At 66.3% G+C, this 55,647-nt stretch carries 55 protein-coding genes and 2 tRNA genes (2 of these 57 running past the window's edge); 30 read left to right on the top strand and 27 right to left on the bottom strand.

The features are described from left to right. Positions 1-142: the 3' end of a putative bifunctional diguanylate cyclase/phosphodiesterase gene (locus tag ACQPW1_RS11930; RefSeq protein WP_433662787.1), read on the top strand. 1,988 nt of this gene lie to the left of the window's left edge; the window shows 142 of its 2,130 coding nt (coding positions 1,989-2,130); its start codon lies off the left edge, out of view; it ends in the stop codon at positions 140-142. A gap of 5 nt (positions 143-147) precedes the next feature. On the opposite strand, the gene ACQPW1_RS11925 is transcribed toward ACQPW1_RS11930, so the two are convergent. After that, positions 148-1,185 carry an oxygenase MpaB family protein gene (locus ACQPW1_RS11925; protein WP_433662786.1) on the bottom strand — a complete coding sequence of 346 codons (1,038 nt, stop codon included), beginning with the start codon at positions 1,183-1,185 and terminating at the stop codon, positions 148-150. A gap of 25 nt (positions 1,186-1,210) precedes the next feature. Beyond that, positions 1,211-1,852, bottom strand: coding sequence for a TetR/AcrR family transcriptional regulator (locus tag ACQPW1_RS11920; protein WP_433662785.1), 642 nt, complete (start codon positions 1,850-1,852; stop codon positions 1,211-1,213). A gap of 191 nt (positions 1,853-2,043) precedes the next feature. Between ACQPW1_RS11920 and ACQPW1_RS11915 the strand changes: the two genes are divergently transcribed. Both ACQPW1_RS11915 and ACQPW1_RS11910 read left to right on the top strand, forming a co-directional pair. Then, positions 2,044-2,706, top strand: coding sequence for a TetR/AcrR family transcriptional regulator (locus ACQPW1_RS11915; RefSeq protein ID WP_433662784.1), 663 nt, complete (start codon positions 2,044-2,046; stop codon positions 2,704-2,706). A gap of 119 nt (positions 2,707-2,825) precedes the next feature. Further along, positions 2,826-3,089, top strand: a complete 264-nt coding sequence (locus tag ACQPW1_RS11910; RefSeq protein ID WP_364727576.1) for a GlsB/YeaQ/YmgE family stress response membrane protein — start codon at positions 2,826-2,828, stop codon at positions 3,087-3,089. 16 nt (positions 3,090-3,105) lie between these two features. Here ACQPW1_RS11910 and ACQPW1_RS11905 read toward each other — a convergent pair whose 3' ends face one another. Further along, positions 3,106-4,539, bottom strand: coding sequence for a purine-cytosine permease family protein (locus ACQPW1_RS11905; protein ID WP_433662783.1), 1,434 nt, complete (start codon positions 4,537-4,539; stop codon positions 3,106-3,108). Between the two features lie 294 nt (positions 4,540-4,833). Beyond that, the gene (locus tag ACQPW1_RS11900; protein WP_433662782.1) at positions 4,834-5,520 is read right to left on the bottom strand and encodes a respiratory nitrate reductase subunit gamma; all 687 of its coding nucleotides are present in this window, start codon (positions 5,518-5,520) and stop codon (positions 4,834-4,836) included. Positions 5,521-5,857: 337 nt separating this feature from the next. Here ACQPW1_RS11900 and ACQPW1_RS11895 point away from each other — a divergent pair, with 337 nt between their 5' ends. Further along, positions 5,858-7,096 (top strand): MFS transporter, encoded by a 1,239-nt coding sequence (locus ACQPW1_RS11895; protein ID WP_433662781.1) that lies wholly within the window; start codon positions 5,858-5,860, stop codon positions 7,094-7,096. Positions 7,097-7,099: 3 nt separating this feature from the next. On the opposite strand, the gene ACQPW1_RS11890 is transcribed toward ACQPW1_RS11895, so the two are convergent. The 4 genes from ACQPW1_RS11890 to ectB all read right to left on the bottom strand — a co-directional run bounded on the left by ACQPW1_RS11890 (position 7,100) and on the right by ectB (position 11,326). Further along, on the bottom strand, positions 7,100-8,047 hold the full coding sequence (locus ACQPW1_RS11890; RefSeq protein WP_433662780.1) for a hypothetical protein: 948 nt from the start codon (positions 8,045-8,047) through the stop codon (positions 7,100-7,102). Between the two features lie 58 nt (positions 8,048-8,105). Next, a complete protein-coding gene (locus ACQPW1_RS11885) occupies positions 8,106-9,509 on the bottom strand; it encodes a hypothetical protein (RefSeq protein ID WP_433662779.1) in 1,404 nt (467 codons plus the stop codon). Continuing rightward, positions 9,506-9,829, bottom strand: a complete 324-nt coding sequence (locus ACQPW1_RS11880; protein ID WP_433662778.1) for a hypothetical protein — start codon at positions 9,827-9,829, stop codon at positions 9,506-9,508. Before ACQPW1_RS11880 ends, ACQPW1_RS11885 begins: the two co-directional genes overlap by 4 nt. 240 nt (positions 9,830-10,069) lie before the next feature. Next, positions 10,070-11,326, bottom strand: coding sequence for a diaminobutyrate--2-oxoglutarate transaminase (gene ectB, locus ACQPW1_RS11875; protein WP_433662777.1), 1,257 nt, complete (start codon positions 11,324-11,326; stop codon positions 10,070-10,072). A gap of 130 nt (positions 11,327-11,456) precedes the next feature. Between ectB and ACQPW1_RS11870 the strand changes: the two genes are divergently transcribed. From ACQPW1_RS11870 to ACQPW1_RS11860, 3 genes are read left to right on the top strand one after another with little or no spacing between them, the layout of a single operon-like run. Further along, a complete protein-coding gene (locus tag ACQPW1_RS11870) occupies positions 11,457-12,311 on the top strand; it encodes an ABC transporter permease (RefSeq protein WP_433662776.1) in 855 nt (284 codons plus the stop codon). Further along, positions 12,304-13,119: an ABC transporter permease gene (locus ACQPW1_RS11865; RefSeq protein WP_433662775.1), complete on the top strand. Its 816-nt coding sequence runs from the start codon at positions 12,304-12,306 to the stop codon at positions 13,117-13,119. The genes ACQPW1_RS11870 and ACQPW1_RS11865 overlap by 8 nt, the downstream gene beginning before the upstream one ends. A 1-nt stretch (position 13,120) precedes the next feature. After that, entirely contained in the window at positions 13,121-14,110 is a 990-nt protein-coding gene (locus ACQPW1_RS11860) for an ABC transporter ATP-binding protein (protein ID WP_433662774.1), read from the top strand. A 32-nt stretch (positions 14,111-14,142) separates the two neighbouring features. On the opposite strand, the gene ACQPW1_RS11855 is transcribed toward ACQPW1_RS11860, so the two are convergent. Beyond that, entirely contained in the window at positions 14,143-14,847 is a 705-nt protein-coding gene (locus tag ACQPW1_RS11855) for a DUF4389 domain-containing protein (RefSeq protein WP_433662773.1), read from the bottom strand. A gap of 199 nt (positions 14,848-15,046) precedes the next feature. On the opposite strand from ACQPW1_RS11855, the gene ACQPW1_RS11850 reads away from it, so the two are divergent. Continuing rightward, the gene (locus ACQPW1_RS11850) at positions 15,047-15,883 is read left to right on the top strand and encodes a class I SAM-dependent methyltransferase (RefSeq protein WP_433662772.1); all 837 of its coding nucleotides are present in this window, start codon (positions 15,047-15,049) and stop codon (positions 15,881-15,883) included. Here the strand turns inward: ACQPW1_RS11850 and ACQPW1_RS11845 are convergent. After that, a complete protein-coding gene (locus ACQPW1_RS11845) occupies positions 15,880-17,898 on the bottom strand; it encodes a CocE/NonD family hydrolase (RefSeq protein ID WP_433662771.1) in 2,019 nt (672 codons plus the stop codon). The genes ACQPW1_RS11850 and ACQPW1_RS11845 overlap by 4 nt on opposite strands. 167 nt (positions 17,899-18,065) lie before the next feature. Between ACQPW1_RS11845 and ACQPW1_RS11840 the strand changes: the two genes are divergently transcribed. Beyond that, the gene (locus ACQPW1_RS11840) at positions 18,066-18,728 is read left to right on the top strand and encodes a TetR/AcrR family transcriptional regulator (RefSeq protein WP_433662770.1); all 663 of its coding nucleotides are present in this window, start codon (positions 18,066-18,068) and stop codon (positions 18,726-18,728) included. On the opposite strand, the gene ACQPW1_RS11835 is transcribed toward ACQPW1_RS11840, so the two are convergent. Beyond that, the gene (locus ACQPW1_RS11835) at positions 18,725-19,003 is read right to left on the bottom strand and encodes a hypothetical protein (protein WP_433662769.1); all 279 of its coding nucleotides are present in this window, start codon (positions 19,001-19,003) and stop codon (positions 18,725-18,727) included. The two genes, ACQPW1_RS11840 and ACQPW1_RS11835, sit on opposite strands and share 4 nt — an antisense overlap. 437 nt (positions 19,004-19,440) lie before the next feature. On the opposite strand from ACQPW1_RS11835, the gene ACQPW1_RS11830 reads away from it, so the two are divergent. Beyond that, a complete protein-coding gene (locus ACQPW1_RS11830) occupies positions 19,441-19,974 on the top strand; it encodes a DUF4254 domain-containing protein (RefSeq protein ID WP_433662768.1) in 534 nt (177 codons plus the stop codon). Here ACQPW1_RS11830 and ACQPW1_RS11825 read toward each other — a convergent pair whose 3' ends face one another. From ACQPW1_RS11825 to ACQPW1_RS11815, 3 genes are read right to left on the bottom strand one after another with little or no spacing between them, the layout of a single operon-like run. Continuing rightward, entirely contained in the window at positions 19,975-20,292 is a 318-nt protein-coding gene (locus ACQPW1_RS11825) for a hypothetical protein (RefSeq protein WP_433662767.1), read from the bottom strand. Continuing rightward, the gene (locus ACQPW1_RS11820; protein WP_433662766.1) at positions 20,293-21,441 is read right to left on the bottom strand and encodes a fatty acid desaturase family protein; all 1,149 of its coding nucleotides are present in this window, start codon (positions 21,439-21,441) and stop codon (positions 20,293-20,295) included. A 20-nt stretch (positions 21,442-21,461) separates the two neighbouring features. Further along, positions 21,462-22,577 carry a ferredoxin reductase gene (locus tag ACQPW1_RS11815; RefSeq protein WP_433662765.1) on the bottom strand — a complete coding sequence of 372 codons (1,116 nt, stop codon included), beginning with the start codon at positions 22,575-22,577 and terminating at the stop codon, positions 21,462-21,464. A gap of 207 nt (positions 22,578-22,784) precedes the next feature. Between ACQPW1_RS11815 and ACQPW1_RS11810 the strand changes: the two genes are divergently transcribed. After that, positions 22,785-23,405, top strand: a complete 621-nt coding sequence (locus tag ACQPW1_RS11810; RefSeq protein ID WP_433662764.1) for a TetR family transcriptional regulator — start codon at positions 22,785-22,787, stop codon at positions 23,403-23,405. A 7-nt stretch (positions 23,406-23,412) separates the two neighbouring features. Here the strand turns inward: ACQPW1_RS11810 and ACQPW1_RS11805 are convergent, their stop codons facing one another. Further along, the gene (locus ACQPW1_RS11805) at positions 23,413-24,231 is read right to left on the bottom strand and encodes an MBL fold metallo-hydrolase (protein ID WP_433662763.1); all 819 of its coding nucleotides are present in this window, start codon (positions 24,229-24,231) and stop codon (positions 23,413-23,415) included. A 112-nt stretch (positions 24,232-24,343) separates the two neighbouring features. Between ACQPW1_RS11805 and ACQPW1_RS11800 the strand changes: the two genes are divergently transcribed. Then, on the top strand, positions 24,344-24,952 hold the full coding sequence (locus ACQPW1_RS11800) for a helix-turn-helix domain-containing protein (protein ID WP_433662762.1): 609 nt from the start codon (positions 24,344-24,346) through the stop codon (positions 24,950-24,952). A 103-nt stretch (positions 24,953-25,055) separates the two neighbouring features. Here the strand turns inward: ACQPW1_RS11800 and ACQPW1_RS11795 are convergent, their stop codons facing one another. Continuing rightward, positions 25,056-25,814: an SDR family NAD(P)-dependent oxidoreductase gene (locus tag ACQPW1_RS11795; protein WP_433662761.1), complete on the bottom strand. Its 759-nt coding sequence runs from the start codon at positions 25,812-25,814 to the stop codon at positions 25,056-25,058. Positions 25,815-25,934: 120 nt separating this feature from the next. Between ACQPW1_RS11795 and ACQPW1_RS11790 the strand changes: the two genes are divergently transcribed. Next, positions 25,935-26,603 carry a CPBP family intramembrane glutamic endopeptidase gene (locus ACQPW1_RS11790; protein WP_433662760.1) on the top strand — a complete coding sequence of 223 codons (669 nt, stop codon included), beginning with the start codon at positions 25,935-25,937 and terminating at the stop codon, positions 26,601-26,603. Positions 26,604-26,666: 63 nt separating this feature from the next. Here the strand turns inward: ACQPW1_RS11790 and ACQPW1_RS11785 are convergent, their stop codons facing one another. Both ACQPW1_RS11785 and ACQPW1_RS11780 read right to left on the bottom strand, forming a co-directional pair. Continuing rightward, positions 26,667-27,647: an alpha/beta hydrolase gene (locus ACQPW1_RS11785; RefSeq protein WP_433665211.1), complete on the bottom strand. Its 981-nt coding sequence runs from the start codon at positions 27,645-27,647 to the stop codon at positions 26,667-26,669. Positions 27,648-27,866: 219 nt separating this feature from the next. After that, the gene (locus ACQPW1_RS11780) at positions 27,867-29,108 is read right to left on the bottom strand and encodes an oxygenase MpaB family protein (protein WP_433662759.1); all 1,242 of its coding nucleotides are present in this window, start codon (positions 29,106-29,108) and stop codon (positions 27,867-27,869) included. 403 nt (positions 29,109-29,511) lie between these two features. On the opposite strand from ACQPW1_RS11780, the gene ACQPW1_RS11775 reads away from it, so the two are divergent. Next, positions 29,512-29,943 carry a pyridoxamine 5'-phosphate oxidase family protein gene (locus ACQPW1_RS11775; protein WP_433662758.1) on the top strand — a complete coding sequence of 144 codons (432 nt, stop codon included), beginning with the start codon at positions 29,512-29,514 and terminating at the stop codon, positions 29,941-29,943. 60 nt (positions 29,944-30,003) lie between these two features. Here ACQPW1_RS11775 and ACQPW1_RS11770 read toward each other — a convergent pair whose 3' ends face one another. Together ACQPW1_RS11770 and ACQPW1_RS11765 are read right to left on the bottom strand one after the other, a co-directional pair. Next, positions 30,004-32,034 (bottom strand): FAD-dependent oxidoreductase, encoded by a 2,031-nt coding sequence (locus ACQPW1_RS11770; protein WP_433662757.1) that lies wholly within the window; start codon positions 32,032-32,034, stop codon positions 30,004-30,006. Positions 32,035-32,136: 102 nt separating this feature from the next. Beyond that, positions 32,137-32,694, bottom strand: a complete 558-nt coding sequence (locus ACQPW1_RS11765) for a PadR family transcriptional regulator (RefSeq protein WP_433662756.1) — start codon at positions 32,692-32,694, stop codon at positions 32,137-32,139. 109 nt (positions 32,695-32,803) lie between these two features. On the opposite strand from ACQPW1_RS11765, the gene ACQPW1_RS11760 reads away from it, so the two are divergent. The 4 genes from ACQPW1_RS11760 (at position 32,804) to ACQPW1_RS11745 (ending at position 37,931) form a co-directional block, all read left to right on the top strand. Then, the gene (locus ACQPW1_RS11760) at positions 32,804-34,162 is read left to right on the top strand and encodes an MFS transporter (protein WP_433662755.1); all 1,359 of its coding nucleotides are present in this window, start codon (positions 32,804-32,806) and stop codon (positions 34,160-34,162) included. A 21-nt stretch (positions 34,163-34,183) separates the two neighbouring features. Beyond that, a complete protein-coding gene (cmrA, locus tag ACQPW1_RS11755) occupies positions 34,184-34,987 on the top strand; it encodes a mycolate reductase (RefSeq protein ID WP_433662754.1) in 804 nt (267 codons plus the stop codon). 153 nt (positions 34,988-35,140) lie between these two features. After that, positions 35,141-36,484 (top strand): diaminopimelate decarboxylase, encoded by a 1,344-nt coding sequence (gene lysA, locus ACQPW1_RS11750; RefSeq protein WP_433662753.1) that lies wholly within the window; start codon positions 35,141-35,143, stop codon positions 36,482-36,484. Between the two features lie 184 nt (positions 36,485-36,668). Then, on the top strand, positions 36,669-37,931 hold the full coding sequence (locus ACQPW1_RS11745) for a diaminopimelate decarboxylase family protein (RefSeq protein ID WP_433662752.1): 1,263 nt from the start codon (positions 36,669-36,671) through the stop codon (positions 37,929-37,931). Between the two features lie 70 nt (positions 37,932-38,001). Here the strand turns inward: ACQPW1_RS11745 and ACQPW1_RS11740 are convergent, their stop codons facing one another. After that, positions 38,002-39,795, bottom strand: a complete 1,794-nt coding sequence (locus ACQPW1_RS11740) for a helicase HerA-like domain-containing protein (RefSeq protein WP_433662751.1) — start codon at positions 39,793-39,795, stop codon at positions 38,002-38,004. Positions 39,796-40,030: 235 nt separating this feature from the next. Between ACQPW1_RS11740 and orn the strand changes: the two genes are divergently transcribed. From orn to ACQPW1_RS11725, 3 genes are all read left to right on the top strand, one after another. After that, positions 40,031-40,681: an oligoribonuclease gene (gene orn, locus ACQPW1_RS11735; protein WP_433662750.1), complete on the top strand. Its 651-nt coding sequence runs from the start codon at positions 40,031-40,033 to the stop codon at positions 40,679-40,681. 55 nt (positions 40,682-40,736) lie between these two features. Next, positions 40,737-40,809, top strand: a tRNA-His gene (locus tag ACQPW1_RS11730). Positions 40,810-41,000: 191 nt separating this feature from the next. Further along, positions 41,001-41,249, top strand: a complete 249-nt coding sequence (locus ACQPW1_RS11725; RefSeq protein ID WP_433662749.1) for a hypothetical protein — start codon at positions 41,001-41,003, stop codon at positions 41,247-41,249. Positions 41,250-41,304: 55 nt separating this feature from the next. Here ACQPW1_RS11725 and ACQPW1_RS11720 read toward each other — a convergent pair whose 3' ends face one another. After that, on the bottom strand, positions 41,305-42,522 hold the full coding sequence (locus tag ACQPW1_RS11720) for a L,D-transpeptidase (protein WP_433662748.1): 1,218 nt from the start codon (positions 42,520-42,522) through the stop codon (positions 41,305-41,307). Between the two features lie 306 nt (positions 42,523-42,828). Here ACQPW1_RS11720 and ACQPW1_RS11715 point away from each other — a divergent pair. The 6 genes from ACQPW1_RS11715 to ACQPW1_RS11690 all read left to right on the top strand — a co-directional run bounded on the left by ACQPW1_RS11715 (position 42,829) and on the right by ACQPW1_RS11690 (position 47,358). Continuing rightward, positions 42,829-42,901, top strand: a tRNA-Lys gene (locus ACQPW1_RS11715). Positions 42,902-43,088: 187 nt separating this feature from the next. Next, positions 43,089-43,469, top strand: a complete 381-nt coding sequence (locus ACQPW1_RS11710) for an AbrB/MazE/SpoVT family DNA-binding domain-containing protein (RefSeq protein ID WP_433662747.1) — start codon at positions 43,089-43,091, stop codon at positions 43,467-43,469. After that, entirely contained in the window at positions 43,466-44,491 is a 1,026-nt protein-coding gene (locus tag ACQPW1_RS11705; protein WP_433662746.1) for a tyrosine-type recombinase/integrase, read from the top strand. The genes ACQPW1_RS11710 and ACQPW1_RS11705 overlap by 4 nt, the downstream gene beginning before the upstream one ends. A 557-nt stretch (positions 44,492-45,048) precedes the next feature. Next, positions 45,049-45,558 (top strand): hypothetical protein, encoded by a 510-nt coding sequence (locus tag ACQPW1_RS11700; protein ID WP_433662745.1) that lies wholly within the window; start codon positions 45,049-45,051, stop codon positions 45,556-45,558. A 250-nt stretch (positions 45,559-45,808) separates the two neighbouring features. Further along, on the top strand, positions 45,809-47,005 hold the full coding sequence (locus ACQPW1_RS11695) for a DUF7221 family queuine tRNA-ribosyltransferase-like protein (RefSeq protein ID WP_433662744.1): 1,197 nt from the start codon (positions 45,809-45,811) through the stop codon (positions 47,003-47,005). Continuing rightward, positions 46,990-47,358 carry a hypothetical protein gene (locus tag ACQPW1_RS11690; protein ID WP_433662743.1) on the top strand — a complete coding sequence of 123 codons (369 nt, stop codon included), beginning with the start codon at positions 46,990-46,992 and terminating at the stop codon, positions 47,356-47,358. Before ACQPW1_RS11695 ends, ACQPW1_RS11690 begins: the two co-directional genes overlap by 16 nt. A 343-nt stretch (positions 47,359-47,701) precedes the next feature. Here the strand turns inward: ACQPW1_RS11690 and ACQPW1_RS11685 are convergent, their stop codons facing one another. Together ACQPW1_RS11685 and ACQPW1_RS11680 are read right to left on the bottom strand one after the other, a co-directional pair. Beyond that, positions 47,702-48,043, bottom strand: a complete 342-nt coding sequence (locus tag ACQPW1_RS11685; RefSeq protein WP_433662742.1) for an STAS domain-containing protein — start codon at positions 48,041-48,043, stop codon at positions 47,702-47,704. A 42-nt stretch (positions 48,044-48,085) separates the two neighbouring features. Further along, positions 48,086-48,445: a hypothetical protein gene (locus ACQPW1_RS11680; RefSeq protein WP_433662741.1), complete on the bottom strand. Its 360-nt coding sequence runs from the start codon at positions 48,443-48,445 to the stop codon at positions 48,086-48,088. Between the two features lie 573 nt (positions 48,446-49,018). Here ACQPW1_RS11680 and ACQPW1_RS11675 point away from each other — a divergent pair. Genes ACQPW1_RS11675 through ACQPW1_RS11665 form a run of 3 tightly spaced genes read left to right on the top strand, consistent with a single transcriptional unit; the run spans position 49,019 to position 52,430 of the window. Then, complete coding sequence (locus ACQPW1_RS11675; protein ID WP_433662740.1) at positions 49,019-50,518, top strand: nitrilase-related carbon-nitrogen hydrolase; 1,500 nt, start codon at positions 49,019-49,021, stop codon at positions 50,516-50,518. A 59-nt stretch (positions 50,519-50,577) separates the two neighbouring features. Next, a complete protein-coding gene (locus ACQPW1_RS11670) occupies positions 50,578-51,795 on the top strand; it encodes a sensor domain-containing protein (RefSeq protein WP_433662739.1) in 1,218 nt (405 codons plus the stop codon). Next, entirely contained in the window at positions 51,774-52,430 is a 657-nt protein-coding gene (locus ACQPW1_RS11665) for a response regulator transcription factor (RefSeq protein ID WP_433662738.1), read from the top strand. Before ACQPW1_RS11670 ends, ACQPW1_RS11665 begins: the two co-directional genes overlap by 22 nt. Before the next feature lie 350 nt (positions 52,431-52,780). Here ACQPW1_RS11665 and ACQPW1_RS11660 read toward each other — a convergent pair whose 3' ends face one another. From ACQPW1_RS11660 to ACQPW1_RS11650, 3 genes are all read right to left on the bottom strand, one after another. After that, positions 52,781-54,850 (bottom strand): hypothetical protein, encoded by a 2,070-nt coding sequence (locus ACQPW1_RS11660; protein WP_433662737.1) that lies wholly within the window; start codon positions 54,848-54,850, stop codon positions 52,781-52,783. A gap of 234 nt (positions 54,851-55,084) precedes the next feature. Beyond that, entirely contained in the window at positions 55,085-55,423 is a 339-nt protein-coding gene (locus ACQPW1_RS11655) for a helix-turn-helix domain-containing protein (protein WP_433662736.1), read from the bottom strand. 81 nt (positions 55,424-55,504) lie between these two features. Continuing rightward, positions 55,505-55,647, bottom strand: partial view of a tyrosine-type recombinase/integrase gene (locus ACQPW1_RS11650; protein ID WP_433662735.1) — the 3' end only. It continues 952 nt past the right edge of the window; 143 of the gene's 1,095 nt are visible here — the last part of the coding sequence; its start codon lies off the right edge, out of view; the stop codon is at positions 55,505-55,507.

Here is a 55,647-nt window from a genome sequence, read left to right as displayed (position 1 = left end):
CGAGTGCGTCGAAACCCGCCACCAGGCAGACCAACTCCGCGACCTCGGCTGCGACACCGCCCAGGGCTGGCACTTCCACTACCCGATGCCCGCCGATCAGGTGACAACGCTGCTCGGCGCCGCCGACCTCCGCCTGAGCTGAACGTCTCAGCCGAAGGCGAGCAGTGGTTCGCTGCCGTCGGCGGCAGCGTGCTGGGGCAGTGACGTTTCGGCGCGGGCGGCGCGGATCCTGTCGTACTGCTCAACGGGCCGAACCATTCCGTAGTGGGCGCGGGCTTCTTCCGGTGTCCAGACGACCGGGTTCGTCGGGGGTACCGCGCACAAGATCGGATCCACGACCGGTGCGGTGAGCGGACTGCCCAGCCGGATGATGAAGCGTTGTGCCTCAACGCTTTGCGCGACGAGCCGGAACAGGGCTCGCAGCGTGACCGTGACGAGCGCGTCGGTCACCGGCGATTGTTGTACGCCACCCATCTTGCGCATCCAGCGCGGCAGGGTCGCGATGGTCCCCCGCCGGAACAATCCCTGGGTGAGCTTGGCGACCGGCCACCACAGCACCGAATCGGGCAGCAGCGTGGACGCGCTGTCGAGCAGCTGCTCGACGTGCTGCTGCGTCGCCTCGGTGGCGGCGAGGATCGGCCGCATGCGTGCGTAGTAGGCCCGCATCTCCGCGCGCGAGCGGGGCACGTCGTCCAGGTTGATGGTCTGGAATTGCGCGGCGCGGACGCATTCCGCCCAATACTGTTGCTCCTCTTCGGGACTGAGCTTGCCCGGCCCGAACTTCTCGTAGGTGTAGAGAACGGAATGCCATGCGGTCAGGTGGATCCAGAGCTGGGCTTCGGGATCGTTGGCGTCGTAACGCAATCCGCTGATCGGCTCGGTGCCGGTGATCTTCGAGTGAATCTTCACCAGGATGTCCGACGCCTTCAGCACCGAGCGACTGTCGTGGAACGTGACGGTCGCCATGTACTGCAGCGTCCGGTCGTAGCGCAGCGAGGGCCGCTTGCTGACCGCGCCGGTGTCGTTCACCGAGGCGAGCAGGAACGGCTCGTACATCTCCGTGACGACGGTCCGCTGAAACCCGATCGACAGCGCGGTCGGATACAGAAATACCTTCCAGGACACCGAGTCCGGGCCGAAGAAGCCGTAGTCCTCGTGTGGAACCACCGCGTCGTGGTTGCTCATGGTGTGCCTTCCTCTCACTGCCGAGCTACGCGCTCGCTCCGAAAACCATGGGTGCCAAGGTGCGTCGCGCGTAGGCGCGGATGGACTCGTCGGTGCGCAGGTCGATCCCCTGCGCGGTCGGCATCAGCACACAGGCCGCGAAGAACATCGCGACGCTCCGACCCACCTCGTCCGCATCCAAATGTGTTGCGTGACCATCATTTTGCGCTTGCCGGATCTGCTCGGCGACAACAGCGCTACCGAGCCGCAGGAGCGCGGCGTCATCGGCCAGCCCGGCAGCGACGAGTTGATCCGGCTCCAGGGCCGCGGTGCGCGCGATGACCGGATGCTCACGGGCCATCCGCATGCAGGCGACGAAGCCTTCCACCAGCTTGCCCGCGGGATCGGGTACGCCATCGACGGCCCGGAAGACGGTGTCGGCCATGCGCTTTCCCTCCCGCATGGTGAGCGCCTCGATCAGACCGTCGAGATCACCGAAGCGGCGATACACGGTGGTCCGATTGATGCCGGCCCGCCGCGCGACCGCATCGATCCGTAGGCGCGAGATCCCGGCGGAGGCCGCCTCCACGAGGGCGGCGTCGAGAATCCGCGTCACGGTCCGGTCTGCGTCCTCGTCCGCACTGCCGAAGATCCCGGCGGCAAGAAGAGCGGCGATGCTCTGCTTCATGAGGCTTACCGTAAGCCCGGCAAGCCGCTAATGCAACACTATGTGATCGTTGTGTTGCAATCGTTGCTCTAATGCATATCCCCGCAGGTCAACGTCACGGACACTCCTGTCTCCAATTGAGACAAGCGAGACATTGGTCGCCTGTTTGTCTCGACGGTACTGTTGACTCGCCGACCATGACAAGGAGCGCAGTGACGCGAGTGACCAGGGACACGCTGCTGAACAAGTTGGCAACACCCGATCCCGAGGTGCTCAAACTACTCGACGAGGCCGACGAGGTGACCGAGCGAATCCTCGCGGCCGCCTTCGAGCAGATGACCGTGGTCGGCTGGCGCCGGTCGACCGTGGAAGACGTCGCCAAGCGGGCGGGGCTCGGCCGCGCGACGGTGTATCGGAAGTTCCCCAGCAAATCCGCGCTCACCGAGGCGGTGCTGGTGTCCGAGCTGCGCAAGTACCTCGCGGGCAGCACCGCGGCGACGAGCACGCAGGCGACGGTGGCCGACCGGATGGCCGAAAGTGCCGCCTACACAGTCGAATTTCTGCGCGATCACCCGCTGCTGCGACGGCTGCTGGAGACGGAGCCGGAAACCATCCTGCCCGCGCTCACCGTCGGCGCGGGCCCCATCGTCGACACCTTCCGCGAGTTCTGCGTCACCCTCTGGCGGCACGAGTTCTACGGTGACGCCGCCATTTCGGCGGACGACCTGCGGCACCTGCGCACCGTGGCGGAGCTGCACATTCGAATCACCCTGTCGCTCATCCTCACCCAGCCGACCGCCATCGAACTCGACACCGCCGAGCAGGCCCGCGACTTCACCCGCCGCTACCTCGCGCCGATGCTGGATGCGAAGTGAACTTCCGGCATTTGATACGTACACGGCGCGCGATTACCGCCCGTAGAGCTCGGGTATCCCGCACACTGATCGCGGCGTCTCCCGTGCGTCACACCCTGTGAGTTTCAAGGAGCGAATCCATGGGCATCATCTCGATGATCATCATCGGTCTCATCGCCGGAGCAATCGCACGCCTGCTGGTCCCCGGCAAGGAGAACTTCGGCTGGATCGGCACGATCGTGCTCGGCATCATCGGCGGATACGTCGGCGGCACGCTAGGCAGCCTGGTGTTCGCGCCGCACAAGTTCACCCTCCAGCCGCCGGTCAACCACGCGTTCCTGGGTGCCATCGTCGGCGCGGTGATCCTGCTGGTGATCTACAAGTTCGTACGCGCCCGGGTCTGAGCTACCCGCCGTGCTCTCACACGGGCGCGGCCGCGTGCACGGTGCCCGCCGGATAGATCATCCGATCCGGCGGGTCACTGCTGCGCCGAGCAAGCGGGTAGTAGATCGCGGCGGTGAACACGATGCCGACGATCCAGGAAATGTCTGCGCCGCCGAGCTTTTCGGTGATCGGGCCGGTGTAGAGCTGTTGCGCCAGGAACGGGATCTGGGCAAGCACACCCAGGGTGTAGCAGGCCAGGGCGGTGATGTTCCAGCGCCCGTAGCGGCCGTCCGGGTCGTACAGCGCGGGGATGTCGATGCGTTCGCGCGAGATCAGGTAGTAGTCGATCAGGTTGATCGCGCTCCACGGGGTGAACACCATCAGCAGGGTGAGCACGAAGTTCTTGAAGTTGCCGAGGAAGTCGGCGCTGGCCCCGATCGCGACGAGCATCGACACCGCGGTGAAGCCGACGATGTAGGCGGCGCGCGCGAACGGTGTGGTGCGTGACTGCCGGTTGAACGCGGTCACCGAGGTCAGGATCGACATGAACCCGCCGTAGGCGTTGAGACAGTTCACCGTCAGCTTGCCGACCACGATCACCAGATAGATCAGCAGCGCGAGCGCGGACGGGCCCGCGAGTCCGCCGATGAAGCCGACTTGATTGCCCAGGAACGCTTTTCCCGCTACTGCGGCTACCAGCGCGCCGAACGTCATCGACCATTGCGAGCCGAGCACGCTACCCGCGAAGGTGGCCCAAAAGGTGGTCTTGTCGCTGGTCGAACGGGGTAGATAACGCGAGTAGTCGGCGACGTACGGCCCGAAAGTCAGCTGCCAGCCCGCGCCCAGCGAGATCGCGAGGACGAACGTCACCATGTCGAACGGCTTCACACCGACGTAGGAACTGACGTCGTACTCGGTGAAGAGCCGGATTGCGAGATAGGTGAAGCCGATGACGCCGACCACCGTGGCGATCCGGCCGACGATATGGATCAGCCGATAACCGGTCACCGCCACCACCGCGGTGAGCGCGCCGAAGACGAGAATGCCGACGGTCGCGCTGTCGATGTGCAAGATCTTGTTCACCGCCTGACCCGCCAGCACCGTGCCCGTCGCGGCGAACCCGAGATACATCACGACAACGAGAAGCAACGGCAGCACGGCCCCGAAAACGCCGAATTGCGCACGGCTGGAAATCATCTGGGGCAAACCGAGCCGCGGCCCCTGCGCCGAGTGCAGCGCCATCACGATGCCGCCGAGCACATTCCCGATGAGCAGGCCGACGATCGCCCACAGCGCGTCGGCACCGAACACCACCGCGAGCGCACCGTCGACGATCGCGGTGATCTGCATGTTCGCCCCGAACCAGAGGGTGAACTGGCTGAACGGGGTGCCGTGCCGCTCGGCGTCGGGAATCACCTCGATGGTGCGGCGCTCGATCGAACCGCCCGCGTCCAGTTGCTCATCCGCCATGGGCCCGCCTTCCGTCGTCCGGGAACAGCTGTGGAAGTGCGGGTAACGCCCGGCGAGCTGTCATTGTGTCCGACCAGCAGTATGGCGCACACTGGTCGGTCTTGTACTTCTTTGCGGCGCCAGCCATGCCGACGGAACCCGCGGCGATCGCCACGACGGAACGCAGGAACTCGGTGCACAAGTGGTTGCTCGCCCCGCGACGTCTCGAACACCAAAGCCATTGGGTGGCACAGTAACCCGGCGATCTATGGCGCGCTGGTCGGTTACCGCAAAAGCTCTGGTGCCGCTGGCGGGTCACATGCGATGCGGGGCGGACAGTTCTCGGGTGGGGCTTGCCGGGGACGCGGGCCGGATTCGCCGGATCAGGCGGTGGACCGGCTCCATGATGATGCTCGCGAGGCGGGTGTAGGGCCAGATCGCGATGAACAGCATCAGCACCAGGCCGCGCGCCTGGTAGATGAAGGGGGCGTGCTCCATGGCTTCCGGTCGCGGGTGCAGCGTGAACAAGGATCGGAACCAGGCGAACAACGTTTCGGCGGTGCGATATCCGTCATCGGAGGAGTTCGGGTCGAACTTGATGGCCACCCAGGTCAGCAGGCCCGCGACCAGGATCGGGAAGGTGATGCGATCCAACGGACTGATCGCGGACCGGGCCGGGCTGCCGATCATGTCCGGCACGAACAACAACACCGCGCCGATCGTCGCGGACGCGAGGGCGCATATCTCGATGACCGTGATAGTGGCGTAGATCGCGCCATCGGGGTGCGAATGCGGCCCGGACATGGCCAGATCGGTGATCCGGGCGACGACTACGCCGACCATCCCGACGCGAAACGCGATCGCCCCGATCCGCTGCGCCCGATCGAGTTCCGGGCTGGTGGCATACCAGCCGAATCGATCGTGCCGGTAGCGCCACAGGTGACCGACGATAAAAGATAGAAACGCGCTGTAAGGCAGGATGATCCACAGCACCGACATCATCTGTCGACCCGCCTTCTACATCGAACTGATAGAAATTGAAACTATCCGAGTATGCACCACCTTCGCAGACACTTGGCCGTCAAACAAGTGCCGAACGGCCCCCGAGTTCCGCCGCGTTTGGCCGCGCGGGTTGACCGGCACCGTTTTCGCCCGTTCGACGCCGGAACCATTCCGAAGAATTGGCAATCAATGTCATAAATCAACGGCACGCCGGTACCTGGTATAGATTGCAGCCCCGAATACCGGGTCCGGCCGATGACGGACACCGGTGATCTCGGGCGCGCCGGAGGAACTCGGGGGTTTGCCTAGGGCGCTGCCGCGGGGTTTGATCGCTGGGATGGTCAACAATCGGATAGCGACCCGGGCGGCGGTGGGCGGCGGTCTCGGCCGGGACTTCGAGCGACTGTGGCGCGGGTTCGCGGTCAGCACGTTGGGCACATTCCTTGCGCTGGACGCCTTTTCGCTGATCGCCATCCTGGTGCTGCATGTCGGCGCGCTGCAGGTGTCGTTGATCGCGGCCGCGGGCGGGGCGGTGGGTGCGGTGCTCGCGGTTCCGCTGGGTGCGTGGATCGAGTTCCAGCCCAAACGGCGGCTGATGGTGCGGGCCGACCTGCTTCGGTTCCTGGTGCTGCTGACCGTGCCCGTCGCGTACTTCGCGGGCGCGCTGAGCTATCCACAGCTCCTTGCGGTGGCGGTGGTCGTCGCGGTCGCCGACATCGTCTTCCTCGGCGCCAGCAGTGCGCATCTGAAAGGCCTTGTCGCCCAGGATGATTTGTTGGCGGCCAATGGCCGTTTCGAGACCGCGACCTGGGTCTCGACGGCGGTGGGGCCCCCGTTGGGCGGTGTACTCATCGGCGTGGTGGGCCCCGTCGTCACCGTGGTGCTGAACGCGGTCAGTTTTGTGTTGTCCGCCTTGTGTATTCGTTCGATCGAGGTCCCCGAGGCAGGCCCGCCGGATCGGCCCGCGGCGCCGTCCCGCCTGGTCGAGATCACCGAGGGTTGGCGCACGATCGCCGCGAATCCCCTACTGCGCCTGCTCATGTGCAACACAGTGCTGGTGAACACGCTGATCATGGCAACGGCGCCGCTGCTGGCGTATCTGATGCTGAACGACCTCGGCTTCGCACCGTGGCAGTACGGTCTCGGCTTCGGCGTGCCCTGCCTCGGCGGGATCATCGGCGCCCGGCTGGCCCGCCCGCTCGTTCGCCGCTACGGACAACGCCAGATCCTGCTCGTCTTCGGTGTCGCGCGCGTGCCGTGGCTGCTCGGTCTGCCCTTCGTGCAGCCGGGCGCGATGGGACTGCTGCTGGTGATGGCCATCGAGTTCGGAATGATCACCTGCATAAGCATTTACAACCCCGCCCTGGTCACCTACCGCCTGCTGCACACGCAGAACGACAAGGTCGCTCGCGTCCTCACCGCCTGGACCATCACCGCCCGCGTGACCACCGCCGCGGCCACCGTCCTGTGGGGCGTGCTGGCAACCCAGACCGGCAGCCGCGCCGCGATCGCCATCGGGGCGGTCCTGATGCTGGCCACGCCCCTGCTGCTGCCGTGGCGCCGGACCCGCGAATGACGCTCAGGCGGAGGCGATCGCGGTGATGAGGGTTCGGGATGCGACCGTGCGGGTGGTGATGAGCTGGGTGAAGGTCTTGGGTTGCTCGCCGGGGTACTGCTGGGTGAGCCGGACTTCCCAGTGCGCGAGACCGTCGTCGCCGTCGCGGGTCCGGGTGATCTGCACGCAGTAGCGGGTGCCGACCGGGATCTGGTTGATGCCGCGCTGGATCTGCTCGGCGGGCGACACGATGGCGTTGTCGGCGACCACCGCACGGGCCCGGTAGCCGGAACGTTCCACGTAGTACGCGTATTCGAAGGCGAGGATCGCGTCCGGACCGTTGGCGGTGCCACCGGGGTCGGTACCGGAAACGGCGTCCTGGCTGCGCTTCTGTTCGCAGCCCTGGGTCGCGATGGCCGCGGGTTGCGCGGGCACAGTTGTTGTCGCAGCGCTGGTTCCGGCGGAGTTCTTCGCAGGCACGGTAGCGGTGAGGGAGGAGGCGGTCGGGGTCGTCGCGGCCGACGGGCTGTGCTTGCCGAATCCGTGCACGGCGGCGAGCAGGATCGAGACGACCGCGATCCCGATACCGAGCACGATCAGGACCGCGAGCACCTTGTTGCCGCGCTGCGGATCACGCCGCCTGGTGGGGTGGCGCAGTGGGACACCGGGGTGAATGCCGGACCGATTGATGATCGCGGGCGCCGGATTGACGTCCTCTTCGTAGCCGTCGGCGTCGTACTCGTCGGCGCGGAGGCCGCGCCGATCGTCCTCGATCGGCGGTTCCACCGGCGGCTCGGCCGGGCGTGGCGGGTCGAGCCATTGTTCCCAGTCCCCGGTCCGCCGCGGTCGATCCGCGTGGCCCGGGGTCGGTGGCTCGGACACGGCGACCTCCGGATCTCGGCGACGCACCGGCGCGCGGCGACCGGACGGTCGCCGCCGCTTCTTGGCTTTGCCGACGGGTGTGCGCAGCATGGGCAGCCCCATGTCGAACGGATTGCCCTGCCCCGCTGGCCGACTCGGAGAGTTCGGATCAGAGGGTGTCATCGTCGTAGTCGCCGAGTACTGGGGTCACCGCGACGGCGGCGGTCGGCACGGTGACACCGAGCTGACCGTCCTTGGGCTTGTGCTCCGGATCGTCCGCGCGCGGCGGCGGTGGCATCGCCACGCCCCCATCGGTTCCCGGATGGGACTGCTGGTCCGGGCTGGCGGACCGCGACGGATTGTCCGACGGCGCCGGTGCTTCCGGGGCGGGCGCGGGTGCGGGCCGCGACTCGGGCGCCGGTGCCTCCACTTTCGCCGACGGGGCTGACCCGTTCTGCGACGGCGGAATCACCGTGCCGGGGCCGGACGGTTGCGACGGAGTGGACGGCTTCGCGCCCGCGCCGAAGTCGAACAGCTTCGGCGAGGTGCTCGAGTTGGTCGATCCGCTCGACTGATCACCGGTGGTGCTGCCGGGGCGGATCGCCTCGGTGACAGCCTTGTCCGCGCCCGCCGCGACGGTGTCGATGGCGTGCGTGCCGACCTCGGCGACCTTGTCGATGATGTGCGTGCCGACTCCGGCGATCTTGTCGATGATGTTCGTGCCGATGTCCACGCCCGCGTTGATGGCGGCGGTACCCACCTGCACACCGGCGGAGATGAGCTGTTGTTGCAGCTGGAGTTGGGCGGCCACCGCCGGATCCACCGGCTGCCCGGTGCCGCCGATGCCGGGGACCGTGCTGCCGGGGTAGTACTGGCCTGTGCCACCCGGGACGTATTGGCTTGTGCCGCCGGGAAAGAACTGACCCGATGCGTTGGGCTGTGCGGCGGTGACACCGGACGGCTGGGTGACCGTCAGCGGTCCCATCTCGTCCAGTCGCCTGCTGTGGTCGTCCATCTCGGTCTGCGCGACATTGACCGTGGTGAGCGCGTCCCGCAGGGCCTGGGTCGCCCGCGCGATCACCGCGTCGGTGTCCGGGGCCGCGGTGGCGTTGCCGAGGATCTCGCGCGCGTCGCGGCGGAAGTCGGCGATGATCTGGTCCACCGTCTTCGCGGCGCGGGCGCTGGTGGCGTGCGCGTCGCCGAGCACGCTGAGGTAAGCCGGTCCCCGGTCGGAGATTTCGCCGATCTCGGTTTGCGTGGTGCGCAGCGCGGGCACCGCGGCGTCGGCGCCGCGCGAGGTCCAGGTGGACTCCAGCGCGTGCAGGCCGTCGCGATGCGGGCCTTCTACATCGGCGGCCTGGGTCGACGCCGACGACAGCGCGCTGGTCGCGGTCTGGTTCGGGACGCCGACACCGGTGCCGAGGGTGGATCGCAACTGCAGCAGCGGGCGGACCAGCGCCGCGACGATCGGCGGATCCACGTTGGGGTCGAGGTAGGTGGTGGCGGGTGCGGCGGTTTCGGTGCGCGGCTGGGCCGCCGCCGGTCGCCTGCGTAGTCCGGAAAGGCTTCTCATGTCAGGGCCTCCCCTGTCTTGTCGAGCGCGCCCGCGGTGTCGGTATCGATACCCTGCATGTTCGTGCTGTAGCCACGAAGGATCTCGCCGTAGGTGCCGACGAGTTGTCCGGCCGTGGACAACGCCTGGGCATGTTCGGACACCGCCGTGGTGAAGCGCGCCGCGAAATCCGCGCCGACCAGGCCGAGATCGGTGGCCAGCTGGTTTTGATTCACCGCCCCGGAGGCGACCGCCGCCGCCGAGGCCAACTGTTGGGAGACCGCGTCCGCGATCGCGGTGTAAGCGGCCACCGCCGCCGGATCCAGCTTCAGCGTGTCCACCGTTCCCCTCCCGGGTTCCCAGTCTTTCGCTACCGCGACATGATTCGATGACAAGCCTACTGCGCGACCTGGACACTGTGTCCGATCCGCGCGAGTCCGTGCCGCCTGAGTATGGCAACCATCGCACGCAATGTCATGCGCTAGCGATGCCGCCGGGACCGGCCGACGCGCCTGAACTCGCGCGCCGCGCACGATTCTTCCAGCAAATCCGTGCGCGGGCGGCAAATACGTGCGCGGCGGTCAGTGGCAGACGGCGGTCACGGCGGCGGCGAGTAGGTCCAGGCCGTGGCCGATTTCGGCATCGGTGATCGTCAGCGGCGGCATCAGTTTCACCACTTCGCCGGCCGAGCCAGAGGTTTCCACCAGCAGGCCGCGGTCGAACGCGGACTGGCAGACCTTGCCCGCCAGCGAGGCATCGTCGAAGGCCAGGCCCTGCACCAGCCCGCGGCCCCGGACGCGGACGCCGGGGACGGCCGCGGCCAGGCCGGTCAGCTCCCGCTCGAGCCGCGCACCCTTCGCCAGCGTGGCGCACTCGAGCCGCGCGTCGGACCAGTAGTGCTCCAATGCGACCCGCGCGGTGACGAAGGCCGCGTTGTTGCCGCGGAAGGTGCCGTTGTGCTCGCCCGGCGCCCACTGATCCAGCTCGCGTTTGAAAAGCACCAGCGCCATGGGCAATCCGTAGCCGCCGATGGACTTCGACAGCGTGACGATGTCGGGGCGGATCCCCGCGGTCTCGAAGGAGAAGAACGGACCGGTCCGGCCGCAACCCATCTGCACGTCGTCGACGATCAGCAGGATGCCGCGGGCCGCGCACAGTTCGGCCAGCTGCCTCAGCCAGTCCGCGCGCGCCACATTCACGCCGCCCTCCCCCTGCACCGTCTCCACGATCACCGCGGCGGGCCGGTCCACGCCGGAGGACGGGTCGTCCAGCGCGCGCCGCATCCAGCCCAGCTCGTCGGGCGCGTCGAGGTAGCCGTCGTAGGGCATCGGCATGGCGTGCGGCAGCGGCACCCCGGCGCCCGCGCGCTTGGCGGCGTTGCCGGTGACCGACAGTGCCCCGAGCGACATGCCGTGAAAGGCGTTGGTGAAGTTCAGGACCTGCGCTCGTCCGGTCACCTTCCGCGCGAGCTTGAGCGCGGCCTCCACCGCGTTGGCCCCGGTCGGCCCGGGGAACTGCACCTTGTAGTCCAGCCCGCGCGGACCGAACACCGTGTCACGCAGCGTTTCCAGCAGCCTGCGCTTGGCGACGGTCGACATGTCCAGCCCATGCGTGATGCCGTCCCCGGCGATGTAGTCCAGCAGTGCCCGTTTCAGCACCGGATTGTTGTGGCCATAGTTCAGGGCACCCGCGCCCGCGAAGAAGTCCAGGTACTCCTTGCCGTTCTCGTCGCGCAGCCAGGCGCCGCTCGCGGTGTCGAACACCGCGGGCCAGGACCGGCAGTAGCCGCGCACATTGGATTCGAGGGCCTCGAAAACGGTCATCCCGGCGGCGGTCATCGGCGATCCTTCTCACACAATCTGAAGTGACTGTGTTTCTAACACTGCGGCGATCGTCGTGCAGCACTTTTCCAAAAACCGCCGGAAGGGGTTCCGCGCGCCTTCCGGCAAGTATTAGGCTTGACTCTTTGTGCGCGACAGAGCAGACGGGGAGGTGCGGCTCATCGCGACAGGGCAGCTGTGGCGCGCTTTCGCGGTATACGCACAGCTCGCGCGCGCGGGTTTTCGACGGCAATCGCAGTACAAGCTGGCCATGTTCGCCGGGCTGTTCACCAACTGTGTTTTCGGCTTCGTGCGCGCGGCGGTGATGCTCGCGGCGGTGCGGGCCACCGGCGATTTCGGCGGCTACACCGAGGGTTCCATCGGCGCGTATGTGTGGCTCTCGCAGGGCCTGCTCGGTGCGATGCAGTTCATGGGACCGCCGTTGGACCTGGCCGATCGGGTGAAGAACGGCGATATCGCGATCGATTTCCTGCGGCCGGTCGACGTCCAGATCGGCTACCTCGCCGGTGATCTCGGCCGCGCGGCGTGCACCATCCTGCCGCGCGGGGTGCCGAGCGTGTTGATCGGCGTGCTCACCTTCGGGCTCGCCATGCCGAACACACCCGGTCCCTACCTGCTCGGTGCGGTGAGTGTGCTGCTCGCCGTTGCTATTTCGTTCCTCTGCCTGTTCGCCGTCGCGCTGATCGGTTTCTGGGTAGTGGAGACCCGCGGCATCCGGGTGCTGTATCAGGTCACCGGCACGTTCCTCGCCGGACTGTTTGTGCCAGTGCACATGTTCCCCGGCTGGCTGCGCACTATCGCGCAGGCGACGCCGTTCCCCTCGATCCTGCAATCGCCCATCGATGTGCTGTCCGGCCGGATCACCGGGCTGGCGGCGGTGAGTGTGGTTGCCGTCCAGGTGTTCTGGGTGCTGGTGGTCGGCGGTATCGGCCGCGTACTGCTGGCCGCCGGGCGGCGCAAACTGGAGGTGCAGGGTGGCTGAGCTGGCCGGAACCTGGTTCACCCCGTACGCGGCGGTGTTGCGCTCCCGCATCCGCGCCCAGCAGGCCTATCGATTGTCTTTCGTCAGTGAGGTTTTCAGCGCGTTTCTGATCGGCCTGGTCGAGTTCGCCGAGGTGTGGGTGATCTTCCACAACGTGCGGGTGCTCGGCGGCCTCGATCTGAACGCCGCGCTGCTGCTGTTCGGGTTCGGTCAGTCCACCTTCGCGCTGGCCCAGGTGCTGTTCGGCCATCTCGACACGCTGCCGACCCTGATCCGGATGGGCCAGCTCGACGCGTATCACCTACGCCCGCAACCACTGCTGCTCCAGCTCATCACCAGCGACATCTCGCTGCGGCGCTTCGCCCGCGCCGCCGTCGCGATCGTGGTGCTCGGTCTCGGGTTCCTGCGCAACGACATCGACTGGGGCCCGGCCGCCGTCGGCCTGGTGCTGCTCACCCTGGTCAGCGGCATCGCCCTGTTCGGCGGTGTTTTCGTGTGCGCTGCCGGGTTACAGTTCTATCTGATCGACGGCGCCGAGCTCACCAACAGCTTCACCTATGGCGGCTCGTTCGCCGCGGTACAACCCGCCACCGTCTTCCCGATGCCGCTGCGGCTGCTGTTCGGCTTCGCCATCCCGGTCTGCTTCACCGCCTATCTGCCGACCATCGCCCTGCTCGGCCTGCCCGGTCCGCCGCTGCTGCCCCCGTGGCTTGCCTGGCTGGCCCCGCTCGCGGTGCTCTGGGTGTGGCTGCTCGCACTGGGTTTCTGGCGGTTCGGTACTCGGCACTATCAGGGAGGCGGCGGATAACGTGGCGGATTCCGGCTCATCGGACGCGATCATCGACATCGCGGACCTGACACGGCAATTCATCCTGTCCCGCAAGGTCGGCCGCGGCTGGCGGCGGCGCCACGAGACGCTGACCGCAGTGGACCGGATGTCCTTCCGGATCGAACGCGGCACGGCGGTCGGCTACATCGGCGCCAACGGGGCGGGCAAGTCCACCACCATCAAGATGCTCACCGGCATCCTGGTGCCCACCTCGGGCAGCGTGCGTACCTGCGGGCTCGAACCGGTCCGGCAGCGGCGCGAACTGGCCGCGCGGATCGGCGTGGTGTTCGGGCAGCGCTCGCAGCTCTGGTGGGATCTGCCGCTGCGCGAATCGTTTTCGATCCTCGCGGCCATTCATCGGCTGGACCCGGACACCGCGCGTAAGCGCAAACACGAGCTGATCGAGCAGTTGGAGATGGCCGACACGTTGGACACCCCGGTGCGTCAGCTTTCGCTGGGCCAGCGTATGCGCGCGGAAGTGGCTGCGGCACTGCTGCATTCACCGGAACTGGTAATCCTCGACGAACCGACCATCGGCCTCGATGTGCTGTCCAAGCAACGGCTGCGCGAGTTCCTGCGCGCCGAACGCGCGGACCGCGGCACCACACTACTGCTCACCACCCACGATATGGGCGACATCGAAAGGCTGTGCGGCCGTGTGCTCGTGGTGGATCACGGGCGTCTGGTCTACGACGGGTCACTGACCGGGCTGGCGGCCACGGTGGGCGCGCGGCGCGTGCTCGTCGTCGATCTGGCCGAGCCGACACCGGATATCGACGATCTACCCTGCGCCAAACTGCTGGCGTCCGAGGCCGGTGGGATGCGGCAGCGGCTGGCCTTCGATCCGGAAAGGACCACGGCCGCAAAGCTGCTCGCGCTGGTCTCCGATCGGGCCGAGGTGCGGGATCTGTCGATCGAGGAGCCGGAGATCGAGGACGTGGTCCGCCGGATATACGAATCCGCCCGCTGAGTCAGCGGGCGGATTCGGTGTTGTCTTGCGAATCAACGGGTTTCGGGTTCTCGGGCACCCTGGTCGAGGCGGAACGGCGGGTACTCGTCGCGCATCAGCGTGGCGTAGGCCTGCACCCGGATGGTCCACCGGCTGATGCCGACGACGAAGTCGTACACGCCCTGCGGGTACCGCGCGGTGAACAGCAACCCGATCAGCGCGACCAGCAGCAGGATGCTGATCAGCGGAATGCTGCCCGCGCCGGACCATTCATCGTCGTCGTACATGTAGAACGTCATGCCGCCGCTCATCATCGCGCCGAGGATGAGGTAGTGCGGGATGGCCAGCAGCCACCACTTCACCAGCACCAGACCGCGATGCAGCCGCTCCGGATAGTCGATCTCCAGATCGGCCGGGTACTCCGCGTTCGGCTGCAGGCTGAACGGCGGGTACTTATCGGTGCCGAGCACCGACAGCGCGTAGAACTCGACCCGCCAAGTCCAGCGCATCACACCGACATTGAAGTCGAACATCGCCTTCGGGTATTTACCGGTGATCAGAATGGCGAAGAACGCGATGACGGTGAGTACGAAGTAGGCGATGTGCAAAAAGAAAAGCACGATGTAATGCGGAATGGCCAAAAGCCACTTGACCAGCCACATCCACCGTGACAGTGCGGGATCCAGATCTCCTCGAACACGAACCGGATTGACCGGATAGGCCGGCTCGGCAGAGTAGTCATGCTTTTCGGGTTCCATGATCGACGCTCCTTTCGGGTGCTTTCGATCCACGCCACAAACCAGGTGCGGAATAAGGTGATTCTCGCGTATTCGGCGACCACCGACGCCACGATCGGGTACCGACACGCCAACAAATAGGGACGCACTGGATTGGCGTGTCACAAACTCCGCCGTAATCGCCCGGTAGGCTCGGTCCGAGCCTGGAAGGGGACGGCCTATGCAGACCGGAGAACCGAGCCGCACCGCACTCGGTGCCGCCGTCTACCGTGCACATCACCAAGTAGCCGACGCGGGCCGGATCTTCCACGATCCGCTCGCCGTGCCGATCGTCGGCACCATGCCCGAACTCACCGACTCCTTCTTCGACCGGGACACGCACGGCCGGATCCGGCTATTGGTCGCCGCCCGATCACGATTCGCCGAAGACGCACTCGCCGAGGCGGTCGCCGCGGGCACCCGGCAGGCCGTGATCCTCGGCGCCGGACTGGACACCTTCGCCTACCGGAATCCACACCCGCGGTTGCGGGTCTTCGAGGTCGACCACCCCGACACCCAGGAGTGGAAGCGGAAACGGTTGCGCGACGCCGACATTCCGGTGCCGTCCTCGATGACCTACGTACCCGTCGACTTCGAACACCAGACGCTCGACGAGGCCATCGCCGCAACGGATTTCGAGCTGTCCGAGCCCGCGTTCGTGATCTGGCTCGGTGTCACCGTCTACCTCACCCGCGCTGCCGTCGGTTCGACCCTGCGCTACCTCGGCTCCCTCGCCGCGGGCAGCCAGCTGGTGCTCGACTACGCCGAACCGGTGATCCCCTCCACGCCTGAGGAACACGCTGCCGCGGAGTTCCGCAAGCAGCGCCTGTCCCAGATCAACGAACGCTGGCTCAGCTTCTTCAGCCCGCAGGAGATGGCTGCCGAGCTGCACCGCGACGGGTTCGATGTCGCCGAGGATCTCGGCCCCTCCGCCACCGCGATCCGCTATGCGGGCGCTCCGGCCGATACGCCGGAGCGCCCCGGCCCGCACCTGCTCCGGGCCGTCGTGCGCGGTTAACCCAGCGGCCTGCTCGACGGCACGTTCACGAAGCTCGGTGCCGACGGATCGAGCACGAGATGTTGCGGCGCAAGCGCATTGAGGATCCCGCCGTCGAACAGCATCGGCGGCGCCAGGAAGCCGCGCGGGAAGTTGCTCGCGAACACATTGACGCGCAACCGATGTCCCGGCTGTAGCACGGCGTCGACCGGGTTGACCGCGACATCGAGGGTGGTCGGCTGTCCTGGAACCAGGGTCTGCCGATCGGCGAGGGTCAGCTTGTAGACGGTGTGCGTGTAGTCGCCGTCGGCGTCCTTGGTGCTCTTGTCCTCGTCAACCGCCCGCAGCGAGGCGGCGAGCTGACCGCTGGCCAGCACGGTCGACTGCCCGTTCGGCGCAACATCATTCACGGTCACCGCCCAGTAGCCCTCGATGTTGTCGTACATCGTGTTGAGGTGCACGTTGATCGGGCCGGACAGCACGGTGGGTTCGGCGACCGGCGCGCCGGTGAAGGTGAGGCCGCCGAGCTCGTGGATGCGATCGTCGCGGCCGCAGAAATTGGCCAGGCTGATGACGCCGGCCGATTCGACGGCGGCATCACGGGAGCACAACGAGGTGATGCCGGTAACCGGAGATACCGTCAATCGTGCTGCGGCATCGGGTGTTTGCGCGCTGAGCGAGCCGTCGTAGACGCTGGTCGCGGTGCCGCTGACGGTGGGCGACAGATACATCCGCTGGTAGTCCACGTCGGTGCGCGGGAACGACGACGTGGTGGTCCAACCACCGCCCTGCTGCCACAGCGCGACCGGCCCGTACTGGTCGATGCCGTTGTCGATGCCCTTGAGCCACTTGTCGTACCAAGCCATTTGGAGCACGTCCAAGCGCGGCGGCTTGCCCGGGTCGCCGAGGCCTGAGCCGGGATTGAAGTGATAGGTGTCGCCCATGATCAGCTTCTTGCGCTCCGGCGGCAGCGGAATGTCCGAGAACGAGCGGGCACTCGACGAGGCGAAGATGTCCTGCCACCCGCCGTAGGCGAAGGTCGGCACCTGAATTCGCTCCGGATGACCGTCGGTGAATGCCGACCGCAGCGAACTGCCGGGCAGCAGCTGGTCCTTCAACGGCTGCGGCACCGAATCCACGTTGAGCGACAACGCCATCAGGATGTAGTCGAAGAATTCCAGCGGCGTGGCCACTCGGTCCAGCAGCCATTGGTAGTCCAGGTGGCCGAGCGCGATACCGACCGGGTCCGGGAAATTCGAGATCAGGTCGACCCCCGCGATATACAGCGGGCCGAACAATCCGAGTCCACCGCCGGGGAAGGCGACATCGGTAAGCGTGTCCGTGCTGCCCTCGATCGGGAAGATCGCCTTCAACGCGGGCGGATTCTGTTCGGCTGCCTTGAATTGATTGATACCGGAGTAGGAGATGCCGGACATGCCGATATTGCCGTCCGACCACGACTGCTTGGTCGCCCAGTCGATCATTTCCAAGGTGTCCTGGTTCTCCCGGCTCTGGAAGAACTGCCAGGAGCCCTGCGAGTACCCGGTGCCGCGCACGTCGGCGACGATGTAGGTATAGCCATGCTGCACCAGCTTGCGGTCCGCGCCGAACGCGCGCGGCGCGCCACCGGCCAGCGCCTTGGTGAGATCGGTGATCGAGTCGAACGGCGTTCCGCTGAAGTCGAATCGGTTGACCAGCTGGATCAGCGCGTCCGACAGGACCGGGATGTTGAGGGCGATATCCGCGATCAGCGACGCGAACTTGGTGTACGGGGTCAGGTTGATGATCGTGGGCAATGGTTCGTCCACGATCCGCCCGGCGGCGTCGACCGGCCGATAGATGTTGGCCTTCAACACCGTTCCGTCGCTCATGGTGATCGGCACGTCGAAGTCGATGTGCACCGGCCCGGGATACTTCGCCGGCCCGTCGTACGCGGCGGTCCACTGCCGGCCCAGGTCACCGCCGTCCGGTGGCAACTCGGCGGTGGCTGTGCTGGGCACGATCCATAGTGCGGTCATGGCAGTCGCGATCGCCATGATCCCGACCCGACTCAGTGCACGACGAACAGTCCTCATCGACCTCGACCCCTTGCTACCTACTTAGAAACACTGGCGTACCTATGGTGGATGTGAGAGTAACGGGGACCACACTGATAGGGCAAGTATGACCGCGATCACGCTCGCCGAGCGACTATTGTCAGGAGATGGGATTGGAAGCTGGCGTCGATCGCGGCCGTCTGCCACGCGGCACGCACGGCATGACGCCGGAGGCGGTGGCGCACTCGCAGCGCATGCGGATGTATCTGGGCGTACTGGAGGTCGTCGCCGAAAGAGGGTACGGCGAAACGACGGTCGGCGATATCGTTGCCCGCGCGAACGTCTCGCGGCGCACCTTCTACCAGTTGTTCCGCGGCCGGGACGACTGCTTCACCGAGGCCTTCGAGGCCGCGGTCGAGCTGGTACTCGGCGAACTCGACAAGAGCGTGCAGGCGATGCCGCGCTCCGAATGGCGCGCGCTCATCCGCACAACGCTGGAGACCTACCTGCAGGTGCTGGCCGACAACGGCATCTACGCCCGCGCCCTGCACATCGAATGCCTGGTCGCCGGGCCCATCGTCGCCGAGCAGCGCAGGCAGATGAAAACGCTGCTGGCACACCGGATGCGCGCGGCCTTCCGGATCGGGCGCAGCGAGGGCGATATCCCGGTGGACATTCCGACGGATATCTTCGACGCACTCATCGGCGCCGTCGACGATCGAATTCGCGATTGCCTGGAAGGCCCTGGCGCACTGGCACTGCCGACGCTCGGCGCACACCTGTACCAGATCACCATGGCGCTGTTCGGCGTCCCGGAATGGGACGCCTAGGCCGGACCGGTCCCCTGCGACGAATACAGGCTCACTTCGCCATCCTCACTGAGGAATGCGTTGACCAGCATGATCCCCAGCGCCTCGAGTTCATCGGTTTCCGGCGCCTCGGTGGTGATCGAAATCTGCGGTATCACGGCCCAGTTCACCACATAACGCTCGGGCGGTCCGTCGTCGTCGGACAGCCGCGCGAGACGGAAGACCGATACGGTCTTGCGAACGATGAGTGTGCGCACGACCTCTCCGATTCGCTCGGGGTCTTCCAGCGCGAACATGAACCCGAATGTGAGCTCGGGTGATGACACGTAGGCAGGCACGAACATCGAGGCTAGCCGATCGCCGGACCCCGCGCAGCCGCCGCGCCGAACCGGTAGCTGCCCGTGCGCCCGCCCCCGCTTGTCGGTAATACCGACGGTGCACGCACGTGACCGGTCCGTGACGGATCATAACGATTCATCAGCGGCTTTCAGATTTGTACACCATACTATTGCGCGGATTCGGCAACCGCGCTTTCCTGAAAGAGTCCCGATTTCTCGGGGCGTCTTCCTCATCGCATCGTCGCGGATTTCCCGGTTTCTTTGCCGTGCTGGTGGACTATGGGGGGTGGCGTCCGAGCGCGGGGCTGCGCCGGAGCCGAGGGGTGCCCCTCCCCGAAATCCCCCTCGGCCCTGGCGCATCCAGAATTGGATCGTTAACGCAGGGGTGTGTGCACATGCCGACCGAATACGCAGCTGTCCGTATCGGAACCGAAGAGTTACCACCCCCGGCCGAACTATTGCGTGCGTTCCGCGAACCCGACAACCCGAACCTGCACCGGCACAGCGTGCTCAGTGCGGCACGACAACTCGTCGAATGTCACGAGCGAAGAAACAAGGCGATCGAAGCGGCGCACGCGCCGGACGTCCCCGAGGGGCGGGTCGCGGCGTGCAGTCTGTTGATCGAGGACATCGACGGGCATCGGGCCGACCTGGTCGGGCGCATCGACACCTGGGTGGCCGACAATGTCGAGCACCGCGGCGGCGCCTCGTTGCATACCGAGACGCTCGGCGCGGTGATCGATCGACTAGCGGCGAAATGGATTGCGGCACAACGAGCTTTGCGACGAACACCGCAGCAGCGGACGCACCCGGTGCAGGTGGACGGGGAAGCCCACCTGCAGTGGTGCAGGCTCGCCGAACTGACCGACGGATATCGGGATCTGATCACCGACGTCACCGAGCACCGGCGCAGGCTGCCGGTGTGGTGATCAGCGGGTCTCGTCGACTCCCGGCTCGACCACCTCGGCGTCGACGAACGGCGCCTCGGTAGTCACCGTCGGCTTCGGCGCCGGGGGCGCCAGATCATCGTCGCTTTCGAGATCCCGGTCGCGCCCCGCCTCGGCATCACGCCGAGCCGCATCGGCGGCTTCCTTCATCTCGATCGCGTCGGTGAACCACTCACCGATCTCCTTGGTGACCTCCGCGACGGTGCCCGCGATGATGCCCGCGATATTGCCGACATGCTTGGCACCGGAGGAAGTCAATTCTTGAATGAGGTCCTTGTTACTTTCGAATTTCCCGATCATTCACACGCCCACTTCGCTTGCCTTTCGCTGACGCATCACGATAACACCGGGAGACGACTCGCTCTTGACCAAGCTCGGCGGCAACGCGAGCTTGCAAATCTTCAACCACACCGAACCGATCTGCTTACTGAACGATCCCGTGTTGTACGGCAGTCCGTACTTTTCGCACAATGCGCGGACCTCCGGCGCAATCTCCGGATAGCGCGCGGCCGGGATGTCCGGGAACAGGTGGTGTTCGATCTGATGCGACAGGTTGCCCGACATGATGTGGAACAGCTTGCTGCCGGTGATGTTGGCCGAGCCGAGCATCTGCCGGATGTACCACTCGCCGCGGGTCTCGTTCTCGGTCTCCTCTTCGGTGAACGTCTGTACGCCGGTGGGGAAATGACCGCAGAAGATGATCGAGAAGGTCCACAGGTTGCGCACCAGATTGGCGGAGACGTTGCCCGCGAGCGTGCTGAGGAACAGCGGACCGGTCAGCGCCGGAAAGATCAGATAATCCTTGAGCACCTGCTTGCCGGCCTTGCGCCACTGACCGGCCACCAATCTCTTGATGTCGGACCACTTTCGCTTGCCCGTCACGATGTTCTCGACCTCGAGATCGTGCGCCATCACGCCCCACTCGAACAGCACCATCAACGCGAAGGCGTACAGCGGCTGACCGAGGCGCAGCACGTTCCACGACTGGCTCTCGTCCATCCGTAAGATGCCGTAGCCGATGTCACGGTCCTTGTTGTGGATGTTGGTGAAGGTGTGGTGGATGTAGTTGTGCGAGTGCTTCCACTGGTCCGCCGGGCAGACCGTATCCCATTCGAAGACACGGGAATTCAGGCCGGGCTCACGCATCCAGTCGTACTGGCCGTGCATGACGTTGTGGCCGATCTCCATGTTGTCCAGGATCTTCGACACACTCAGCGCGGCGACCGCGGCCAGCCAGAACGGCGGCAGGAAGCCGAGGTACATCAGGCCGCGTCCGGCGATCTCGAAACCGCGCTGCGCCTTGATGATCGAGTACAGGTATTCACGGTCCCGGTCGCCGAGGTCGGCGACGACCTTGGCGCGCAGCTCGTCGAGCGCCTTGCCGAGTTCTTCGATCTGGTCCGGGCTCAGTACCAGCGGGCCGTCTTTGGTTTCGGTCAGGATTGTCATCAGCTGAATCCTTTGCTTGGTCAGATGTCGATGTCGACGTCGCCCACGGGGGCGTTGATGCAGAGCTGGATGGGCTGATCCGGGTCACTGTCGGTTTCGCCGGTGCGCAGGTTGCGGGTGCAACCGGTGCGGCGAACCGCGGTGCAGGAGAAGCAGATTCCCATCCGGCAGCCGTATTCCGGGGTGAGGCCCGCGGCTTCGGCCTGCTCCAGCAGGGGCGCGCCGTTGTTGTCCGCGGCGATGCCGCTGGCCGAGAAGCGCACCGTGCCGAAGACGTCGTCCGCGTTGACGGGGGTGAGGGACAGCGTGAATTCCTCGGTGTGCAGCCGATCGTCGAGCTGCTCGGCCTCGTAGATCTTGCGCACCGCGTCCATCAGCGGCTGCGGGCCGCAGACGTAGGTGTGCGCGTCGGCGAACCACGGTGCCACCCGCTCCAGTTCGTCGTAGTCGAAGTACCCGCTGGATTGCGCGGGTGCCACGTCGACCCACGGCGCCGTCGCGTCGATCCGAGCGGTGGCGGACCGCCACGGATGCCGCAGCTCGATGCGAAAGTTCTTGTGCCGCTGCGCGATCGCGTCGAGTTCCGCACGGTGCGGAACGACCTCGGGCGATTTCGCGTAGTGCAGGAAGACGACCTCACCCGGGTAGCCCTCGTCGGCCAGCGTACGCAGCATCGACAGCACCGGCGTGATGCCGCTGCCGCCGCTGATCAGCAGCACCCGGTCCGGTCGCAGCTCGGGCAGCTTGAAGACGCCGGCGGCCGGCTCGAGGTCGACCACCATGCCGGGCGCGGCATTGCGCGCGAGGTACTGCGATACCAGGCCGTCCGGGTGCGCCTTGACGGTGAGCTGGATGTGCCTGCTCCGGCCGCTCGCCGGATTGACCGGCGAATAGCAGCGGGCGTGGCGGACACCGTTGATCACCACACCGATCTGGACGTACTGCCCGGCGGCGTGGCCCTTCCATTGACGGGTCGGGCGCAGGGTGAGCGTCACCGAACCGGGGACCGAGCGGTCCACGCGGAGAATCTCGGCGCGCATCTCCCGCGCGGTGAGCGTGGGGCGCACGAGTTCCAGGTAGCGGTCCAGCGGATGTGGCGAGGTCAGGGTCTGCACCAGGTTGATGAGATCCACCATTCGTTCTCCGTGCCTCGTGTCGGGGTGCCCTCTGGTCGGGGCTGTTCGACTAGTCAGGACCCGCGACGTTGCGTTCCAAATTCAGTGTACGTATGTACACTCAACTAGTGTGACTGATGACCGGGGTCCGGTGTCAACCGGCAAAACATGTGACACGAACAACATCTTGGGAAAAGTGGAATGGTGAACGGATGTATGCTCACCGTGATGAGCGAGCAGGCAGCAACTCGAGGCGAGCGCAAGGAGCGCACGCGACAGGCCCTATTGGACGGCACCCTGACGCTGGCCGCCGAGCGTGGCTTCGCCGCGCTGAGCCTGCGTGAGATCGCCCGCTCCGCGGGGATCGTGCCGACCGCCTTCTACCGGCACTTCGCGTCGCTGGACGACCTCGGCACGCAGCTGGTCGACGACGGCATCACCGCGTTGCGCCTCGCACTGCGCGAGGTGCGCCGCAAGCCCGACGCGAGCCTGTCCGACACGGTGCGGTTCGTGTTCGCGCAGGTCGAGCCGAAACGCGAACTGTTCGGCTTCCTGACCAGGGAACGCCACGGCGGTTCCGCCGCACTGCGCAAATCCATTGCGCTGGAACTCCAATTGATCGTCCGCGAACTGGTCGCGGACCTCTCCCGCATCCCCGCCCTCGACTCCTGGGCCCCCGCCGACCTGGAGATCGCCGCCGACCTCCTGGTCGCCACGGTCACCGACGGCATCGTCGCCTACATCTCGGCGCTACCGCGCGAACAGGACAGCATCATCGACCGCACCGTCCAGCAGATGCGACTGATCTCGCTGGGCATGGGCGCCTGGTGGCCGCCGAAAGAGCGTTGAGGCTCGATCAGCCGATCGGTGGTGCGAGGTATTCCAGCGCATAACCACCGCCGGCCGGGGTGACGCGGGCAATGCCGGGTGAGTCGAGGTGGGCGCCGGCCACGAAGTGATGTGGTCGCGTCAGTTGTTCGAGGAGGGCCGCTCGCGCAATGCGAGCCTGGGACTGGTTGCCGTCGAGCTCCCAGGACACGTTCGGCCGATCGAATTGCAGCGTCGGAACGTGCACGGTGTCGCCCCAGACGAGAAGGTGGCCGGTGCCGCTCCTGACGTCGTAGACGGTGTGACCGGGCGTGTGACCAGGTGTCGGGATCGCAGTGGTCCAGTCGTTGATCGCGACCTGCTTCGACACGGGTACGACCCGGTCGCGGATCGGCGCGAGCCGCCCCGTGAACACCGAGGTGTCGCCCGCGCCGATCCACACGCGCTCGAGTTCGGCGAACGCCTCCGAACCGTCCGGCGCGATCAGGCCGCTCACGTGGTCTTCGTGCCTGTGTGTGATGGCCACATCGGTGACCTGCGCGCGGTCGATTCCCGCTTCGTCGAGCGCGTCGTAGATCAATCCCATGGTGGGGTCGTGCCAGGCATTGGAGGCACCGGTGTCGATGAGAACCGACCGCGTGCCGTCGGTGATGTAGAAGGCGTTGACCGACAGCCGCAAGTTGTCGCCGACCAGCGGCACGGCGTCCGGCAGCTCTGCGAGCGCGCACCCGTCCTCATCGCGGAGCCGCGTCGGCGGCATGTCGATGTACCCGTCGCGCAACGAGATCACCTGCAGCTCGCCGAATTCGAACGTGGCGTGGTGCCGGCCACTCGAGATCAAACGCATGGGAACCTCCATCGTGTCGGGCGCACATCGCCCTTCTCCGATAGAAGACTGTATCTTCTTTAGGAGAAAGTTACACTGCGAGCGGCGAGGTACATATCAATCGAGGAGCACGGTGGTCGAGCGAGACGGAAACGCGGCCGAACTAGAGCACGGTGACGATCTGGCGGGCGCGTTCGGCGGTAACGTGCGGCGACGCCGCGAGGAGGCGGGCCTGACGCTGGAGCAGCTGTCCACCCAGTCGTCGGTCAGCCGGGCGATGCTGTCCAAGGTCGAACGCGGTGAGAAGAGCCCGACGATCGGCGTCGCGTCCAAGATCGCGCACGCGCTCGACGCGTCGCTCTCGGACCTGATCGGCGGGGCAACCGCCGCCGCGTCCGGGGTGGCCGTTGTCATGCGTAAGAACGAACGCCCCGTTTTCCGTGACCCGGAAACCGGCTTCGAACGGCACATGGTGTCGGCAGCCCCGGGTGCGGGCGGCGCCGAGATGGTCGTCCACTACCTCCCCGCACAGGTCTCGACCCGCCTGCTGCCCGCGTATCCGCCGGGTACCGAGAAACAACTCGTGGTGCTCGAAGGCACCCTCACCGTCGCGATCGGCGGCATCAGCGAGACCCTGAACACCGGCGACTCCGTGTTCTTGCAGGCCGACGCGGACCACGGCTTCGCCAACCGAACGAACGCTCCCTGCGAATACATCATGGTGATCTCGCGCAGAACCTGATCGGCCACAACCCCGCGCCCTGACCGTGGTTGTGTTGGCGGACAACGGATTCCATGCGCCGAGCCACACGGGCAACGGACATCGCGGCCGTCGAAGGAACGGGTCAGCGGGCCTCTGGGTCGGCGGCGAGTACTGAGCGGCCGCCGTCAACCGGGAGTACCGCACCGTTGACGAAGCTTGCGTCCGTCGACAGCAGGTATGCCACTGCCGCAGCGACTTCGCCGGTCGTCGCTACCCGGCCGATCGGGTGCAGGTCCGCCATCTGCTGTTCGACCCGTGCGGCCACCGAAGCGTCCAGGGCGGCGAGGAATTCGGCGTAGCGCTCGGTCGCGACGGACCCGGGCGCTACCGCATTCACCCGAATTCCCTTCGGGCCGTACTCCACTGCCAGTGCGCGGGTCAGCCCTTCGATCGCGGCCTTGGCGGTGCTGTAGGGCAGGGCGCCCGGCACGGCCCGTTGCGCTTGGTGCGAGGTGATATTGACTATCGCGCCGGGGGTTTCGGCGGCGAGGAAGCGGCGCACGGCGGTGGTGCAGCCGACGACGGCGGGCGCGAGGTTGGCGGTGATCAGTTCGATGATCTGCGTCGCCGATGCGGAATCCACTGAGGCGTCACGGAATACCGCCGCGTTGTTCACCCATCCCACCAGCGTGCCCGCCTGCTGCGCGAGATCGGCGGCGTGCTCGGCGGTCTCCTCGGACGAAGCGTCCCCGAGCACCGGAAGCACCCGGCTCCCAGCCCATTCGAGCGCTTCGCCGTCCCGTTCGACGGCGACCACGACATTGTCCGCGCCGAGCAACCGCTCCACGATCGCCCGTCCGATCCCCCGTCCGCCTCCGGTCACCACATAGGAAAGAGCCATGTAACCGATGCTAGACAGCCGATCTCGCGCGGGGTGTCAGCCGAAGATCGTGCGGTTGCCGCGGGCGGTGTCCGCCGCGCTCGCCGGGCGACCCGCCATTGCGGGCACTAGGGTGGGGACGTGCGGATTCAGCGGTGGCGGCGCGTCTATTTGACCGCGGAGTACACGGCGCTGTTCTTCGGTGGCGCAACGCTTTACAACAGGTATCTGCGCGGTACCAGTCCGATTCCGGCGCTCGTCGCGTCGGCCGCGCTGGCGGCCGGTTATCTGCGGCGATCGCCCGATTTCGATCGGGCGGCACTGTGGCGTCCGCAGGCGTTTCCCACGCAAACCCGATCGATGGCAACACTGGCAGGATCGAGTGCCCTCGCGCTGACCGCGGCGGTGGCGCTGCTGCGGCGCAAGAACCTCTTCGATCTGCCGCGCAGCAATCCGGCCCTGTGGCTGGCGGTGATGGTGCTGTATCCGGCGCTCAGTGTGTATCCACAGGAGTTGATCTTTCGGTCGTTCCTGTTCCACCGGTACGCGCCCGCCTTCGGCGAGGGCACCGGGATAGTGGTCGCGAGTGCGGCGGCCTTCGCGTACGTGCACATCGTGTTCGGCAGTTGGATCTCGGTGGTGTTGAGCGCGCTCGGTGGCGCGATCTTCGCGGTCCGGTATCAGCAGACGCAGTCGTTGTTCACCGCGTCCGTCGAGCATTCGGTCTACGGGATCCTGGTATTCACCGTGGGTTTGGGCACGTACTTCTATCACGGCGCAGCCCCGGAGGTGCGAACAAAAGACCGCTGAACACCGAATCGAGCATGGCGACGATGACAGGCCCGAATCGGTAGCGGTGTCCGCTTCAGTCGGCTAGGCGCCGATCGACTGCGCCAGGAACGGCCAGGAGCTGCGCAGGTCGTCCTCCCAGTATCCCCACGAGTGGGTACCGACCGGCCGATCGTCGAAGGTCACCGGAATGTTCAACTCGCGCAACCGATTCGTCAGGTTCACCGTGCAGTAATGGATCGCCGCTTCGATCGGCCCGCCGAAGGCGATCTGCACCGGGAGCGGAATCCGACCCTCCTGCACCCGCCGATCGAACGGGGTGTCGTGCGGAGCCGCGGCGACGCCACTGCCCGAACTCAGATAGACCGCGGTTCCGCGCAGCCGTTCCGCATTGACCAGCGGGTCATTGGCTCGCCACAGCGGACTGTCGGCCGGGCCCCACATGTTCTCCACGCTTTGCCCACCGCCCCAGTTCTCCACCGTGAGCCGGACGAACTCGTGTCCGATGGGGTCCGAAGTCTGCGCGCAACCGCTGTAGGAGGCCACGCTGTTCCAGAATCCGGGCTTGGCGATGGCCAGGTTGAGCACCGAGGTGCCGCTCATCGACACACCCGCCAGCGTGCGATTTCCGTTGGCGCCCAGGAACTCCTCGATGACCGGCGGCAACTCCTCGTTGAGGAAGGTCTGCCACTTGTTGAAGCCGAGGACTGCATCCGGGCGGATCCAGTCGGTGTAGTACGAATTCGCGCCGCCGAATGGGGTCACCACGTTGATGTTCTTATCCCGCAAGAAGGCGACTGCGTCGGTCTGTACGTCCCATCCGCTCTCGTTCGGGCCGCCGCCGGAGCCGTTGAGCAGGTACATCGTCGGCCGTGGCGTCGCCCGGTCCGCGGCGCGAATGACCTGTACCGGGATCGGCCGGTTCATCGCGGGCGAGAAGACCGTGACCACCTGTTGCCGGTCGTTCACGTCCTGCACCGAAACCACGCCGGGTGCCGCGGTGGCGGTGCCTGCCGCGCCGATCAGGCCCGCGGCGGCCAGCGCACCGGCCAGCACCCAGTGCAGGGTTCTCCTTCGTGTCGATCGCCGTGTTCTCAAGTCGCAGCCCCTCTCGCTTGCTTACTGTCGGCCACGGTGGCCGATGACGCCCGGGACGTCGCTGTCCTCGGGCGGCATTGTGATGACGCACCAGGACGCCGATGTCCTGGCACGGCATTGCAAGGGGATTCGCATTGGTTCCGGCGGCGGTTTGGTCCGATCGGCGATTGTTTTCGACGGGCCTGATCAGCGTGGCGGTTGGTTCATGTCCCGGTTGAGCTGCGGGATCTCGATGCTGATCGGCATGCGGAGTTCGGCCAGGTAGATCAGGGCTGCCTGCCGGAGGAACTCGTCGAAGAGCCAGTAGGCGTCCGGTGCCAGCGGGACGACGGGGAGCAGGCCCTCGCGAACCGCGATGAACGGTCCCCAGCTCACCCGGAGCAGCGGATCCCAGACCGGTTCCCTGGGGATGGCCAACCCGTCGGCGATCTGGTCGCCGAGCAGGAATCGGGTGAACGCGCCGAGCACCGGCTTGCTGAGGACGGCGAGGTCGAGATTCACGCCGAGCCGCAGCAGTCGGTCGGCCAGCGCGACGCCCTCGGGTGTGGGCGCCAGAATCGGGTCGAGCACCTGTGCCGCTTGGGAATTGGCCTCGGGCCACGAGTTGGGGATGTACTCGTCGCGGACGCCGAGCAGGTGTGCGCACACCTGCCACGAATGCAGGAACGCCTCCGACTCGTGCGGCGGGATCGGCACCCGCCACGCGGTCAGCTGCTTCATGACGGTGGTCGGCAGGCTGTGCCAGGTGACCATGATGTCGTTCTGGCTGATCGGGATGTCCTCCTCGGCGGAGTGCGCCCAGTGTGGCGACTGCGGCAGCAGGTGCCGCACGGCGGCGTGCACCAGCCGGGTCTTGACGCAGGTCACGACCATCTCGCCGTCGGGGGCATAGGCATTCGCGGTGCCGATGTCATAACCGAGTTTGGCGGTCTTGGAGATGCGGTCCTTCAGGTCCTGGCCACCTTTGGAGTAGTAGACCGCCCGCGCCTCCTTCGGGATGACCGTGCTCATCATGCCGCTGGCCAGTCCGTACAAGACGCCGAGATACAGGCCGCGCTTCTTGTTGAACTCGACCGCGGTGGCCAGTTTGCCCTGATCGGTCCACTGCGGGAGCCGACGGGCGTATTCCATGAAATCCCTTAGCTCCGTGGGCAATCCGGCAGGTAGCGGCTGACCGTTTCTGGTCCACGTGCGCAACAGGTCGTTCACCTTGGGCACTTCGCCACGGTCGATCAAACCGGCGGCCAATGGGTCGGCCTCGGCATCCCAGACCGTCATCGGGTCTACACCGGAACCGTCGCCCGCCACCGAGCCGCCCGGTGACCATGTCCACGGTTCGGCTCTGGCAGGTGAAGCCACCGCCAGGGCACCGAACGCGCCCAACGCTCCGGTTGCCTTCAAGGCGTTGCGTCTGCTGAATCCGTCCATGTCGCTACTCCTCGCTGAGCCCAGACGCCACCGTGACGCAGGGTCGGCCGGTAGCGCCGAGTTGCGCCTTTCGATGGAAGAATAGTCATTAACTTAACAAGGCCGATGGCGTGTCGTCTCAGCTTTGAGGAACTGACTCACAATCTCTCTCACTGCATGGCTTGGCGCTGGAGATAGAGGCCAGAATCCCGCTCTGAACAGGAGAAATTTGCGAGCATCGGGCTTCACTACAACCAGACGATGACGGAATCACCGAACAGCGAGGCGCGCCACGCGCTCTGATTTCAGGTCATACGCATCGATAACCATTAGTCACTTACCCGCGCGTCTCACCGCACCTGCACGACGCTCACGCGTCAGCGGTTGTGGGAATAACGCAACCGGGCGGAGTGTTCGACCTCACATGCCAAGACCGTTCACAGAGGCCGAACGTCAGGAATTTCTAGCAGGCAAGCACATCGCCGTGCTCTCCGTCGCGGCGACCGACGGGCGCCCGCCCACATCCGTCCCGATCTGGTACGACTACACCCCCGGCGGCGACATCAGGATCAATACCGGCGCCGGGAACCGCAAGGCAAGGCTCATCCAAGAGGCAGGCGCGGTGACCGTCACGGTGCAGCGCGAAGAGCTGCCGTACCAGTACGTCATCGTCGAGGGCACCGTCGTCGACGCCGCCACCCCCGCGCCGCGCGACGCGCGCGAGGCCATCGCCATCCGCTACCTCGGCCCGGACGAGGGTCGCTCCTTCGCCGACAGCATGGACGGCACCCAGTCCGTCCTGTTCACCATTCGTCCCGATCGCTGGCTCAGCCAGGACTACTCGAACGGCTACTGAAAGTCCCCCGAGTGACTCGGTGTCGTTGCCCCGCAACGGGTAACGACACCGAGTCCATTTTCAGAGGCGGGCGGCCAGCCGGGTGCCCTGATCGATGGCGCGCTTGGCGTCCAGCTCGGAGGCAAGTTCGGCGCCGCCGATGAGGTAGAGGTTCATGCCCGCGGCGCGCAGGTCGTCCTCCAGATCGCGGACAGATTCCTGACCCGCGCAGATGATCACGTTGTCGACCGGGATCAGTTGCGGGCGTTGGCGTTTCTCGCCGAAGCTGATGTGCAGGCCGCTGTCGTCGATGCGCTCGTAGTTCACGCCGCCGATGTGGTCGACGCCCTTGGCCTTCAGTGCGGCGCGGTGCACCCAGCCGGTGGTCTTGCCGAGGTCCTTGCCGAACGGGGTCGACTTGCGTTGCAGGAGCACGACTTCGCGGGCGGCGGGCGACGGCTTCGGCTTGTTGAGCTGGCCGGGCACCTGCTCGTCGTCGGCGTTGACGCCCCACTCTTCCTTCCACTCGTCGAGCTTCAGCGTGGGATGTCCCTCGGCGGTGAGGAATTCGCTCACGTCATAGCCGATGCCACCCGCGCCGATGACCGCGACGCGCTTGCCGACCGGGCGCTCCTCGCGGACCAGTTCGGCGTAGGACAGCACCATCGGGTGGTCGATGCCGGGGATGTTCGGGATGCGCGGCTTCACGCCGGTGGCGAGCACCACCTCGTCGTAGCGCGCGGCGATGAGTTCGGCGGCGGTCACCCGCTTGTTCAAATGCACCGTCACGCCGTTGATTTCGAGCATCCGACGGTAGTACCTGATGGACTCGTTGAACTCTTCCTTGCCCGGGATGCGGCGGGCGATGTCGAACTGGCCGCCGATCTTGTCGTCGGCCTCGAACAGGTCGACGTGATGGCCCCGCTCGGCGAGATTGACCGCGGCGGACAGCCCGGCCGGGCCCGCGCCGACGACCGCGACGCGCTTGGTGCGCCGGGTGGGCAGCAGCTTCAGCTCGGTCTCGTGTCCGGCGCGCGGGTTCAGCAGGCAGGACACGGTCTTGTGCACGAAGGCGTGATCCAGGCAGGCCTGGTTGCAGGCGATGCAGGTGTTGATCTCGTCGACGCGGTCCTGCTTGGCCTTGTTGACCCATTCCGGGTCGGTGAGGAACGGGCGGGCCAGCGAAACCAGCTGCGCGTCACCGCGAGTGAGGATCTCCTCGGCGATCTCCGGCATGTTGATCCGGTTGGACGCACAGACCGGAATGTTCACCTGCTTGGTGATTTTCGCGGTGAACTCGACGAAAGCCGCACGCGGCACCGAGGTCACGATGGTGGGTACGCGCGCCTCGTGCCAGCCGATGTCGGTGTTCAGGATGTTCGCGCCGACGGCTTCGAGTTCCTTTGCCAGCGTGACGATTTCGTCGAACGTCTGGCCCTTCTCGACTAGCTCGGCCATGGAGAGCCGGAACACGATGATGAAGTCCGGGCCGACCGCGGCGCGGGTGCGGCGCACGATCTCTACCGCGATGCGGCGCCGGTTCTCCGGCGAGCCGCCCCACTTGTCGGTGCGCTTGTTGGTGCGCGGCGCGAGGAACTGGTTGATGAGATAGCCTTCGCCACCCATGATTTCGCAGCCGTCGTACCCGGCGAACTGGGCCAGCTTCGCACAGCGCACGTAATCGTCGATGGTCTGCTCGACACCCTTGGCCGAGAGCTTGCGCGGCCGGAACGGGTTGATCGGCGCCTTGATCGACGACGCGGAGACGCTGCCCGGCACGTAGGAGTAGCGGCCCGCGTGCAGGATCTGGATGGCGATCTTGCCGCCCTCCTTGTGCACCGCCTTGGTGATCGCCCGGTGCCGGTAGGCCTCGGACTTGTTGGTCAGCTTGGCGGCAAACGGCAGCAGCCAGCCGGTGCGGTTGGGCGCGTAGCCGCCGGTGATGATCAGGCCGACACCGCCGCGGGCGCGCTCGGCGAAGTACGCGGCCAGCTTGTTGATGTCCCAGGCGCGGTCCTCCAGGCCGGTGTGCATCGACCCCATCACCACGCGGTTACGCAGGGTGGTGAAGCCGAGATCGAGGGGCTCGAACAAATGGGGGAAGGAACTCATGCCTGCGCCTCGCTGACGCTCGGCTCCGGCATGCGCTCCGCACGCTGGCACATGATTCGCTCGCTGCGCTCACTCATGGGCGAGTCTCACCTTTCTCCGGTCTCAATCCGCGCGCGGGGCTGTCGCGGGCGGATGCAGGGCGTGTAGAACTTCGTCGCACCATTCGACGAACCCCGACTCCACGCGGAAGCCCGCGCGCAGGACGAGGTACTGGTGCAGAGCCGTACCGGAGAGCTGATCCGGTGCCGGAAAGTCGCGTTTCTCGATGAGGCGATACACCTCGAGGCGTTGGGAATGCTCGTCGCGATGCCGGGAGACCTCGGCGCGCAGCGCGCCGATATCGCCATAGGCGGCAGCGCGGATCTTGACCGCGAGTTCGTTGCGCGGGGTGCCGGTCTCGGACGGTTCGGCGATCCAGCGGGCCAGCTCGGCGCGGCCCGCCTCGCTCACCGCGTACACCTTCTTGTCCGGTCTACCCTCCTGCGTCACCGACTCGCTGTTCAGCCAGCCGGATCCCTCCATCCGCTTGAGCACGCGATAGATCTGCTGATGCGTCGCGCTCCAGAAGTATCCGATGGACTTGTCGAAGCGGCGGGCCAGCTCGTACCCCGAGCCGGCCCGCTCGGTCAGCGATACCAGCAACGCGTGCTCGAGGGCCATGCCGAAAGAGTAGCCGTGACACACGGTACTATGCAACTGGGTGCATACCCCCGGTTTGGTGTCGGGTGTTGGGCCATTGTGTGGGCCGAATCGCATTAGAGTGCGCGGCATGAAAGAGGTGGACGCGCGGGCGACTGTCGGGCAGGCCGCCGGGCGCGGGCAAGTGGTGGCGTGGGGGTTTTGGGACTGGGGGTCGTCGGCGTTCAACGCCGTCATTCTGATGTTCGTGTTCTCGGTGTATCTGACCGACAAGGTCGGTGATGATCTGCCGGGCGGGATTTCACCGAGTGCGTGGTTGGGCTGGGCGCTCGGGCTCGCGGGGCTGGTGGTCGCGGTGACCGCGCCGGTGAGCGGGCAGCGGTTCGACGCGACCGCGAAACGTAAACGCTCCCTTGCCGTTTTGACGGGCCTCTGCATCGGGTCGATGACGCTGATGTTCTTCGTGCACGACGACTACCACTATCTGTGGCTCGGGCTGTTGCTGCTCGGGTTCGGTTCGGCGTTCTTCGAGCTGGCCAGCGTGCCCTACAACGCCATGCTACGTCAGGTGTCGACGCCCGCGACAGTCGGCCGGGTGTCCGGATTCGGCTGGGCGATGGGCTATTTCGGCGGCATCTTCCTGCTGCTGATCTGCTACTTCGGCTTCATCTCCGGCAGCGGCGACAGTCGCGGACTGCTCGGCATTCCCACCGATGACGGGCTCAACATCCGGCTGGTCGCCATCGTGGCGGCGGTGTGGTTCGCCGCGTTCGCACTGCCGGTGCTGTTCGCGGTGCCCGAATTGCCGCGCACCGACGCCGATCCCGGCGCCGCCAACGCGGGGTTCTTCGCGTCCTATCGGATCTTGGCGCGGGATCTGCGCGAGCTCTGGGCGACCGATCGGCGCACCGCCGGATTCCTCATCGCCAGTGCGGTATTCCGGGACGGGCTCGCCGGTGTGTTCACCTTCGGTGCGGTGCTTGCGGTCCGGGTGTACGACATCGCCGACTCCGACGTTCTGCTGTTCGGCATCGCCGCCAATGTGGTTGCGGCACTTGGCGCGATCGTCGCGGGCCGATTCGACGACCGCGGCGGCCCGAAGATCGTCATCGTGGTCTCGCTCGTCTCGATGATCATCTGCGGCCTCGCCCTGCTCGTGGTCTCCGGCCCACTGATGTTCTGGATCTTCGGCCTGCTGCTGACCGTCTTCGTCGGCCCCGCCCAATCCGCCGCCCGCTCCTTCCTCGCCCGCCTGGCCCCACCCGGCCGCGAAGGCCAGCTCTTCGGCCTCTACACCACCACCGGCCGAGCCGTATCCTTCCTCGCCCCCACCTTCTTCGGCCTCTTCGTCTGGTTCTTCGACAACGACCGAGCAGGCATCATCGGCATCACCCTGGTCCTGGCCATCGGCCTGATCGCCCTCCTCCCCGTCCGCTCCCCCGACCCCACCGAGATCGCCACAGACCCCGCCAACGACCAGCGCACCTGACCCCTCGCATAGGCTCCAGGCGTGAGCTTGCCCTCCCCCACTTCTGAGAATCGCGCGGTTGTCACCGGTGCCTCCTCCGGTATCGGCACTGCGTTGGCCGCCGACCTTGCTGCTCGTGGCTATTCGTTGATCCTGGTTGCGCGGCGCGGTGAGGTGCTGACCGAGTTGGCGCAGCGGTTGACCTTGGCGCATGGGATTGCTGCCGAGGTGCGGGCGGTGGATCTGGCGGATCGGACGCAGCGCGGGGCGCTGGTGGAGGAACTGTCGGCGCGCGATATCGCGATCCTGTGCAATAACGCGGGAATTGCGACGTTCGGGGCGGTCGCAGAGTTGGATCTCAGTTACGAGCGTGCCCAGATGGAGCTGAATGCTGTTGCGGTGCACGATCTTACGCTCGCGGTGCTGCCGGGGATGATTGCCCGCGGTGGCGGCGGCATCCTGATCAGCGGGTCGGCGGCGGGGAACATGCCGATTCCCAACAATGCGACCTACGCGGCCAGTAAGGCGTTCGCCAATACCTTCTCCGAATCGCTGCGCGGCGAGCTCAAGGGCTCCGGCGTCAATGTCACGCTGCTGGCCCCGGGCCCGGTGCGCACCGATGTGCCCGATCCGGCCGACGCGTCGATCGTCGACCGGCTGGTTCCCGACTTCATGTGGGTGTCCTCGGAGTACACCGCGAAGGTGTCCATCGACGCGCTGGCCCGCAACAAGATGCGGGTGGTTCCCGGCCTGATCAGCAAGGGAATGAGCGTGGCTGGCCAATACGGTCCGCGCGCCGTGACCGCGCCGATCGCGGGCGCGTTCTACAAGAAACTCGGCAGCTGAGGAGACCCCCGTCACGACCGGGTCAGGGATCCGTCAAGATCGGGCTCCCGGTCGTCAAGCACTCGTAAGCTGAACGTTTGCCCAAGAGGAAAGCGGCGTAGTCCTGACAACGGCCCCGCATACGGAATAGCGGGGGCGCACACAGGAGACACCGTGACGCTGCTGGAAATCTTCCCGTCGCTGAAGTCGGGGATGCCCTCACGCCTCGACTCGGCCGTATGGCCGCGCGACACGCATTACGACGACGCGGGCCGAATCACGATCGGCGGGGTGGCCCTGGCCGACATCGCAGATCAGTACGGCACTCCGACCTATGTCCTCGACGAGCGCGAGGTAAGGGAGCGCTGCCGGGCCTACCGCAAGGCATTCCCCGAGGCCGAAATCATCTACGCGGGTAAGGCATTGATGATCCGCGCGGTCGCCAACTGGGTTTCCCAGGAGGGGCTGTCGGTGGACGTGTGCTCGTCCGGCGAGCTGGCCATCGCGCTGGCCGCCGGCGTCGCCCCGCGCCGAATCATCATGCACGGCAACGGAAAATCGTTCGATGAACTGACCGCCGCGATCAAGGCCGGGGTCGGCCGGATCGTGGTCGACTCGCTGGCCGAGATCACCCTGCTCTCGGCGTTGGTCACCGACTCGCAGAACGTGCTGTTGCGGCTGTCCCCCGGCATCGACGTGCACGGGCATCCCGCCGTGCGGACCGGTGTCACCGATCAGAAGTTCGGCTTCCCGATCGGCGGCGACACGGCCGCGGAGGCGGTCGCCCGGATTCTGCGGCAGCCGAAGCTGAACCTGGTCGGCTTCCACTGCCACCTCGGCTCGCAGATCAGCGACCCGGACTACTACGGCGAGGCCGTGCGCCGGGTGATCGCCGAGATGGCGCGGGTCCGGCAAGACCACGGAGTCCTGCTCACCGAGCTCGACCTCGGCGGCGGGCACGCGGTCGCCTACCGCACCGGCGACAGCGAGATGAACCTCAGCGAACTCGCCGCCATCATCGAGGACGCCCTCGACGCGGCCTGCGCGCGCCAGCACTTCCCGCGCCCGAGCATCTCGCTGGAGCCCGGTCGCGCCATCGTCGCGCACGCGGGCGTGACGCTGTACCGGGTGCTGTCGGTCAAGCACATCGAGGGCGGCCACACCTACGTCACCGTGGACGGCGGGATGAGCGACAACCCGCGCGTCGCGCTGTACGGCGCGCGCTACAGCGTTGTCGTGGCGAACCGGCACCCGACCTGCGCGAGCATGACCGCGACCGTGGCGGGACGCTTCTGCGAGTCGGGCGACATCCTGGCCACCGACGTACAGCTGCCGGTCGACCTGCGGCCCGGCGAGGTGCTCGCGATGCCCTGCACCGGCGCGTACCACCACAGCCTCGCCTCGTCCTACAACAGCGTCGGCCGGCCGCCGATCGTCGCGGTGCGGCACGGGCAGTGCCGGGAACTGGTGCGCCGGGAGACCATCGCGGACCTGATGTGCCGCGACGTCGGCTGCTGAGCTGAGCGACACCCCGGACCGCGCGGCATTTCCCGGCCGCGCGGTCGGCGTGTCAGCGATTCGTCAAGATCAGGTCGGGGGCGGTCAACGTTGCGCTAAGCGGCCTACCGGCGGCCGGTCCCGCGGCGTAGTACTTGGTAGGCCCCGCAGATGGAGAAAGCGGGGAGCGGATCAGGAGAGCACCGTGACGCTTGTGGACTTCTTCGCGCCGACGCGGTCGGGAACGGCCGCGCACCTGGATTCCGCGGTATGGCCCTCCGACGCGAAGTATGACAACGAGGGCCGGATCATCGTCGGTGGCGTCGCGCTCGCCGATATCGCCGAAACCTACGGCACCGCCGCGCGGGTGCTCGACGAGCGGGAGGTCCGACAGCGCTGCCGCGCGTATCGCAAGACCTTCCCCGAGGCCGAGATCGCCTACGCCGCAACGGCCTTGCTGGTCGGCGCGGTGGCCGACTGGATCACCGACGAGGGTCTCTCGATGGTCGTGTGCTCGCCCGGCGAGCTGATCGCCGCGTTCGACGCGGGCGTCGATCCGAGGCGAATCATCCTGCACGCCAAGGGCGTATCCCGCGAGACGCTGGAGATCGCGGCCGCCCGGCGGGTCGGCCGGATCGTGGTCGGCTCGCTCGCCGAGATCGACCTGCTCGCCGCCGTCGCCACCCGACCGCAGCGGGTGCTGCTGCGGGTTTCGCCCGGCATCGAACGGGACTCGGCGCAGGACAACCCGGCAGGCTTTGCGCTCGGCGCGGCAACCGCGACGGCCGTCGCGCACGTGCTCGGTACGCCGATGCTCGATCTGATCGGCTTGCACTGCCACCTCGGCTCGCAGATCTACAACCCCGATCACTACGGCGAAGCGATCCGCCGGATGGTTGCCGAGATGGCGTTGGTCCGGCACGACCACGACCGCATCCTGACCGATCTGGACCTCGGCGGTGGGCACGCGATCGCCTACCGCAACGGCGACGCGGAAATGAATCTCCCTGAGCTGTCCGCGATCATCGAAGACGCCCTCGACGCGGCGTGTGCCCGTCAGCACTTCCCGCGGCCGAATGTCGCGCTCGAACCGGGGCGCGGGATCGTGGCGCGAGCCGGGGTGACCCTGTATCGGGTCTTGTCGGTCAAGTACAGCGACGGCGGGCACGTCTCCGTTGTCATCGACAGCGAGACCCGCAGCAGGACCGGCAATTTCGCTGGCGTGGTGGTGGCGAATCGGCGGGCGGCCGGCCCGCTGGTGACCGCCACGGTCGCGGGGCGGGCGGGGGATGTCATCCTCGCGACCGACGCTCGGCTGCCCGTCGACCTGCGGCCGGGCGAGCTGCTCGCCGTGCCGTGCACCGGCGCATACCAACATGCGCGCACCCGCGTCGTCGCGGTGCGCGAGGGTCACTACGCGCAACTCGTTCGTCGCGAGCCCGACCTGCTCGACCGCGACGCGAGCTGACCTCAGCCGCAAGCCTTTTGGCTTCCCGCACCTGGAATTGCAGGCGATTCCAGGTGCGGGAATGCGGCTGTCAGCGCTTGCGGGTGCCGAAGATGCTGCGGCTGATCTCGCGTCCGGCGGCGGTGGCCGCGGAGCGCAGGAAGCTCTTGACCGCAGGGTTTTTCATGATGCGCTCGGCAGTCGAATCCTCTTCGGCCTTCGACGAACGACCGGGAGCCGGTGCGGACTGCGGACCCTGATCTGCCGCGGCGACTTTCGCGGCCAGGATCTCGTAGGCCGATTCACGATCGATGGTCTGGCCGTACTTGCTGTGCAGCGAGCTGGACAGTGCGCGCGACTTGATCGCGTCGTCGCCGATGGTGTCCATGAGTGAGCGGGGAGGCTGAATCCTGGTCCACGCCACCGGAGTCGGCGCGCCCTTCTCCGAAAGCACCGTCACCACAGCCTCACCGGTGCCGAGCGAGGTGAGTGCCTTCTCCAAGTCGTAGGTGCTGGTCTTGGGGTAGGTGCGCACCGTCTTGGACAGCGCCTTCTGATCGTCCGGGGTGAAAGCGCGCAGTGCGTGCTGGATGCGCGCACCCAGTTGGGACAGCACCTGATTCGGGATGTCGGTGGGCAGCTGCGTGCAGAAGAACACGCCGACGCCCTTGGAGCGGATCAGCTTGACGGTCTGCTCCACCTGGTCCAGGAACGCCTTCGAGGCGTCCGCGAACAGCAGGTGCGCCTCGTCGAAGATGAAGACCAGCTTGGGCTTATCGATATCGCCCACCTCGGGCAGCGTCTGGAACAGGTCGGCGAGCACCCACATCAGGAAGGTGGAGAACATCACCGGCCGCGCCGCCTGCGCGCCGAGCTCGAACAGCGTGATCACACCCTGCCCGCCCGCGACACGCACCAGATCGCTCGGATCCAGTTCCGGCTCACCGAAGAACGTGTCGCCGCCGTCGGCCTCCAGGTTCACCAGCGACCGCAGGATGACGCCCGCGGTGGCCGCGGAGACGCCGCCGATGCCCTTCAGATCTTCCTTGCCCTCGGCGCTGGTGAGGTGCGTGATCACCGCGCGCAGGTCCTTGAGGTCGAGCAGTGCGAGGCCGTTCTTGTCGGACCAGTGGAAGATCAGCCCGAGGGTGGATTCCTGAGTCTCGTTGAGCCCGAGCACTTTACTGAGCAGCACCGGGCCGAACGAGGTGATGGTGGCGCGGATCGGGACGCCGATGCCGTTGGTGCCGAGCGAGACGAATTCGGTCGGGAAGCCGGTCGGCTTCCAGTCCTCGGCGCCGGTTTCGGCGGCGCGCGCGCTCAGCTTGTCGTTGGTCGCGCCCGGCTGCGACAGACCGGACAGGTCGCCCTTGATGTCGGCGAGCACCACGGGAACGCCTGCGGCCGACAGCTGTTCGGCGATGCCCTGCAGCGTCTTCGTCTTGCCGGTGCCGGTCGCGCCTGCCACCAGGCCGTGCCGGTTCATGGTGCGCATCGGAATGCGCACGCGCGCAGCGGGATCCACCTCGCCGTCGACTACGACGGTGCCCAGTTCCAGTGCCACCCCGTCGAACGCGTACCCGGCGGCGATCTCCTGCGCGGCAGCCGATCCCCCGCTCGGCTTATCGCTCTTGCCCGCCGCGTCGGCGTCGGCCTTCTTCTGCTCGGCCTTGGTCGCGGCTTCGGCGGCGGCAGCGGCGGTCTGGTCGGCCTTGGCCGCCGCGCTCTCGGCCTTCGCCTTCGCATGCGCCCCGCTCTCACCGGCCTCTTGCTCCGCCAGCTCGCGCTCCGCGGCTTCCGCGGCAGCAGCAGCCTCTGCTGCGACTTTCGCCGCCTCCTCGGCGGCCTTACGCGCCGCGGCCGCTTTCTCCTGGGGGGTGGTCATCGCACGTCCTCCGTCTGGTCTGACTCGAACTGCTAACGCAGTGTTTGCTGTCGTACCGAAAACGCCTGTGCCGATCTGCAGAAACTGTATCCCCGCGAGTCCGGCTTTTGGGAGACCGAACAGCGCTCGTTCGCGCCACATCCACGGCCGCGAGCAGGCAGCGCCGCAAATCGGACACGGCGGGAAGGTGCGGCGTCGCGGGCGTCGCAAATCAGACAGAGCTAATGTTGCTGCCGTGTCGGACAAATATGTGGTGTGGATGGATTGCGAGATGACGGGCCTTCGCCTGGACAGCGACAAGCTGATCGAGGTGGCCGTGCTCGTGACGGACAGCGACCTCAACATCATGGGTGAGGGCGTGGACGTGGTGATCCACGCCGACGACGCGGCGCTGGCCGCGATGCCGCAGGTGGTCGTCGAGATGCACGCGCGCTCCGGGCTGACCGAAGAGGTGCGCCGCTCCACCGTCACCATGGCCGAGGCCGAGCAGCAGGTGCTCGACTACATCAAGCAGTACGTGCCCACCGCGGGCACCGTGCCGCTGGCCGGTAACTCGATCGCCACCGACCGCGGCTTCATCGCCCGGGACATGCCCGCGCTGGACGCCCACCTGCACTACCGGATGATCGACGTCAGCTCGATCAAGGAGCTGTGCCGCCGCTGGTACCCGCGCATCTACTTCGGCCAGCCGGAGAAGGGCCTGTCGCACCGCGCGCTGGCCGACATCCAGGAATCCATCCGCGAGCTGGAGTACTACCGCCGCACCGCCTTCGTCGCACCCCCCGGACCGTCCACCAGCGAGATCGCCGCGGTCGCCGCCGAGATCAGCAACGCCGCGGCACCCCCCGCATCGACCCAGGTCAACGCCGCGTCGGAAACCGATTAGGGAGACGAAGGGGTAACACGCTAATATCGACGGCGCCGGTGTTCAGCCGGTGATGGTGACCGTAGTTCAGTTGGTAGAGCACCAGGTTGTGATCCTGGCTGTCGCGGGTTCGAGTCCCGTCGGTCACCCTGAGAGGCCCAGGTTGTGGAGAAATCCGCAACCTGGGCCGTTTCATTTGCCCGGCCCGACCGCGGGTCACAATGTGAAACACTCTTCTTCCGATTGTGGGACGGATCGCGCGACGCGTCCGTAGACTCCGGCGCGTGGGCGGTGTCGCTGGGGCACCACCCCGGTTTGACCAGAGAGACAACAGGTCGTGATGCGTTCCGCGGTTATCGCAGCTTTCTTCGGCGCCACCCTTTTCACCGGAGCCACCGGGACCGCGGCAGCGGGCATCGGGCTGCCGGGGATGCCGGACTCGGGTTCGGCGTCGAGTGGATCGGCGGGCGGGCTCGTCGGCACGGGGTCGTCGGGCAGTGGGTCCGGCGGCAAGCTGGCGTGCATTGCGACGGGTAGCGCGATGGCCATCATCGGCGACGCGCATCTCGGCTGCAATATGCTCCCCTGATCGAAGACAGCGAACGGGCCACCAGCGGGTGCTGGTGGCCCGTTTACGTTGTCGCTCAACGCGGGTCGGCGTTGCCCGCCTTCCACACCGGCCACGGGATGTTCCAGTCGCCCAAACCGTCCAGGCCGGAAAGGGTTCCGCCGACGGTGTTCTTGATGATGGTGATGTCGCCGCGCTTGGCGTTCTGATAGACCCACTGCGCGTTCGCGGGGCTCAGGTTCAGGCAACCGTGGCTGGTGTTGCTGTAACCCTGCTGCCCGACCGACCACGGCGCGGAGTGAAAGAAGATGCCGCTGTAGGAGATTCGGGTCGCGAAGTCGATCGGCGTCTTGTATCCGTCCGGCGAGTTCACCGGCACACCGTAGGTCGAGGAGTCCATGATGATCTTCTCGAGCCGGTCGCTGACGATGTAGATGCCGTTGTCGGTGGGCGTGCTGTTCTTGCCCATCGAGGTCGGCATGGTCCGGACGACTTGACCGTTCTGCTCGACCGTCACCTGCTTGGTGTCGTCGTCGGCGGTGAAGATCGTCGCGTCACCGACGGTGAAGAAGGACTGGAGGTTGTCCTGGCCGAACAGACCGTTGCCGAGATCACGGCCATACACGTTCACATTGATGGTGACCTTCGTCCCCGGCGCCCAGAAATTCTCGGGACGCCACCGGACTTCGCGATTGTTCACCCAGTAGAACGCGCCCTCCACGGCGGGCTCGGTGGTGATTTTGATCGCATCCTGGGCGGCCTTGCGGTCCGGAATGGTCTCGTCGAACTGGACCGCCACCGGCTGGCCGACGCCGACCACCTCACCCTCACCGGGCAGCAGATACGGCTTGGTCTGGCTGTCCGGCGAGCTGGTGGTGAAGCTCAGCATGGTGGAGTTGGCGCCGCCGAGACCGATCGCATCGGCCTTGAGCCGGTAGGGCTTGCCGTAACCGAGCACCTCGGTGGTCTCCCAGGACCGGCCGTCGGCGGCCAGCCTGCCGCCGCCCACCGGCTGGTTCTGCGCATTCACCAAGGTGACGTTGGTGAACTTGCCGTCCTCCACCTGGAACGCCAGCGGCACGCCCGGCGAGACCCCCATCTCGCCATCTTTGATCGGGGACAACAGTTTTGGCTTGATCAGCTCGAGCAGCGGGTTACGGTCGATGGCGACCGAGGACGTGTCCGGCGTGTTCGACGACGAGCACCCCGATAAGACCAGCGCGGCCACCCCCAACACCACGACAGGTGCGGTGATATTCCGTATCCACCGACGCCGACCTCGACCAACGCTCATCACAAACCCCGTTTCAAGTCCCGGTGCACCAGAAGCGCACCGATGGCTTCGGATCCCAACCGCTCACAGCTCAACCCGCCGTGCCTGCGGAGCGGTCGAAACCACGTTCGGTCATTCTGCCAGTGCGAGGTGCTCACACCAACGCGAATGCCGCGTCGACACAGACGTGTTACACGGGATAGATCCGAACTGCCGGGTTCGGCGTTAACACCCCCGACCGAACCGTTATCGCCCCCGGTCAGGAGGCGATTTCACATCTGCCGCCTCGGCCTGTTAAGGTTTGTCCCGCACCGGAACACGGAGCAAGCGCCATTAGCTCAATTGGCAGAGCAGCTGACTCTTAATCAGCGGGTTCGGGGTTCAAGTCCCTGATGGCGCACAATTCCGGTGTTTCTGGACACCATTCCCGTATCTCGTGTTCTAGCGCGCTAGAACACGCTTCAGACACGCCAGATCATCTCCGCGGCCTCTTCCCGTTCGCCCTGCCCGAATCAGGGACGACAGTCGATCACCGTGTTGCGCCGCCCGACTCGGGCATCCCGCCGACGCGCCTGCGGGGTGGGCGGTTGGAGCGGATGCAGCCGACCTCGCTGGACCGGATTCGTGTCGTCTACGGATCCGTGCTGGTCAACCACGCCGGCCGCCTGGCCGAACGCGCGGTGCTCGGCTCGCTGGGCTGGGACCCGGGCACCCCGGTCCGGATCCGGCCGGCCGCGCCCGGCGTACTGCTGGTCACCGACGGCGAGCCCGGCGGCCACGCGATCGCACGCAACGGCCAACTCTGCATCCCCGCCGACATCCGCAAGGCGATCCGGCTGCGCAAAGGCGACCGTGTACTGCTGGCCGCCCATCCCGACCAGCGGCGACTGATCATCGTCTGCCAGATCGCCCTCGCCGACATCGTCGCAGACATCCGCGACCGCATCGACGGCGGTGAACAGTCATGACGACCTTCACCCCCGCCATCACAGCGGCCGAACTCGATGCCGCGCGCACCCTGCTCGCGCGCATGGGCATCACCGCGGCCGACCTCCTCGACGTCCGCCCGACCGCGCCGACGTTCGCCGAGTACATCCCCACCGTGCGGACCAGGGTCGCCGCTGCCTCGACCCTGCGCACGTTCAACACCCATTGGAAACGAGTCGAACGCGAATGGGGCGACCGGCGCATCGACGAACCAACGATCGCCGACATCACCGAAATGCGTGAGCAGGCACGCCGCAACGCCAAGACCGACCGCAACGCCCGCGACGGCCGCGGAGCCGCCGAAGCGATGATCGGCGCGTTGCGATTCCTCTACAAACACGCCGAGAACGACGGATTTCTCCGGCCGGGCGACAACCCTGCCAAACGAGTCGCCAAACCGCGCCGCATCCCGTCCACCAGGCGGGGCCTACCACTCGAGCAGCTCACCGAGATCGCGCGAGTGGCCGCGACCACCGGCAACGACCCAGACCTGGACACACTGCTGCTTCGCTTGCACGCCGAAACCGCCTGCCGACGGGGCGGTGCCCTGGGTTTGCGTCTCGACGACCTCGACCCGCAGCAATCCCTGATCTACCTCGTGGAGAAAGGCAAAATCCCTCGCTGGCAACCGATCTCGCCCACCCTGATGGCGAACCTGCTCCACCACGCCAAGGAGCGCGGCGCGCAACCCGGTGAACCACTGCTGCGCTACCGCAACGGCAAACCGATCACCCGACGCCGCTACGACGGACTGTGGACCCGAATCGAGCTGGAATTGCCGTGGGTCGAAAAACAGCAGATCACCACCCACTGGCTGCGGCACACGACCCTCAAGTGGGTGGAACGCAACTTCGGCTTCGCCGTCGCCCGCGCCTACGCCGGGCACGCCGAAGGGAAATCCGAGGGCTCGACCGTCATCTACACCCGGGCCAGCCTCGAGGAAGTCGCCTTGGCGCTGGCCACCTTGACCGGCGAACCCCATCCACTCGCCGCAGCGGCGTGAACGGGCCGGATGGAGACATCACTATGACCATCGAAACGACGTGTCCCACAACACGCCCCGGCAGTGAAGGCGCGGTGGCACTGCTTTCCGAAGGTTTCAACCAGTTGGAGGCGACACCCGACGATGTCATGCTCCGAACAGCCCTCCAAGGCTGCTCGACCAAGAAGGACATGATGCAGCTCGTGTGCGAGCTGTTCGGAAACCCGAAAACCGACGACGTGCGCTCGGTGCTGGCACGCTGCGGAGCGCAGGTCTCACGTCAGCACGCATCGAACGTGGTCAACGATTGGCGGCGAACTCACCAACGCCGGTCTCGCCCTGCCGGCCCGGATCGGCAGGCTCCCGCCGCGGTCGCCGACGCCCTTCCCCCGTCGCCTGACCGCGTCGGTCTCGTGGATAGGGAGGACACGCTCACTGAGGTGACGACACTAACGTTCGAACGGCAACCGGTGGACGCGTCAATTACAGAGGCTCATACAAATGATGAGATCGACGCGCCGTCTGCCGATGAACCCGAGCCAGACGACCACCGGGTCGACGCGTCACCATTCGGCGAGTTGACGGTTGACGACCTCACCGACGACGAATCCGGTCGCAGCACTCCAGCAGCTGAAGCACCGCGAACGTCGTCTCGCCCGGTCAGGATCTGGCCCGTGCTGCTGATCGCGCTGCCCGCAGCGGTGGCGGTGTGGTCCGGTTGGGTCGGCCTGGGCGAGCTGACCGGGTTCGGTGTCATCCACCCCTTGCCGGGCATCTGGGATTCCGCCCGCCTCAACACCGCGATCACCCTGCCGATCGGCGTCGAGACTTACGCCTCGTACGCCTTGTATGTCTGGTTGTCAGGTCGCATCCGGACCGCGAAAACCGTCAACTACGCCAAGTGGTCGGCCATCGGCAGCCTGGCGCTCGGCGCTGCCGGACAAATCGCCTACCACCTGATGCAGGCCGCAGAAACCCGGATCGCACCGTGGCCGATCACGACAACGGTCGCGTGCCTACCGGTCGTCGTGCTCGGAATGGGAGCCGCGCTCACGCACATGCTCCTCCGCGAGAACGACACGGATTGAGGTAGACGACAGGGCAGTCTTCGCAGGGTCGGCGGGCCTTATCAGTCTGCCTTGGCGGCGGGGGGTGTCAAGCCGCGAAAAGCGTGCGGCTTGACACCCCTTTTCCGCCGCCAAGGCGGACTGAACGGCTGGCCCGCCGACCCCGCGAACCCGACCTCTGTTTGGAGAGAGCGCGTTTCTCGGCGACGGGATTTCCATTCGCCCTGTCCCGTCCGAAATTTCCCAAATCCCAGTGTTCCTGGGAGGTGCTTTGCGTTCCCTGCTTACCCAAAATTCCAATCAGCGGCACCTGCTGCTGTCCACGCCCGCCGCATCGATCGAACGGTGCGATACCGCATGGGGACCGCTCACACCGTGGACCACCAGCGCTGATCATCTCGACCCGGCCCGTCGGATGCTGTTCTTCCTGGGGATCGGTCAGCCCAGTCTGATGACCACGTCTCCGGTGCCGGTGTTCGTGTCCGCGAAAAGACTGGCGCACTACCGCTCTCGCGGCGAGAAGTTCCCGGTCAAAGCGATCCAGGCCCCGTATGCCGGGGACTCGGGAGCGTATTCGGCGATCATGCTGACCGCCGATCCGCGCGGGCATCCCTGGTGGGCGCATCCCGACGAATACGGGGCGCTGTGGACTCGTCTGATCGAGGACATCGGGCCGCCGTTGTTCGTCGGAATCCAAGACGTGCCCTGCGAACCCGGATGCCTGCGGTTCACCGGATCGACCACAAGCCGGCATCAGCAGGCGACTCTGGAGAACTATCTGTATCTGTCCGAGCAGTTCGATTTCGTGCCGTGGCTGCCCACGTTGCAGGGCTGGCATCCACACGACTACATCGAGCACTACCACCGCTACCTCGAGGCCGGTATCGACCTGACGGCCCGGTGGGTCGGAATCGGAAGCATCTGCCGCAAGAACCGCGCCCGAGACGTAGCCCGGGTCCTTGCCGCTCTCGCGCCGCTGGGCATGAAAATGCACGGATACGGCGTGTCGTTGAATGCACTCGCGTTGACCGGTCACCTGCTCCACAGCAGTGATAGTCAAGCCTGGTCGATGACCTCACGCACTGCCCATATCCGGCTGCCTGGCTGTGGGCACCAGTCTCGCCCGGACCCGGTCACCGGCGAACGCGTGATCACCGATTGCCGAAATTGTTTCCGCTATGCCCTGTACTGGCGGGAAAAGGCGATGGATGCGTTGCGTGCCTGCGCCGAGCGGGTGGCCACCGCCGATCCCGGTCTGTGGTCCGATCCCGTTCCCGCGCTACCGATTCCACGCCCACCGCGCCGGACCGCAGCGACCGGTGTGCGCTCCGGCGTCCCGGCGTCCGACCAGATTTCCCTGTTCGATGCGTTGCCCACCCGCGCTGCGCCTCCGCACACCATCGCACCCCACTCCCCGCCATCGGCAACGTGGCCTGAACGAAAGAAGTTCGTATGTCTACGACATTGAGCAGGAGCCAAGCCAAGCTGCATCGTGAAGCTTGCCTGTTGATCGATGCCGACCGCGATCTCGATGACGAGGAGAAGAGGTTCGTCCTGGATCACTGGCAGGAGGCCGCCAATCCCCAGCACTGTTTGGACGGAGCGTACTTCACGCCCCTCGGGCTCGCGGGCGACATGCGGATCGACGTCGTGGGAACCCACATCATCGACCTCTGCGCCGGGATCGGACACTTGAGCTTCGCGTGCCGCAACCTCCTCGACCACCGTTGGAACGGTGAGCGCCTTCGCGAATTCGTCTGTGTGGAACGCAATCCGGAGTACGTCCGGATCGGCATGCGGATCATGCCCGAGGCCACCTGAACTGGGCGGGTTCGCAAATTCTCGCAACGCTGATGACAGGAACCCACAGGTGCATCGGGGGGTATTCACCCCAGCCTGATGCGGGTTCTGGTTCAGATTCCAGGCGACCAGCCTGCCCACCCGTTTGGAACCGCCCGTGGCTGATGTCAGCGGCCAGTGAAAGCTCCCCCACTGACGGACAGTTGGAGGATGAGCAACCGTCCGCAGACCCGCTAATTCTCCGCTAGCCAATGGTGCCGGACTGAATGGCGGTCGCCGTGCTCGCAGAGTGCGTTGGGTATGGCCAACTCAAGTGAGCTGTGTTGCCGATTACCGAGCGTTAGCAGGGCGAACAGCTCACGTGTCAGTCGGTCGCCTGTACGGCGTCTTCGACTGTGGTGTGAATCGAAATGACCTTGGTCAAGCCCCTGGTACGGAAGATCTTCAGAATCCGTTCCTGGTTGCAGACCAGCCGCATCGAGCCGCCCTGCTCGCGTACCAGCTTCTGCCCTCCGAGCAGGGCATCGATTCCGGCGTCCTCGATGGAGTCCACACGTTCGAGATCGACGACCAGGTTATAGCTACCGTCGTTGACCAGTTCGACGAACTGTTCACGCAGCTTGGGCGCTGTGTCCTCATCGATCTCGCCACCAACCCGGATAACCGTGCGGTCGCCCACGGTCTCGGTTGACAAGGACAGGTCCATGGGAAACTCCTTGCACGCGAGGGACTTTGCTCGTAGATCGTCTCACTGCAGTCGTGCCGGTATCTCCGAATCCGCGAAGCGGCATCGGCGAGGTCGAGTTTGCCTGGCGAGCGCCGCCGGTATAGATCGCGATGCCTGCGCGGCCCGGCCGGACACGGTCAGAAGATCGGCCGGGCCGGTCTTTGAACGTACGGTATTGCCGCGACCCGCGTGGTCCGAAGCGGTCAGCGCGAGTCCACGGAAGATCAACGGGCCGAACGCCTCACGGCTGCCCGGTGAACGCACCATCATGCCGATTTCAGGATCCAGTACAACCCGCTTTACGCTCGTCGAATGGATTGAGCTGGAACATGCGGTACCCGCCGTGCGTGGGTCGACGCCTTGGAATGCGAGGCCGATCACGAAACCTGCTACTTCCTCCAGTTGCCGGACGCGGACGAGCTACACCCATTCCAGATGCTCCAGGGGTGAACACGATCAGCGCCTCCACCAGCGCCTCGGCCTGCGATGGCGACAGCTTTCTTCTCACCCACCCGCCGGCCCGGCCGCTGCGAATTCAAACCCTCGGCACAGCCTCGGTGAACCTGTTGTACCAGTTACGGATCGACCCGCCGACACCCCGAACACCCCGCCGCGCCTCCGTTGCCGGCATCCCGTCCCCCAACGCCCCATCACTCGCTTCCGCAATGCCTCCTGCTGAGCCGGGTAAGCCCGCGCCTGTCCATCCGAAGATCATCACTCACACCCGAAACAGCAAGCAGCACAACCGATCTGTTTCAGATCAATAATAGCTGGCAGTGCGTGAGTCTGTTTCTTCATATGATCTTGCTTGATGTTGCCGATTGGGGCTGTGTGAACCTGCCGCGGGCCTGCACAGTGTGGTGACCTTCCCGTACTTGTAGTGGAGAAAACTACAGGTGATGTGGGAATTCAGCTGCAATGGCAGCGGGCCTTCGATCGGGGAGGCTGCGGTGTATGGCAAACATGTCGTTCTCCACCGGCCGGCGAAGGTATCTCTGGCTGGTGGCAGGTGTTGTGCTCGGGCTGTTCGGTACGAGCGGTGAATGGGCGATACCGGTCGCGGGGTGGCTGTTCTCCATCGCGTTGATGCGGTTCACCCGAGGGTCCGGTGTGCTCACCGGCTTCGTGTGGGTAGCGCTGTCCTCGGCGGCCGCGAAACTGGTTTTCGTCGCGGCCGCGGGCAGATTCACGGTCCTGCCGATCATGGTCGGTTCCACGATTTCGAGCGTGGTCCTTTGTGTTCCGCTGCTGGTGGACCGGCTGCTGTTGCGGCGGTTGAATCCGATTGCGGCGACACTGGTGTTTCCCGCGGCGCGGGTGGCAGTCGAGTTCCTGGTGGCGCAGGTCAGTCCGTTCGGGACAGCCTTCGGGCCCTTGGCCGCGACGCAGTCGGCGAATCTGCCCTTGTTGCAACTGGTTTCGGTCACCGGAGTCTACGGGATCAGTTTCCTGATGGCATGGCTCGCGCCGATCGTGAACATCGCGCTCGAACACCGGTGGCATTGGCTGTCGATCCGCACAGTGGCCCTGGCCTATGTCTCGGTGCTGGTTCTCGTGCTCTTCGGCGGCGGGCTGCGGTTGGCCCTGGCATCGGACGCGCCGAATCTGGTCCGCATCGCCGGGATCAGCGTGTCGCGCCCGGCCGAGGAGCGGGCGCGGGAGATCGACAACTTCCACACTCCGCAGGTGCTGCCCGAGCAGAAACCGGTGCTGCGGCAGGCGTTCGCGGTGCTCAACGAGGACCTGTTCGCCCGCAGTCGGACCGAGGCCGACGGCGGCGCGAAGATCGTCGCGTGGGCGGAGGCCGCCGCGGTCGTGCTCGAGGAGGATTATCCGGAGTTCCTGCGCACGGCGCGAGAGCTGGCCCGGGACAAACAGATATACCTCGACATGGGCATCGCCGTGATCCTCGACGGGCAACGGCAGCCGCGCTCACGCGATATCGCCGTGCTGGTGGCGCCGGACGGGCAAGTGCTGTCGACCTACGACAAGGCGCATCCGGTGCCCGGCATGGAAAGCCTGCGGCCGGGCGACGGAATCGCGCCGGTGTCGGCGACACCGTACGGCAGGCTCGCCAACGTCATCTGCTTCGACGCCGATTTCCCTGGCACCCTGCGAACCCGCGCCGACATCATGTTCGTTCCCGCCAACGACTGGAAGGGAATCGAGCGCGCGCAGGCGGCGAACGCCGTGTTCCGGGCTGTCGAGAACGGCTACAGCCTCGTGCGGCAGACCAGCAACGGCATCTCCATCACCGTCGACATGTACGGCCAGAACCTGGCCAGGACAAACTATTTCAGCACCGCACAGCAGAGCATGATCGTGTCCGTGCCGACGCGCGGCACCCGAACGGTCTACGGCGTGGTCGGTGACCTGTTCGCGTGGCTGTGCGTTGCGGGCGTGGCCGGCTCGGTAGTCCTGGTCGTATTCCGGCGGATCGGACGCCGGAGATGATGATGAGATCTTCGGATGACCGTGCGATGATGCCACCGGCACGGAACGGGGGCACAGGGATGCGGGCGAGACTTGCCGCACCGTTGTACGCGCTGGCCATGATCTGTCTGTCGGTCGCCGGAATCGGCGCGGCGGCACTGGTTCTGGTCGGTGCGGCGCTGATGGTGGTCGGGGTCGGACGGTTCGTGTTCCCGTCAGCGGTCGCGTTGCTGCGGACGGTCGCGGACGCGGCCCGGTGGCTGTCGGGCCGGCTCGGCGTAGACATCGAAAGGCCCTACGGTGACGAGACGAGCGCTGTCGGGCTGCTGAAGGCACCCTCCACCTGGCGGGATGTGATCTGGGCGTTCGTCGACCCGATCATCGGTACCTGGACTTGCGCTCTGGCGCTCGGCATGCCGCTGTACGGGTTGTACGGCGCGGCGGTACAACCGTGGGTGTGGCGATCCAACGCGCGCTCCGGCGGTATCAACGCCTACGGCCCCATCCACGTGACCTCGACGACCGCCGCGCTGGCAGCCGTCCCGGTCGGGATCGGGTTGATCGCGCTCGGCCTGTATCTCGGGCCGGGACTGCTACGGCGGCGCGCCCGTTGGACGTGCGACCGGCTCGGGCCGTCACGCACCACCCGGCTCGAGCGGCGGGTCGAGACATTGGTGGACACGCGCGCGGACAGTGTCGACGCGCAGGCCGCGGAACTGCGCCGCATCGAACGGGATCTGCACGACGGCGCGCAGGCCCGGTTGGTCGCGCTGGGCATCGGCCTCGGTAACGCCGAGCGGCTGTTCGAGGAGGACCCGGACGCGGCCCTGCAGCTGGTGGCGGCGGCGCGAGAAGCGTCGTCGCAGGCGTTGGACGAACTGCGCGACCTCGTGCGCGGCGTGCATCCGCCGGTCCTGGCCGACCGGGGCCTCGCCGACGCGATCCGCGCCCTGGCACTGGATTCGCTGCTCGATGCCGAGGTCTCCTCCGAGCTGACCGGGCGACCGGCACCGGCGGTCGAATCAGCGGTCTACTTCGCGGTCAACGAACTGTTCGCCAACATCGGCAAATACGCGGGTACGGCCGCCGTGCGCGTCACGCTCGGCTACCGCAACGGTGTGCTGAGCTGTGATGTCACCGACGACGGCGACGGCGGGGCGGACCCGGCCAACGGCACAGGGCTGCAAGGCATCCGGAGCAGATTGGCGGTCTTCGACGGCACCATCGCGATCGACAGCCCGCCCGGCGGCCCGACCCACATACGTCTGGAGGTGCCGTGCGCGATCCGATCCGAGTAGTCGTCGCCGAGGACCTGTTCCTCATCCGGGACGCGCTGGTCCGTCTGCTCACCGAGCACGGCTTCACCATCGTGGCCGCCGTCGACAACGCCCCGTCCCTGCGCAGGGCCCTGGCCGAGGACCAGCCCGACATAGCGATCGTCGACGTACGACTGCCACCCTCGTTCACCGACGAGGGCCTGCAGGCCGCCATCGAGGCACGCCGCGAACGACCCGGCTTCCCGGTGCTGGTGCTGTCCCAATACGTCGAACAGCTCTACGCCCGCGAACTGCTCGCAGACGGCATCGGCGCGGTCGGCTATCTGCTCAAGGACCGGGTGTCCAACGCCGAACAGTTCATCAGCGCAGTCGAATCCGTCGCCCGCGGCGGCACCGCGATGGACCCCCAGGTCATCGCCAAACTACTGACCCGAGGCGACGCACGCGGCCGCACCACCGACCTCAGCCCCCGAGAACGCGAAGTCCTGAGCCTCATCGCCTCCGGACGCTCCAACATCGCCATCGCCCGCCGACTGACCATCTCCGCCAGCGCGGTCACCAAACACATCGCCGCCATCTTCGCCAAACTCCACCTCCCCGAGTGCGAAGACGACAACCGCCGCGTCCTGGCCGTCCTCGCTCACCTCGACCACTGACCGACCACGGGGTAGCCAGTTCCGATCTCGGAGATTTCACGTTGGAGGATTGACGCGTACGAAACAGTCGCACACTTGCGGCGAGATCAGGGATACGCGACCCAGCCAGCTCACCCAGCAAGCTAACTACAGTCAGTGCGAGTGAGCTAAGTAGCCGCTGGTCGTGCGGCAGAGCCCCGACAACTTGGGTTGTTTCTCGCGCTCCGGCAATGGGTGCACTTGTTCAACCTCGGCAAGTCGGGTGTTGCCAGTGCATTGCTAACGCCGCCAACTGGCCGCGAGTGGAAGACTCATGTCCGCCGTGACTGTCCGTCCACGCGGGATCACTGCTGGCCGCTGACAGGCTGACGTCAGGGGGCGATCGGGTCGATGGTGAAGAGGTCGGGGTGGGCGGTGCGAACGTATTTGATTGCCGTGCTGGTGGACAGCCCGAAGATCCGTTGGAGGTGAACGGGGTCGGCGCTGTGGCGGGCCTCGTCCAGAATTCGGTCGACCCGGAGTTTCAAGGGCGAGGTCCCGAAAGGCCGGAACATCATCTTCGCGGTGTACTGACTGATGGGCGGGTGGCTGGGATCGACGGCGGTGCGTTGAGTGACCAGCAGATGAGGGTTGGTGCTGCGTGGCCATCGCCGGTTCCGCTCTCGCAGCCAAGCGGTGGTCAGGGTGAGGGTGAATTCGTCCAGGAAGACGACGTGGCGTGTGTATGGGCGGCGGACGACCAGGCGCCCGGCTGAACGGTCGAGATCGTCGAGTTGGAGGTGCCGAAGGTCTTGGGTGGCCAGGGCATGGATCGCCACCAGGGCGAGAGTGAACCGGGTCATCGGCCGGTCAGTTTTGTCGATCAGGCCGCTCAGGCGATCGCTAGGCAAGGGGGTGGGCAGCGGCGGCGCAGTGCGCAGCCGGACGCCGCGGGCAGGGTCGCGGAAGATGCGTCGCTCCTGCTTGAGCGCCGCGAACAGGGACCGCAGACCGACGTGAATTGCCCGGCGCGAGGGGGCGGGCGCGTTCATGACGGCCGCTTGGATCTGATCGTTGGTGATGCCGCGCAGGGAGTCGGCCTCGACGCTCCATTCCTGCAGCGTCGGCTGGATGTAGCCGAGGTAGTGCCGAATCGTGGACCAGGCCCGGATCCGATGGCGAAGCCGGCCGCTGCCCCGCAGGACTTGCGTCCAGGCGGTCACGTCGCCCTGGAACTGGGTCGGCATGGAGTCGATCAGCCGCTGGGCGGCGAGGTGGTCGGTGTCGTCCTCGCCAGACGGGTCCGGCAGGAGCAGGTCGTGGTCGCGGAGGAAGTGGCAGACCCGCGGGTAGCTGCCGATTCCCAACGAGGCCAGCGCTTTCACGTCGCCTTCGTGGATGGGAGCCGCAGCACCGAGCCAGGCCAGCAGGATTCGCAATACTCGGGTGTTCGCGTTCCGGGTCTGTGCAAGCCATGACTGGTCCCGGCCGCGCTGGTCGAAGGCATCCAGCAGTGTCTGGGCCTGGATGGTCAAAGCGGGCAGATTCTGCGAGTTCAGCTGACGCCAGTCCCGTGGCAGGTCATCGATCAACGCGATCTGATGAGGGTTGACCAGGTGAGGCGAGAACGCTCGACAGGCCTCGCGTTCGGCCGCGATCTGTTTCAGGCGTTGCCCTTTGCGCCCCTTGCCCCGGTTCTCGTAGCCGAGTTTGCGGGTGTTCAACGTGAGCGCGAGCTCGCCGCCGAACCAGAGCTGGTCGGCCGGGGGTTGCTCAGGGGCATATTCGGCCAGCAGGACCTGGCAAAACCGGCAGAGATCGTTCTTGATCGGCAGGTGGCGATGGCATCGCGTGCAGGTGCCGACCGGATGGATCTGCGACCAGCTCCAGCACTGCCGACAGCGTTTTGTGCGGGCGCCCTCCCAGCACAGGCAGTGCTCGCAGCTGCGGAGACCGTCTTTCGGTATTGCCCGGACTTCGAGTTCGTCCAGCAGCTCGGTGCGGCGTAGCGCTTCGCTGATCGTCCCGCGCAGTTCAGGAAGATCGTGAAGGTCTTGTTCGTAGACCCGTGGCTGGTCGGCGTCCCGGGCGGCGAGGGCCAAGCGGGCCATCTGTAGGGCCAGGCGCTGCCAGGAGCCGGTTCGGCTGTGTTCGGATCGCAGCTTGGCGATGGTGGCGGCCACCACCTCAAGGTCGGCGATCGGTCGATCGCTGATGCGCCGGGCGTGCTCGAGGGTGAACGTCCGAGGGGGACGAAACAGAGTGAGCTGGCAGGGCGGCGCCGAACGGCATAGGTCCGGCTCGTCCCGCGTCAGCCGAGCCGGCTCCGCCCAGCGCGGGAAACGGAACCGCTGACGCCGGTCCGGGTCACGGCGCAACGCCTGTGCCTCAGGCTGGACATCCCCGGCAAGAAGCAGGACAAGTTGAACGGCCCGTGGGCGGCCGGTCGGGGTTTGCTCCATTTCGGCTCGGAGCCAGTCGAGGTCGCATCCTGCCCGGATGTCGATCAGGCAGCCTCGACAAAGGCTGTCCCGATTGACCTTGGTGCTGTGCCGGCAACGGCGGCAACGCCCAAACTTTCCGCCGACGGGCTTCCACGCAAAGCACCGGGCGCAGACATCGACCCGGTTGACCTCTCCCCAGCTCCAGCAGCGTACGCAGCTGCTGACCTGGGAGAACTTCCATGCCATGCCGGATCAGTTCGGCGGCAACGAACGAGGCGCCCGGCCGCGTGCCGGGCCCGGGGTCGGTCCGGCCGGTCGCTCGGCGCGCTGTTCCCCGACCGCCTGAGACCGGTCGTCCTGGTGGACCTGGTGGTGCTCGGGTTCGGCTTCCAGCAGGTCGGCGACCGTGCAGTTCAACGCGGCGCAGATCTTGTCCAGGTCATCGAGGCGGAGGGTGACCGGCTTGTTCGACCACAACGCGGCGACCTTCGACAACGAGGGTTCGAATCCGACTTCCTGGAAGGCGGCCTGCAGCTGGGTCGGTCGCCAGATGTCCTGTTTGGCGGCCACCCACCGGAGATTCCACTTCATCGACTCAGACCTCCCTGCTCAATCGTCGGACCGCACGATTCGATGATTCCAAGCTGTGTCGTTCCGGATCCGCCTGCACGGTTAAGCGAGGTACCCGACCGTCGTGCTCGCCCACTCGTGACCAAGCAATTTCTGCACGTCCCAGAGCGGCATTCCCGACTCGTAATGATGGGTGGCGCAGGCGTGACGCAGCAGATGCGGGTGCAAAGTCGTGACCGAGCCCC

Origin of the sequence: Nocardia sp. CA-128927 (assembly GCF_050955855.1) — a bacterium.
Classification (GTDB): domain Bacteria; phylum Actinomycetota; class Actinomycetes; order Mycobacteriales; family Mycobacteriaceae; genus Nocardia.
The sequence above is the reverse complement of the archived record's forward strand: the minus strand, read 5'-3'. Positions and strand labels throughout refer to the sequence as shown.

What these genes read in the sequence shown, in the direction of transcription:
- ACQPW1_RS11925 (WP_433662786.1), bottom strand. Translation starts at nt 1,185, where the DNA reads ATGAGCAACCACGACGCGGTGGTTCCACACGAGGACTACGGCTTCTTC.
- ACQPW1_RS11920 (WP_433662785.1), bottom strand. Translation starts at nt 1,852, where the DNA reads ATGAAGCAGAGCATCGCCGCTCTTCTTGCCGCCGGGATCTTCGGCAGT.
- ACQPW1_RS11910 (WP_364727576.1), top strand. Translation starts at nt 2,826, where the DNA reads ATGGGCATCATCTCGATGATCATCATCGGTCTCATCGCCGGAGCAATC.
- ACQPW1_RS11905 (WP_433662783.1), bottom strand. Translation starts at nt 4,539, where the DNA reads ATGGCGGATGAGCAACTGGACGCGGGCGGTTCGATCGAGCGCCGCACC.
- ACQPW1_RS11900 (WP_433662782.1), bottom strand. Translation starts at nt 5,520, where the DNA reads ATGATGTCGGTGCTGTGGATCATCCTGCCTTACAGCGCGTTTCTATCT.
- ACQPW1_RS11895 (WP_433662781.1), top strand. Translation starts at nt 5,858, where the DNA reads ATGGTCAACAATCGGATAGCGACCCGGGCGGCGGTGGGCGGCGGTCTC.
- ACQPW1_RS11890 (WP_433662780.1), bottom strand. Translation starts at nt 8,047, where the DNA reads ATGCTGCGCACACCCGTCGGCAAAGCCAAGAAGCGGCGGCGACCGTCC.
- ACQPW1_RS11885 (WP_433662779.1), bottom strand. Translation starts at nt 9,509, where the DNA reads ATGAGAAGCCTTTCCGGACTACGCAGGCGACCGGCGGCGGCCCAGCCG.
- ectB (WP_433662777.1), bottom strand. Translation starts at nt 11,326, where the DNA reads ATGACCGCCGCCGGGATGACCGTTTTCGAGGCCCTCGAATCCAATGTG.
- ACQPW1_RS11855 (WP_433662773.1), bottom strand. Translation starts at nt 14,847, where the DNA reads ATGGAACCCGAAAAGCATGACTACTCTGCCGAGCCGGCCTATCCGGTC.
- ACQPW1_RS11850 (WP_433662772.1), top strand. Translation starts at nt 15,047, where the DNA reads ATGCAGACCGGAGAACCGAGCCGCACCGCACTCGGTGCCGCCGTCTAC.
- ACQPW1_RS11845 (WP_433662771.1), bottom strand. Translation starts at nt 17,898, where the DNA reads ATGGCGATCGCGACTGCCATGACCGCACTATGGATCGTGCCCAGCACA.
- ACQPW1_RS11840 (WP_433662770.1), top strand. Translation starts at nt 18,066, where the DNA reads ATGGGATTGGAAGCTGGCGTCGATCGCGGCCGTCTGCCACGCGGCACG.
- ACQPW1_RS11835 (WP_433662769.1), bottom strand. Translation starts at nt 19,003, where the DNA reads ATGTTCGCGCTGGAAGACCCCGAGCGAATCGGAGAGGTCGTGCGCACA.
- ACQPW1_RS11830 (WP_433662768.1), top strand. Translation starts at nt 19,441, where the DNA reads ATGCCGACCGAATACGCAGCTGTCCGTATCGGAACCGAAGAGTTACCA.
- ACQPW1_RS11825 (WP_433662767.1), bottom strand. Translation starts at nt 20,292, where the DNA reads ATGATCGGGAAATTCGAAAGTAACAAGGACCTCATTCAAGAATTGACT.
- ACQPW1_RS11820 (WP_433662766.1), bottom strand. Translation starts at nt 21,441, where the DNA reads ATGACAATCCTGACCGAAACCAAAGACGGCCCGCTGGTACTGAGCCCG.
- ACQPW1_RS11815 (WP_433662765.1), bottom strand. Translation starts at nt 22,577, where the DNA reads ATGGTGGATCTCATCAACCTGGTGCAGACCCTGACCTCGCCACATCCG.
- ACQPW1_RS11810 (WP_433662764.1), top strand. Translation starts at nt 22,785, where the DNA reads ATGAGCGAGCAGGCAGCAACTCGAGGCGAGCGCAAGGAGCGCACGCGA.
- ACQPW1_RS11805 (WP_433662763.1), bottom strand. Translation starts at nt 24,231, where the DNA reads ATGCGTTTGATCTCGAGTGGCCGGCACCACGCCACGTTCGAATTCGGC.
- ACQPW1_RS11795 (WP_433662761.1), bottom strand. Translation starts at nt 25,814, where the DNA reads ATGGCTCTTTCCTATGTGGTGACCGGAGGCGGACGGGGGATCGGACGG.
- ACQPW1_RS11780 (WP_433662759.1), bottom strand. Translation starts at nt 29,108, where the DNA reads ATGGACGGATTCAGCAGACGCAACGCCTTGAAGGCAACCGGAGCGTTG.
- ACQPW1_RS11775 (WP_433662758.1), top strand. Translation starts at nt 29,512, where the DNA reads ATGCCAAGACCGTTCACAGAGGCCGAACGTCAGGAATTTCTAGCAGGC.
- ACQPW1_RS11770 (WP_433662757.1), bottom strand. Translation starts at nt 32,034, where the DNA reads ATGAGTTCCTTCCCCCATTTGTTCGAGCCCCTCGATCTCGGCTTCACC.
- ACQPW1_RS11765 (WP_433662756.1), bottom strand. Translation starts at nt 32,694, where the DNA reads ATGGCCCTCGAGCACGCGTTGCTGGTATCGCTGACCGAGCGGGCCGGC.
- ACQPW1_RS11760 (WP_433662755.1), top strand. Translation starts at nt 32,804, where the DNA reads ATGAAAGAGGTGGACGCGCGGGCGACTGTCGGGCAGGCCGCCGGGCGC.
- ACQPW1_RS11740 (WP_433662751.1), bottom strand. Translation starts at nt 39,795, where the DNA reads ATGACCACCCCCCAGGAGAAAGCGGCCGCGGCGCGTAAGGCCGCCGAG.
- ACQPW1_RS11725 (WP_433662749.1), top strand. Translation starts at nt 41,001, where the DNA reads ATGCGTTCCGCGGTTATCGCAGCTTTCTTCGGCGCCACCCTTTTCACC.
- ACQPW1_RS11720 (WP_433662748.1), bottom strand. Translation starts at nt 42,522, where the DNA reads ATGAGCGTTGGTCGAGGTCGGCGTCGGTGGATACGGAATATCACCGCA.
- ACQPW1_RS11705 (WP_433662746.1), top strand. Translation starts at nt 43,466, where the DNA reads ATGACGACCTTCACCCCCGCCATCACAGCGGCCGAACTCGATGCCGCG.
- ACQPW1_RS11690 (WP_433662743.1), top strand. Translation starts at nt 46,990, where the DNA reads ATGTCTACGACATTGAGCAGGAGCCAAGCCAAGCTGCATCGTGAAGCT.
- ACQPW1_RS11685 (WP_433662742.1), bottom strand. Translation starts at nt 48,043, where the DNA reads ATGGACCTGTCCTTGTCAACCGAGACCGTGGGCGACCGCACGGTTATC.
- ACQPW1_RS11675 (WP_433662740.1), top strand. Translation starts at nt 49,019, where the DNA reads ATGGCAAACATGTCGTTCTCCACCGGCCGGCGAAGGTATCTCTGGCTG.
- ACQPW1_RS11670 (WP_433662739.1), top strand. Translation starts at nt 50,578, where the DNA reads ATGCGGGCGAGACTTGCCGCACCGTTGTACGCGCTGGCCATGATCTGT.
- ACQPW1_RS11660 (WP_433662737.1), bottom strand. Translation starts at nt 54,850, where the DNA reads ATGGAGCAAACCCCGACCGGCCGCCCACGGGCCGTTCAACTTGTCCTG.
- ACQPW1_RS11655 (WP_433662736.1), bottom strand. Translation starts at nt 55,423, where the DNA reads ATGAAGTGGAATCTCCGGTGGGTGGCCGCCAAACAGGACATCTGGCGA.